The 55,939-nt window shown below is 70.3% G+C and carries 52 protein-coding genes, 6 tRNA genes, 1 pseudogene and 1 riboswitch (1 of these 60 cut by a window edge); of the genes and pseudogenes, 31 read left to right on the plus strand and 28 right to left on the minus strand.

Annotation, left to right across the window (positions count from 1 at the left end; all coding sequences use genetic code 11):
• Positions 1-942: 942 nt before the first annotated feature.
• The 4 genes from AB0I59_RS34280 to AB0I59_RS34295 form a co-directional block, all read right to left on the minus strand.
• Positions 943-1,281: a hypothetical protein gene (locus AB0I59_RS34280; RefSeq protein ID WP_358139549.1), complete on the minus strand. Its 339-nt coding sequence runs from the start codon at positions 1,279-1,281 to the stop codon at positions 943-945.
• A 601-nt stretch (positions 1,282-1,882) separates the two neighbouring features.
• Entirely contained in the window at positions 1,883-2,053 is a 171-nt protein-coding gene (locus AB0I59_RS34285) for a hypothetical protein (protein WP_358139552.1), read from the minus strand.
• Between the two features lie 138 nt (positions 2,054-2,191).
• Positions 2,192-2,605, minus strand: a complete 414-nt coding sequence (locus AB0I59_RS34290; protein WP_358139555.1) for a trypsin-like peptidase domain-containing protein — start codon at positions 2,603-2,605, stop codon at positions 2,192-2,194.
• Between the two features lie 261 nt (positions 2,606-2,866).
• Positions 2,867-2,941 (minus strand) — tRNA-Val (locus AB0I59_RS34295).
• A 518-nt stretch (positions 2,942-3,459) separates the two neighbouring features.
• Here AB0I59_RS34295 and AB0I59_RS34300 point away from each other — a divergent pair.
• Positions 3,460-3,876, plus strand: a complete 417-nt coding sequence (locus tag AB0I59_RS34300) for an SsgA family sporulation/cell division regulator (RefSeq protein WP_061257083.1) — start codon at positions 3,460-3,462, stop codon at positions 3,874-3,876.
• On the opposite strand, the gene AB0I59_RS34305 is transcribed toward AB0I59_RS34300, so the two are convergent.
• Positions 3,873-4,505, minus strand: a complete 633-nt coding sequence (locus tag AB0I59_RS34305; RefSeq protein ID WP_358139558.1) for a DUF305 domain-containing protein — start codon at positions 4,503-4,505, stop codon at positions 3,873-3,875. The two genes, AB0I59_RS34300 and AB0I59_RS34305, sit on opposite strands and share 4 nt — an antisense overlap.
• 101 nt (positions 4,506-4,606) lie before the next feature.
• Between AB0I59_RS34305 and AB0I59_RS34310 the strand changes: the two genes are divergently transcribed.
• Positions 4,607-6,022 carry an LVIVD repeat-containing protein gene (locus AB0I59_RS34310; protein ID WP_435831156.1) on the plus strand — a complete coding sequence of 472 codons (1,416 nt, stop codon included), beginning with the start codon at positions 4,607-4,609 and terminating at the stop codon, positions 6,020-6,022.
• Positions 6,023-6,026: 4 nt separating this feature from the next.
• Here the strand turns inward: AB0I59_RS34310 and AB0I59_RS34315 are convergent, their stop codons facing one another.
• The 3 genes from AB0I59_RS34315 to AB0I59_RS34325 form a co-directional block, all read right to left on the minus strand.
• Positions 6,027-6,857 (minus strand): aminotransferase class IV, encoded by an 831-nt coding sequence (locus tag AB0I59_RS34315; RefSeq protein WP_061257081.1) that lies wholly within the window; start codon positions 6,855-6,857, stop codon positions 6,027-6,029.
• 23 nt (positions 6,858-6,880) lie between these two features.
• The gene (locus tag AB0I59_RS34320; protein ID WP_061257080.1) at positions 6,881-7,876 is read right to left on the minus strand and encodes a chorismate-binding protein; all 996 of its coding nucleotides are present in this window, start codon (positions 7,874-7,876) and stop codon (positions 6,881-6,883) included.
• 61 nt (positions 7,877-7,937) lie between these two features.
• Positions 7,938-8,834 carry a LysR family transcriptional regulator gene (locus tag AB0I59_RS34325; protein ID WP_061257078.1) on the minus strand — a complete coding sequence of 299 codons (897 nt, stop codon included), beginning with the start codon at positions 8,832-8,834 and terminating at the stop codon, positions 7,938-7,940.
• A 90-nt stretch (positions 8,835-8,924) separates the two neighbouring features.
• On the opposite strand from AB0I59_RS34325, the gene AB0I59_RS34330 reads away from it, so the two are divergent.
• Positions 8,925-10,148 (plus strand): NAD(P)-binding domain-containing protein, encoded by a 1,224-nt coding sequence (locus AB0I59_RS34330; protein WP_358139566.1) that lies wholly within the window; start codon positions 8,925-8,927, stop codon positions 10,146-10,148.
• A 110-nt stretch (positions 10,149-10,258) separates the two neighbouring features.
• Positions 10,259-10,486, plus strand: a complete 228-nt coding sequence (locus AB0I59_RS34335; protein WP_061257076.1) for a hexameric tyrosine-coordinated heme protein — start codon at positions 10,259-10,261, stop codon at positions 10,484-10,486.
• Positions 10,487-10,519: 33 nt separating this feature from the next.
• Here the strand turns inward: AB0I59_RS34335 and hutH are convergent, their stop codons facing one another.
• Positions 10,520-12,067 (minus strand): histidine ammonia-lyase, encoded by a 1,548-nt coding sequence (gene hutH / locus AB0I59_RS34340; protein ID WP_358139569.1) that lies wholly within the window; start codon positions 12,065-12,067, stop codon positions 10,520-10,522.
• A gap of 138 nt (positions 12,068-12,205) precedes the next feature.
• Here hutH and AB0I59_RS34345 point away from each other — a divergent pair.
• The 4 genes from AB0I59_RS34345 to AB0I59_RS34360 all read left to right on the plus strand — a co-directional run bounded on the left by AB0I59_RS34345 (position 12,206) and on the right by AB0I59_RS34360 (position 12,818).
• A tRNA-Gly gene (locus tag AB0I59_RS34345) sits at positions 12,206-12,277 on the plus strand.
• A gap of 13 nt (positions 12,278-12,290) precedes the next feature.
• Positions 12,291-12,361 (plus strand) — tRNA-Cys (locus AB0I59_RS34350).
• A gap of 15 nt (positions 12,362-12,376) precedes the next feature.
• Positions 12,377-12,448, plus strand: a tRNA-Val gene (locus AB0I59_RS34355).
• An 82-nt stretch (positions 12,449-12,530) separates the two neighbouring features.
• The gene (locus tag AB0I59_RS34360) at positions 12,531-12,818 is read left to right on the plus strand and encodes a VOC family protein (protein ID WP_358139572.1); all 288 of its coding nucleotides are present in this window, start codon (positions 12,531-12,533) and stop codon (positions 12,816-12,818) included.
• Positions 12,819-12,967: 149 nt separating this feature from the next.
• Here AB0I59_RS34360 and AB0I59_RS34365 read toward each other — a convergent pair whose 3' ends face one another.
• Positions 12,968-13,768, minus strand: coding sequence for a class I SAM-dependent methyltransferase (locus AB0I59_RS34365; RefSeq protein ID WP_358139575.1), 801 nt, complete (start codon positions 13,766-13,768; stop codon positions 12,968-12,970).
• 85 nt (positions 13,769-13,853) lie between these two features.
• Between AB0I59_RS34365 and AB0I59_RS34370 the strand changes: the two genes are divergently transcribed.
• Positions 13,854-14,396, plus strand: coding sequence for a GNAT family N-acetyltransferase (locus AB0I59_RS34370; RefSeq protein WP_061257064.1), 543 nt, complete (start codon positions 13,854-13,856; stop codon positions 14,394-14,396).
• 57 nt (positions 14,397-14,453) lie between these two features.
• Here the strand turns inward: AB0I59_RS34370 and AB0I59_RS34375 are convergent, their stop codons facing one another.
• Positions 14,454-15,086, minus strand: a complete 633-nt coding sequence (locus AB0I59_RS34375) for a TetR/AcrR family transcriptional regulator (RefSeq protein ID WP_061257061.1) — start codon at positions 15,084-15,086, stop codon at positions 14,454-14,456.
• Positions 15,087-15,222: 136 nt separating this feature from the next.
• Between AB0I59_RS34375 and AB0I59_RS34380 the strand changes: the two genes are divergently transcribed.
• Together AB0I59_RS34380 and fabG are read left to right on the plus strand one after the other, a co-directional pair.
• Positions 15,223-16,371, plus strand: coding sequence for an acyl-CoA dehydrogenase family protein (locus tag AB0I59_RS34380; protein ID WP_061257059.1), 1,149 nt, complete (start codon positions 15,223-15,225; stop codon positions 16,369-16,371).
• A gap of 40 nt (positions 16,372-16,411) precedes the next feature.
• Positions 16,412-17,170, plus strand: a complete 759-nt coding sequence (gene fabG / locus AB0I59_RS34385) for a 3-oxoacyl-ACP reductase FabG (RefSeq protein WP_061257057.1) — start codon at positions 16,412-16,414, stop codon at positions 17,168-17,170.
• 49 nt (positions 17,171-17,219) lie between these two features.
• Here fabG and lysS read toward each other — a convergent pair whose 3' ends face one another.
• Together lysS and AB0I59_RS34395 are read right to left on the minus strand one after the other, a co-directional pair.
• The gene (gene lysS / locus AB0I59_RS34390) at positions 17,220-18,932 is read right to left on the minus strand and encodes a lysine--tRNA ligase (RefSeq protein ID WP_358139580.1); all 1,713 of its coding nucleotides are present in this window, start codon (positions 18,930-18,932) and stop codon (positions 17,220-17,222) included.
• 195 nt (positions 18,933-19,127) lie between these two features.
• Complete coding sequence (locus AB0I59_RS34395; RefSeq protein WP_358139583.1) at positions 19,128-19,667, minus strand: hypothetical protein; 540 nt, start codon at positions 19,665-19,667, stop codon at positions 19,128-19,130.
• 387 nt (positions 19,668-20,054) lie between these two features.
• Here AB0I59_RS34395 and AB0I59_RS34400 point away from each other — a divergent pair, with 387 nt between their 5' ends.
• Positions 20,055-21,023, plus strand: a complete 969-nt coding sequence (locus AB0I59_RS34400) for a sulfotransferase family protein (RefSeq protein WP_358139586.1) — start codon at positions 20,055-20,057, stop codon at positions 21,021-21,023.
• A gap of 83 nt (positions 21,024-21,106) precedes the next feature.
• Here AB0I59_RS34400 and AB0I59_RS34405 read toward each other — a convergent pair whose 3' ends face one another.
• Positions 21,107-21,982 (minus strand): hypothetical protein, encoded by an 876-nt coding sequence (locus AB0I59_RS34405; RefSeq protein ID WP_358139590.1) that lies wholly within the window; start codon positions 21,980-21,982, stop codon positions 21,107-21,109.
• A gap of 249 nt (positions 21,983-22,231) precedes the next feature.
• Between AB0I59_RS34405 and gnd the strand changes: the two genes are divergently transcribed.
• Entirely contained in the window at positions 22,232-23,653 is a 1,422-nt protein-coding gene (gene gnd / locus AB0I59_RS34410; RefSeq protein ID WP_061257047.1) for an NADP-dependent phosphogluconate dehydrogenase, read from the plus strand.
• Between the two features lie 165 nt (positions 23,654-23,818).
• Here gnd and AB0I59_RS34415 read toward each other — a convergent pair whose 3' ends face one another.
• Entirely contained in the window at positions 23,819-25,450 is a 1,632-nt protein-coding gene (locus AB0I59_RS34415) for an MDR family MFS transporter (protein WP_082776994.1), read from the minus strand.
• Between the two features lie 110 nt (positions 25,451-25,560).
• Between AB0I59_RS34415 and AB0I59_RS34420 the strand changes: the two genes are divergently transcribed.
• The 4 genes from AB0I59_RS34420 to AB0I59_RS34435 all read left to right on the plus strand — a co-directional run bounded on the left by AB0I59_RS34420 (position 25,561) and on the right by AB0I59_RS34435 (position 29,364).
• Positions 25,561-26,142, plus strand: a complete 582-nt coding sequence (locus tag AB0I59_RS34420) for a TetR/AcrR family transcriptional regulator (protein ID WP_061257045.1) — start codon at positions 25,561-25,563, stop codon at positions 26,140-26,142.
• Between the two features lie 646 nt (positions 26,143-26,788).
• Positions 26,789-27,751, plus strand: coding sequence for a trypsin-like serine peptidase (locus AB0I59_RS34425; protein WP_358139595.1), 963 nt, complete (start codon positions 26,789-26,791; stop codon positions 27,749-27,751).
• A 274-nt stretch (positions 27,752-28,025) separates the two neighbouring features.
• On the plus strand, positions 28,026-28,427 hold the full coding sequence (locus tag AB0I59_RS34430) for a nitroreductase family deazaflavin-dependent oxidoreductase (protein WP_061257040.1): 402 nt from the start codon (positions 28,026-28,028) through the stop codon (positions 28,425-28,427).
• A 250-nt stretch (positions 28,428-28,677) separates the two neighbouring features.
• Positions 28,678-29,364, plus strand: a complete 687-nt coding sequence (locus AB0I59_RS34435) for a rhomboid family intramembrane serine protease (protein ID WP_228647835.1) — start codon at positions 28,678-28,680, stop codon at positions 29,362-29,364.
• Positions 29,365-29,393: 29 nt separating this feature from the next.
• Here AB0I59_RS34435 and AB0I59_RS34440 read toward each other — a convergent pair whose 3' ends face one another.
• Positions 29,394-29,813: a hypothetical protein gene (locus AB0I59_RS34440; RefSeq protein ID WP_358139599.1), complete on the minus strand. Its 420-nt coding sequence runs from the start codon at positions 29,811-29,813 to the stop codon at positions 29,394-29,396.
• Between the two features lie 413 nt (positions 29,814-30,226).
• On the opposite strand from AB0I59_RS34440, the gene AB0I59_RS34445 reads away from it, so the two are divergent.
• A complete protein-coding gene (locus AB0I59_RS34445; RefSeq protein WP_358139602.1) occupies positions 30,227-32,716 on the plus strand; it encodes a DEAD/DEAH box helicase in 2,490 nt (829 codons plus the stop codon).
• A 9-nt stretch (positions 32,717-32,725) separates the two neighbouring features.
• Here AB0I59_RS34445 and dusB read toward each other — a convergent pair whose 3' ends face one another.
• Entirely contained in the window at positions 32,726-33,838 is a 1,113-nt protein-coding gene (gene dusB, locus AB0I59_RS34450) for a tRNA dihydrouridine synthase DusB (RefSeq protein WP_358139605.1), read from the minus strand.
• A gap of 101 nt (positions 33,839-33,939) precedes the next feature.
• Here dusB and AB0I59_RS34455 point away from each other — a divergent pair, with 101 nt between their 5' ends.
• The 4 genes from AB0I59_RS34455 (at position 33,940) to AB0I59_RS34470 (ending at position 35,205) form a co-directional block, all read left to right on the plus strand.
• Positions 33,940-34,602: an ACT domain-containing protein gene (locus tag AB0I59_RS34455; RefSeq protein ID WP_358139608.1), complete on the plus strand. Its 663-nt coding sequence runs from the start codon at positions 33,940-33,942 to the stop codon at positions 34,600-34,602.
• Between the two features lie 67 nt (positions 34,603-34,669).
• Positions 34,670-34,741 (plus strand) — tRNA-Gly (locus tag AB0I59_RS34460).
• Between the two features lie 29 nt (positions 34,742-34,770).
• Positions 34,771-34,841 (plus strand) — tRNA-Cys (locus tag AB0I59_RS34465).
• A 169-nt stretch (positions 34,842-35,010) separates the two neighbouring features.
• Positions 35,011-35,205, plus strand: a complete 195-nt coding sequence (locus AB0I59_RS34470) for a DUF5302 domain-containing protein (protein WP_061257032.1) — start codon at positions 35,011-35,013, stop codon at positions 35,203-35,205.
• A gap of 226 nt (positions 35,206-35,431) precedes the next feature.
• Here the strand turns inward: AB0I59_RS34470 and AB0I59_RS34475 are convergent, their stop codons facing one another.
• A complete protein-coding gene (locus AB0I59_RS34475) occupies positions 35,432-35,896 on the minus strand; it encodes a hypothetical protein (RefSeq protein WP_358139611.1) in 465 nt (154 codons plus the stop codon).
• A gap of 329 nt (positions 35,897-36,225) precedes the next feature.
• Here AB0I59_RS34475 and add point away from each other — a divergent pair, with 329 nt between their 5' ends.
• Positions 36,226-37,203: an adenosine deaminase gene (gene add, locus AB0I59_RS34480; RefSeq protein ID WP_358139614.1), complete on the plus strand. Its 978-nt coding sequence runs from the start codon at positions 36,226-36,228 to the stop codon at positions 37,201-37,203.
• Positions 37,204-37,435: 232 nt separating this feature from the next.
• Here the strand turns inward: add and AB0I59_RS34485 are convergent, their stop codons facing one another.
• The gene (locus AB0I59_RS34485; RefSeq protein WP_358139617.1) at positions 37,436-37,771 is read right to left on the minus strand and encodes a hypothetical protein; all 336 of its coding nucleotides are present in this window, start codon (positions 37,769-37,771) and stop codon (positions 37,436-37,438) included.
• Positions 37,772-38,269: 498 nt separating this feature from the next.
• On the opposite strand from AB0I59_RS34485, the gene AB0I59_RS34490 reads away from it, so the two are divergent.
• The gene (locus AB0I59_RS34490) at positions 38,270-38,950 is read left to right on the plus strand and encodes a hypothetical protein (protein ID WP_358139620.1); all 681 of its coding nucleotides are present in this window, start codon (positions 38,270-38,272) and stop codon (positions 38,948-38,950) included.
• A 118-nt stretch (positions 38,951-39,068) separates the two neighbouring features.
• Here AB0I59_RS34490 and AB0I59_RS34495 read toward each other — a convergent pair whose 3' ends face one another.
• The gene (locus AB0I59_RS34495) at positions 39,069-39,791 is read right to left on the minus strand and encodes a hypothetical protein (protein ID WP_061257025.1); all 723 of its coding nucleotides are present in this window, start codon (positions 39,789-39,791) and stop codon (positions 39,069-39,071) included.
• 233 nt (positions 39,792-40,024) lie between these two features.
• On the opposite strand from AB0I59_RS34495, the gene AB0I59_RS34500 reads away from it, so the two are divergent.
• Complete coding sequence (locus tag AB0I59_RS34500) at positions 40,025-40,318, plus strand: hypothetical protein (RefSeq protein ID WP_061257022.1); 294 nt, start codon at positions 40,025-40,027, stop codon at positions 40,316-40,318.
• A 38-nt stretch (positions 40,319-40,356) separates the two neighbouring features.
• Here the strand turns inward: AB0I59_RS34500 and AB0I59_RS42185 are convergent, their stop codons facing one another.
• From AB0I59_RS42185 to glgA, 4 genes and pseudogenes are all read right to left on the minus strand, one after another.
• The gene (locus AB0I59_RS42185) at positions 40,357-41,571 is read right to left on the minus strand and encodes a mannosyltransferase YkcB-related protein (protein WP_435831157.1); all 1,215 of its coding nucleotides are present in this window, start codon (positions 41,569-41,571) and stop codon (positions 40,357-40,359) included.
• A 39-nt stretch (positions 41,572-41,610) separates the two neighbouring features.
• Positions 41,611-42,269: pseudogene (locus AB0I59_RS42190) on the minus strand (glycosyltransferase family 39 protein); the annotation flags it as partial.
• 179 nt (positions 42,270-42,448) lie between these two features.
• A complete protein-coding gene (pgeF, locus tag AB0I59_RS34510) occupies positions 42,449-43,159 on the minus strand; it encodes a peptidoglycan editing factor PgeF (protein WP_358139624.1) in 711 nt (236 codons plus the stop codon).
• 46 nt (positions 43,160-43,205) lie between these two features.
• On the minus strand, positions 43,206-44,393 hold the full coding sequence (gene glgA, locus AB0I59_RS34515; protein ID WP_358139627.1) for a glycogen synthase: 1,188 nt from the start codon (positions 44,391-44,393) through the stop codon (positions 43,206-43,208).
• A gap of 86 nt (positions 44,394-44,479) precedes the next feature.
• Here glgA and glgC point away from each other — a divergent pair, with 86 nt between their 5' ends.
• Complete coding sequence (glgC, locus tag AB0I59_RS34520) at positions 44,480-45,739, plus strand: glucose-1-phosphate adenylyltransferase (protein WP_358139630.1); 1,260 nt, start codon at positions 44,480-44,482, stop codon at positions 45,737-45,739.
• On the opposite strand, the gene AB0I59_RS34525 is transcribed toward glgC, so the two are convergent.
• Positions 45,726-46,316 (minus strand): Rv1733c family protein, encoded by a 591-nt coding sequence (locus AB0I59_RS34525; RefSeq protein WP_061257015.1) that lies wholly within the window; start codon positions 46,314-46,316, stop codon positions 45,726-45,728. The two genes, glgC and AB0I59_RS34525, sit on opposite strands and share 14 nt — an antisense overlap.
• Before the next feature lie 248 nt (positions 46,317-46,564).
• On the opposite strand from AB0I59_RS34525, the gene AB0I59_RS34530 reads away from it, so the two are divergent.
• The 3 genes from AB0I59_RS34530 (at position 46,565) to AB0I59_RS34540 (ending at position 50,152) form a co-directional block, all read left to right on the plus strand.
• Positions 46,565-47,851 (plus strand): DUF5685 family protein, encoded by a 1,287-nt coding sequence (locus AB0I59_RS34530; RefSeq protein WP_358139633.1) that lies wholly within the window; start codon positions 46,565-46,567, stop codon positions 47,849-47,851.
• Positions 47,852-47,931: 80 nt separating this feature from the next.
• Positions 47,932-48,570 (plus strand): hypothetical protein, encoded by a 639-nt coding sequence (locus AB0I59_RS34535; protein ID WP_061257013.1) that lies wholly within the window; start codon positions 47,932-47,934, stop codon positions 48,568-48,570.
• Positions 48,571-48,586: 16 nt separating this feature from the next.
• Positions 48,587-50,152, plus strand: a complete 1,566-nt coding sequence (locus tag AB0I59_RS34540) for a hypothetical protein (protein ID WP_358139638.1) — start codon at positions 48,587-48,589, stop codon at positions 50,150-50,152.
• 40 nt (positions 50,153-50,192) lie between these two features.
• On the opposite strand, the gene AB0I59_RS34545 is transcribed toward AB0I59_RS34540, so the two are convergent.
• The 3 genes from AB0I59_RS34545 to AB0I59_RS34555 all read right to left on the minus strand — a co-directional run bounded on the left by AB0I59_RS34545 (position 50,193) and on the right by AB0I59_RS34555 (position 54,990).
• Positions 50,193-51,188, minus strand: a complete 996-nt coding sequence (locus AB0I59_RS34545; protein WP_358139809.1) for a ribonucleotide-diphosphate reductase subunit beta — start codon at positions 51,186-51,188, stop codon at positions 50,193-50,195.
• A gap of 65 nt (positions 51,189-51,253) precedes the next feature.
• A complete protein-coding gene (locus AB0I59_RS34550; protein ID WP_358139641.1) occupies positions 51,254-53,581 on the minus strand; it encodes a ribonucleoside-diphosphate reductase subunit alpha in 2,328 nt (775 codons plus the stop codon).
• A gap of 147 nt (positions 53,582-53,728) precedes the next feature.
• A riboswitch (cobalamin riboswitch) is annotated at positions 53,729-53,963 on the minus strand.
• Positions 53,964-54,063: 100 nt separating this feature from the next.
• On the minus strand, positions 54,064-54,990 hold the full coding sequence (locus tag AB0I59_RS34555) for a Bug family tripartite tricarboxylate transporter substrate binding protein (protein WP_061257006.1): 927 nt from the start codon (positions 54,988-54,990) through the stop codon (positions 54,064-54,066).
• Positions 54,991-55,381: 391 nt separating this feature from the next.
• Here AB0I59_RS34555 and AB0I59_RS34560 point away from each other — a divergent pair, with 391 nt between their 5' ends.
• Both AB0I59_RS34560 and AB0I59_RS34565 read left to right on the plus strand, forming a co-directional pair.
• On the plus strand, positions 55,382-55,702 hold the full coding sequence (locus AB0I59_RS34560; RefSeq protein WP_061257004.1) for an FmdB family zinc ribbon protein: 321 nt from the start codon (positions 55,382-55,384) through the stop codon (positions 55,700-55,702).
• 52 nt (positions 55,703-55,754) lie between these two features.
• On the plus strand, positions 55,755-55,939 hold the 5' portion of the coding sequence (locus tag AB0I59_RS34565) for an AmiS/UreI family transporter (RefSeq protein WP_358139645.1). Its footprint extends 163 nt past the window's final position; the window shows 185 of its 348 coding nt (coding positions 1-185); the start codon lies at positions 55,755-55,757; the stop codon falls past the right edge of the window.

Here is a 55,939-nt window from a genome sequence, read left to right on the forward strand (position 1 = left end):
CGCCGCTGCTCACGCGCCGTCGGGGCGGTCTGGCCGATGCGGTCCTTCCACTTGTAGAACCACGACTGCGACACCCCCAGCGCCCGGCAGGAGGTTGCATGGTCGATGTCATGGTCGGTCTTCTGAGAGCAGATGAAGGCCGCCACGCTCACCGGCCCATCGCCTCTTTCACCCACAAGACCACCGAGCGCTTGAGACCTGTGAGACTGAAGGGGCACCGTCCAGAAGGCCAGGTCTGACCCGGCTTGAGACTGGCCTCGTGCCTTCGTGATGACCTGTCGCCCTGGCCCGGGCGGTGCTGCCGACCAGGCGGGGATGTGTCCCCATAGGGGCCTTGCGAGCGCATCGTCACAGTCCTGACCTCCTCTGCCCGGCCGGTGACCCCCGTCCCAAGCTTTCGAGGAGACATGTGACCGGCCCCGCCCACGCCCCCGCACCCAGTTGTGCAGCGTGTACTCGTTGATACCTAGGTCCCGCGCGACCCGCGAGGCAGGGCGCTCACCGTGGGAGCCGAGACCAATGCCAGATCGGTTCCCTCTTCTGTCCCCGCCACCGTCGAACACAATCCGCACATAGACGGTTGCAATCAGTGCCAAGATGAGATGGCACACGAAGTGTCCGCGCACGTCGCGAGCCTTCCCATGCGTCGCCGTGGAGGATGTCGAACCCCGTGAATCGCCCCTGGGTCATCTACCTACAGGCTTGCTTGGCCGTTCGGGTTCACCGCGCCCGTACCGCCCCTACACGTGGCGCTTCAGCCGTCGAGTGGGTGATCATCACGGCCATCATCGCCGGAGTCGCGCTGGGCCTGGCCACCCTGATCAAAACCGTGGTGGAGCAGAAGCAGGTCGAGATCCAAGACAGCCTAGGCGGCGGCGAGGGCGCCTGACCTGTGGCATAACGGCCGTGACGCCAGCCCCTCCGCTGCGGGTTCGAGCCCCCTCAACGACCGCCTGGCCACACGGCCGCCTTGCAGGCACCCCAGGCGACGCTGTTGTTCGCGCCGACTCGCCCCTGGCAGAGCTTGAAGACCCGGACCGATCCGAAGAAGGAACTGTCGGTGGCGCAGCCACCCTGCGGTGCCTGTATTTCGAACGGCTTTCTCGCGTCAATGGGGTTGTCGTTGTGCCAGACGGCCTTGTAGGTCAGGTTGTTCACCGTGCCGTCGCAGACCTTGATCGTCGATCGGTCCGGCGGCACGCTCACGCGGCCGTCGGCGCAGGCGTCGCTCCAACCAGACGCCGCCGACGCCGACCCGGCCGCCCCCAGAAGCAGCGCCACGGTCGATAGCGATGCTCGAGTCCGCTCTCAGCACCATGAATCCTCTCCTTGATCGTTCACGATGCATTTACTCTAAGTAGTCGATCTAGTGCGTCAAGCATTCAGCGACAACCGTGTCGCCGCCACATCCCGGCCTCTTCGAGCCATCCGACCACGACACGTGCGGATCGCTTGGGATGGTCCACCGAACCCTCCACAAGCCACTCTGCTCGTCGACCACTCGCCGCCATGACCGGTTGCGCTCCCCACGACCGACACGAACCAAGGAGCGCCAAGAACTCGGTGATCTACAATCGCGCCACCATCTTTACATCGTAGATCATAAACGGACAGCATCGCCCGACTCGCCGCCGCCCACACACTCCAAGGCGCCACCGCACGCATGTGGGTGTCGACGGGACTGATGGAGAGCGTCTCGATCGGCCCGGGACGTAGGGCTGGGGATGATCAGGGGCGCACGGCGTGGAAGACGGGCCGGAAGGCCGGGGCTTGCGGCGGGCGGATGGAATGGCGGCTCAGGACGCGGCACGGGCGCCAAGAACTCGGCCGCGACCTTTGGCTCGCGCGGGCGGCGACGAGCTGCCGGGGGGCGGGGCGGCGGTCAGCCGCACTCCTGCGTGGACACCGGGGAGGTCGCGCGCCTTCCCGTCTTCGCAGCCGCCGAGAGCTGCCGGGCAATGAGCGCGTACCCCTTGTCCTCCAGATCCGGATCCGCGGCGAAGACCATGCCGAGAATCCGTTCATCGCGGGAGACGAGGGGAGTTCCCGACACCCCCCGCCGCACCCGTGGCCCCTGGAAGGGGTAAGCCTCACTCTCGCTCCGCCGCCTGTCGTAGATGTCGTACGACTTGACTGGCAGGCGATCACCCACCGTGGCGCTTTGGGCCGTCGGCGCCGTGCCGCTCGCCTCTCATCCGATCACCGTGCCCGACGCCTCACGTTTCGTCTGCAGCCGCAGGGGCGGCGAGGGGAGCTCCCTGACCCACAGCACGGCGATGTCCATCAGCGGATCGAAGACCACCACTTCGGCGTCGAAGCCTCGGCCGTCGGCCAGCGACACCTTCAGGTTCCGATCCACTCCCGCCACCGTGTGGGCGGTGAGCATCACCCGCTCCCCGGCGTAGACGAACCCGGTTCCCGCGACATCCCGGTCGCAAGCGCTCGCGGTCCCGGTGACGCGTACGACGCTATGGACGGCCTCTCCGGTGTACGGACGGGCGCTCCCCTCGGAAGGTGCGGAACTCTCTCCAGGAGCCGCGGCGCTCTTCTGGGCAGCGGGCGGCTGCCGGGGCGCGGCGCATCCCGCGGCGCTGGCAACGCACATGACGGCGAGCGCTCCAGCGACGAGCGCCCGCGTCGGCACGGGGGCATGAAGATCAGAATATGGGCTCGCCGGCCACCGAAACCCAGTCCGGCGACAGTCGGGACAGGCATCGACCCGCGAGAGATCGTCAGATGTCGGGAGAGGCGGCTCTCTGACGGGCGAGATCGGGAAGTGACGGCCGATCCGGGGGTCAGATCGGGGTCAGACGATCAAAAGGCCGGAGCCCCGATCTCGGGGTCCGGCCTCTGAACTGCATCTATGTGGTGGGCGATACTGGGATCGAACCAGTGACCTCTTCGGTGTGAACGAAGCGCTCTCCCGCTGAGCTAATCGCCCGGGATGATCGGCCCCTTGCGGCGCCGACGGGGAAAACCATACCGCACTCGAAGGGGTCCTGGCGAAGCGAACGGACCACCCCCGGACACACCACCCCGACAGCCTCCGCGTCGCGCCGACCTCATGGCCACCGCCGGGCCGTCGAGATCGCATCCGGTCCTCGACCTCAACCGAAACGTTTCCAGTCGGACCGGCAGGAGGGCGCCGTGTTGTCATAGCATCGTGATGCCCCAGACTCGACCCATACGCACCGAGCTAAGATCATTTGTACCGTGCAAGACTTCGCCATGACAGTCGGAACGACACGCAAAACCGGCGCCAACATGCGCCTGTTAGCGATGTTTGGGCAGGTAGATGCTCAAATGTCTACCTGTGAGATGCGTTACAGAAGGCCCCGGAAGCGGAATCTCTCCTACGGGTTTCTTCGTTCGCGTACATAGCTTCGCGGGCGAGAGTGAGTCCGTGAGAGCAGTTGCAAGCCCCTGTGAGGGGACCCGACACGAAAGGTTTGGCTGACGATGAACAGCACCACCGTCACTGCCGAGCTGGGCCTTCGACTTGTGGTCCCCGACCGTACTACCGTGCCCCTGCTCGCCGGGCTCAGTTACACGGCCGAGGACCCTTACGCCATACGCATGGCCTTCCATGTGGGGAACGACGAACCGGTCGAGTGGATCTTTGCTCGCGAGTTGCTGACCGTCGGCATCGTCCGGCGCGTGGGGGAAGGAGACGTCCAGGTGTGGCCCGCCCGTTCCGACGGCGAGCGCACGCTGAACATAAGTCTCACCTCTCCGTTTGGACAGGCTCTGTTCGAAGTCCCCCTGGCTCCGCTGACGCAGTTCCTGCACCGCACGTTCGAGCTCGTCCCCGCCGGCCGTGAGACCGACTTCATGGACCTGGACGACGAGCTCAGCAACATGCTTTGGAGCTCCTAACCCAGGATGCGCCTCATGCGGCCGATCTCGGCCCGCTGCCCCGATACGACGTCACGGGCCATCTCCCTCATGAGCCGGTCCGTGCCGCCGCGCAACTCCTCCCCCGCCATCCGCACCGCCCCCTCGTGATGTCTGATCATCAACCGTAGGAACAGGCTGTCGAAGGCGGCGCCGCGCGCGCCGCGCAGTTGGTTCATCTCCTCCAGCGTGGCCATGCCGTACTCGCTCTCGCGAGCATGAGCGTGTACGGTCGGCGCGGGACGGCCGAGGGATGCGAGCCATGACGTCATCGTCGCGATCTCGGGCCCCTGGCTTCCGGCGATGCGCTCCGCGAGCGCGGTCACCGCGTCCCCCGCCTCCCTGGCCCCGGCCAGTCCTGCCATCTCCAGGGCCTGCCGGTGATGCGGGATCATCGCCTCGGCGAAGCGCACGTCCGCCGCCGCGGCCCGCGAGTCCGAGTCGCCGATCCGTTCACCCGGCGTCGCCGTACGGGCCAGCCCTCCGGGAGAGCCCGGCACCACGACGGGCGCTCCTGATCCGGCGACGAAGGGCGCGGGGCGGTCGGGGGACGGCTCCTCCGCGGCGCATCCGCTCACCGACATCAGCGCCGAGCCCAGAACTGCCAGCACAACTGTTACCAAAGCGCCCCGCACGCCGCTTCTGCCCGACATAACTTCCATAGTGGGGCAGTCTCCAAGATCCAGGGGGAACAGTGAAGCGTGCGGGACTGATGGCGTGCCTGGCGACGGCACTGTTCGCGACGGCCTGCGCCTCCGGCTCCTCCGGCGCCTCGCCCTCCTCCGAGCCGGCCCGTGCGGTGCCCGCCGAGTCCGCGTCACCCGCCGCGGGCGGTACGGCACGCGCCAGCGCGGACCTCGGCACGGACGAGATCCTGCACAGCCCCAACATCACGCCGATCGCGAACGTCCCCCTTGAGGCGCCCTTCGACGGGAACCGCTCCTGGAACTCCGACCTGGCGTTCCAGGGCGACTACGCGTTCGCCGGGAACTACGACGGGTTCACCGTCCACGACATCGCCGACCCGGCCCATCCGAAGGTGGTCACCCGGGTGCTCTGCCCCGGCGGGCAGAACGACGTCTCCGTCTCCGGCGACCTGCTGTTCGTGTCCGTGGACGACCCCCGGACCGACGAGACCTGCCAGAGCGGGCGCTCGGATCCCTCCAACGCCTCCTCGTGGGAGGGTATCCGGATCTTCGACATCTCGGACAAGGCCAATCCGAAGTACATCTCCGCCGTACGGACCGAGTGTGGCTCCCACACCCACGCGATCGCCCCGGGACCGGACGCGGACACCCTCTACCTCTACGTCTCCGCCGCCGGGCCGGACCCCGGCTCGACGACCTGCCCGGCGCCCCACGACAACATCTCGATCGTCGAGGTGCCGGTCCGCGATCCCGAGGCGGCCAAGGTCGTCGCCAAGCCCGCCCTGTTCAAGGACCGCCAGGGGGACGAGGAGTACGGCGGCTGCCACGACATCACGGTCTACCCGGCGAAGAAGCTGGCCGCCGCCGCCTGCTACGGGGACGGCTACCTGCTGGACATCGCCGACCCCGTCGGCCCCAAGGTCCTCAGGACCGTGACCGACCGGGAGAACTTCTCCCTCTGGCACTCGGCCACCTTCAACAACGCCGGAACCAAGGTCGTGTTCGGCGACGAGCTGGGCGGCGGGATGGTCGCGACGTGCGACTCCTCCGGCCACGACACCAAGGGCGCGAACGCCGTCTACGAGATCACCGCCGACCGCGAGCTCGTACGGCACGGCTACTTCAAGATCCCCAGGCCCCAGGGGGCGTCGGAGAACTGCGTGGCCCACAACGGGGCGCTCATCCCGGTGCCGGGCAAGGACATCATGGTCCAGGGGTGGTACCAGGGAGGGGTCTCCGTCTGGGACTTCACCGACTCCGACCACCCGGTGGAGATCGCCTTCTTCGAACGCGGCCCCCTGCGGCCGGGGCTGCAGATCGGCGGCTCCTGGTCGGCGTACTACTACAACGGCCACATCTACTCGAGCGACATCACGAAGGGTCTGGACGTCCTGCGGATCGACGACCCGCGCACGGACCCCGCCAAGAGCGTGACCCTGAAGGAGTTCAACGCCCAGACCCAGTACGCGTACGGCGACTGACCCGTCACGGGTCCAGGTCGGCCGCGGACCGCTCGGCGAACGCCTTCATCGCCGCGAGCGTGACGGGACCGGGCGCCAGGGGCAGCTCGCGGTCGTCGACCAGCCGGATCGGCTGGACGTCACGCGTCGTGGAGGTGAGGAACGCCTCCTCCGCCTCGTACAGCGCGGAGATGGGGACGTCCTCCTCGGTCCCGCCGCACCACTCGAGGACCAGCGCCCTCGTCACGCCGGCCAGGCAGCCGGACGCCAGCGTCGGCGTCACCAGGCGTCCACCGGTCACGATGAAGACGTTGCTGCCGGTGCCCTCGCAGAGGTTGCCCGCGAGGTTCTCGAAGATCGCCTCGGCGCCTCCGCGCTCCTTGGCGTACGCGAGGGCCTTGGCGTTGTCGCCGTAGGAGGTGCTCTTGACCCCCGCGAGGGCGCCGCGCTCGTTGCGCGGCCAGGGCACGACGGTGACCGCCGCCGTCTCGGGGAACGGCTTCTGCTCGGCGACGATGACGATCGCGTTGGTCCCGTCGGAACCGCGGTCGGAGCCGAGCGGCCCCGGCCCGCTGGTGTAGGTGATCCTGATCCGGCCCAGCGGCCACGTCGGCGCGGCGGCGAGGCACTGCCGCACGCCGTCGGCGATGGCGCCGAGATCGGGCTCGGGAAGGTCCATCCGCTTGGCCGAGAGCGCGAGCCGGTCCAGGTGGCGGGTGAGCGCGAACGACTCCCCGTGCACGAACTTGATCGTCTCGAAGACGCCGTCACCGACCATCAGCCCGTGATCGAAGACCGAGACGGCGGCCTTCTCCGGGTCCAGCAATTCACCGTTGACCCACACGGGTACAGCCATCTAGGTCTCCATCCCTGCTCGTGCTAGCTCCGCGACGCGAGTGCGATGAGCCGGGACGCCTTCAACTCGGTTTCGCGCCACTCCCGCGTGGGGTCCGAACCCCACGTGATGCCCGCTCCGGTGCCGAAACGGATCATGCCTTGCTCCACCCAGAAGGTGCGGATGCCGACCGCCAGCGCGGCTTCCCGCCGGTCGGCGTCGACCCAGCCCACTGCCCCACAGTAAGGCCCCCGCGGCTCTGGTTCGAGCCGATTGATGATCTGAAGTGCCGTGTATTTCGGCGCTCCCGTCACCGATCCCGGCGGGAAGGTCGCGGCGAGCAGGTCCGGCCAGCCGGCGCCACGCGCGAGCCGGGCCCGTACGGTCGAGACGAGGTGGACGAGACCCGGATGCTCCTCGATCTCGCAGAGCGCGGGCACCGAAACCGAGCCGACCTCGGCGACCCGGCCGAGGTCGTTCCGCACCAGATCGACGATCATCACGTTCTCGGCGTGGTCCTTGTCGAGCAGGTCCGCCGCGGTGACCCCGGTCCCCTTGATCGGCTTGGATTCGACCACGTCTCCGGCCCGCGAGAGGTACAGCTCGGGCGAGGCCGACACGACCGTCAGCCCGGGAACGCTGATCACCGCGGCGTACGGGGCCGGGTTGCCCTTCGCGAGGCGTACGGCGAGGGCCGCCGGATCGGCGTCGCCCGGCAGCGGTGCCGACAGCACCCGGCAGAGGTTCGCCTGGTAGACCTCCCCCTGCTCGATGTAGTCCCTGATCGCGCTCACGCCCGCCTCGTACGCCCGCCGGTCGAGCGACGTCGTCCACTCCCCGGGGGCCGGGCCCCGCCACGGCGCGCGTGGCCGGGGCAGCGGCGCGGGCCGCACGTCGCCGAAGCGCGCGCAGGTGACCTTGCCCTCATAGGTCACGACGACGGCCCACCATCCGGTCCCGTCGAGAGCGGCCAGATCGGTGGTCACATCGCGCAGTCCGGTGGCCAGGCGGCCCCCCACGTGGGCGAAAGCGTCGTGCACCGGTCCATTCTCGCCCTATCCGGCCGGTGCCCTCTCACACCCCGTCGCGTACGCGTTCCGATCAGGCCTCGTCCTGGAGCGACCGCAGGAACGCCAGCGCCGCGGGAATCGGCGCCTCGGACGGCAGCGCGGCGTACACCGTCCGGCGCGAGGCGAACTCGCCGAGCGGGCGAAGCACGAGATCGCCGCGGTGGCGTATGCCCGGCGCCACCATGGCGGGGACCAGGGTGACACCGAGACCGGCGGCGACGTATCCGAGCTTGCCCATCCATTCGGCGACGCGGAAACCGGTCTTCGGCGTGAAACCGGCCCGCACGCACGAGGCGAAGATCACCGTCTCGTGCGGGCTCGGGCGCGGGGACGCCTCGATCCAGTTCTCGTCCTTCAGGTCGCGCAGGTCGACCACCTGGTTCCCGGCCAGCGGATGGTCACGCGGCAGCGCGACGAGGAGCTCGTCCTCCAGAAGCGGGACGAGCCGCGTCTCCGATCCCGTGACGAGCCCGGACGGATAGTCGCTGACCACGGCGATGTCGATCATGCCGGCCACGAGGCGTTCCACCAGGCGGCTGCTCGGCCCTTCGACGATCCTGGTCTCCACGCCCGGCCGCTCGCCCTGGAAGACGCGCAGCGCGCGGGGCACCAGGGCCGCGTTGGCCGTGGCGAAGGCGCCGACGCGGAGCCTCCCTCCGGCGCCCCGGTGGATGGCCGACAGCTCCTCCGCCGCCGCTTCCAGACTGTTCAGGACCTCCAGCGCGTGCCGGTGGAGCGCGTGCCCGGCGGGCGTCAGCCGTACCCCCCGGGGCAGCCGCTCGAACAGCGGCCCACCGGCCTGGGTCTCCAGGGACGCGATGCGCCGCGAGACGGCGGACTGCGTGTAGTTCAGCTCGGCGGCGGCCGCCGTGAACGAGCCCGTACGGGCGACGGCGTCGAGCAGCCTGAGCGCGTCCGACTCGAACACGCCCCTCCTTCCATCCATGACTTCAGCGCATGTCTTACATGCAATCTAGTCGCTGGTGGAATGGGTCGGGCGTGCCTACAGTCACAAGGCATGATCGCTTTCCTTGGACTGGGGTACATGGGTGCCCCCATGGCCCGGCGCCTCGTGAACGCCGGGCACACGGTGACCGTCTGGAACCGCACCCCGAAGGACCTGCCGGGCGCCACGGTGGCGGCCACCCCGGCGGAGGCCGTCACCGGCGCGGATCTGGTGGTCACGATGCTGGCCGACCCCGACGCCGTCGAATCCGTCGTGCGCGCCGCGCTGCCCGGCTTGCGACCCGGGACGGTCGTGGTCGAGATGTCCACCATCGGCCCCGACGCCGTCGCCCGGATCCGGAGATCGCTGCCTCCCGGAACGGGGCTGGTCGACGCTCCCGTCCTCGGCAGCGTCGCACCCGCGCGTGAGGGGAACCTGGTCGTCCTGGCCGGCGGCTCGCCCGAGGATCTGGCGCGCTGCCGTGCCGTGCTGGCCGTCTTCGGAACCGTCCGAGAGGTGGGCCGCACGGGAGCCGGCGCGGCACTCAAGCTGGCCCTCATGAGCGCGCTCGTCCCGGCCCAGGTGATGCTCGCGGAGAACCTGGCGTACGCGGAGCGGATGGGCGTGGACCGCGCGGCCTTCCTGGACGTGCTGGCCGGGACCCCGCTCGGCGCGCTCGTCCAGCGGCTGCGGCCCGCGATCGAGGAGGAGCCCTCCGAGACTCGGTACGCGCTGGGCCTCGCGGCGAAGGACCTGCGGCTCGCGACCGCCGGTGTCGGCGCGGAGCAGACGGTGGCCGCGGCGGCGCGGGACCTGCTCGACGAGGCGGCGGACGCGGGGCTCGGCTCCGAGGACCTCACCGCCGTCATCCGATGGGCGGCCGGGCGGCGGAGTGGGCCGCGGAGCGGGAAGATCGCCGAACGGATCAATCCGGCCACCGTCCCCGCGACCAACGGGTGGTACTCCCACGCGGTGCGCTTCGGGGACCTGCTCTTCGTGTCCGGGCAGGTCGCGCTGGACGCGGGCGGGCAGATCGTCGGCCGGGACGACATCGCCCGCCAGTCGGAGTACATCTTCGAGAACCTGGGCCGGATCCTCGCGAACCAGGGCAGCTCGTTCGGCGACGTGATCCACATCAAGACGTTCGTCACCGACATGGACCGGCTGGCCGACTACGGGAACGTCCGGGCGCGGTACGTCACCGGGGAGCCGCCGTCGAGCACCACGGTCGAGGTCTCCCGCCTCTTCCATCCCGACGTGCTGCTCGAAGTCGAGGTGATCGCGGCCATCGCCTGACCGGCCCCTCGGCGCACACCGCACGACCGGTTGTTACCGTACGTAACTGGAGGAAAGCGGCGGGAACCCCGAGCGCGCCCCGACAGGCCGCGCGGGAGCAAGGAGCCGAGATGGAACTCGTACCGGGAAACTCGCTGATCACGGCGACCCCGGAGGACGGCCGGGCGCTGGCCGTCCTGATGGCGCGCCACACGGTGCGCGCCATCCAGCCGGACGTGGACGTGCTCAGGGACGGGCGCCCCGACTACGCCGAGAACGTCGACGGCCTCACCTCGGCTGCGCAGGTCGTGGCGATCGAGTTCGCCACGATCGCGGCCGCCAACAACTACTGGCGGTGACGGCGCGGGGTCGCTCCCGGCGAGCCGAGCGGTTCAGGCCAGGGGGCCCGTGACGGATTCGGCGGCGGAGACCACGGCCCCGTCGGCGACGAGCCGCACCACCGCCTCGATCTCGGGCGCGAGGAACCGGTCCGTCCCGGGTCCGGCGACCGACTCCCTGATCACCCCGGTCACGGCCCCCGTCGCGGGCGCCGGCGCGTGCGGCGCCCGCAGGTCGATGGCCCGCGCGGCGGTGAGCAGTTCGACGGCGAGCACCCGGGTCAGGCCGTCGACCGCCCGGCGAAGCTTGCGTCCGGCCGACCAGCCCATCGAGACGTGGTCCTCCTGCATCGCCGAGCTCGGGATCGAGTCGACGCTCGCGGGGTTCGCCAGGCGCTTGAGCTCGGAGACGATGGCCGCCTGCGTGTACTGGGCGATCATGTGCCCGGAGTCCACGCCCGGGTCGTCGGCCAGGAACGCGGGCAGTCCGTGGCTGCGCGCGACGTCCAGCATGCGGTCGGTCCGCCGCTCGGCCATCGACGCGACGTCGGCGACCGCGATGGCCAGGAAGTCCAGCACGTACGCCACGGGAGCGCCGTGGAAGTTGCCGTTCGACTCGACCCGCCCGTCGGCGAGCACCACGGGGTTGTCGATCGCGCTGGCGAGCTCGCGCCCGGCGACGACGGCGGCGTGCGCGACGGTGTCCCTGGCCGCACCGGCGACCTGGGGCGCGCAGCGCAGCGAGTAGGCGTCCTGCACGCGGGTGCACGAGCCGTCCCGGTGCGAGGCCATGATCGCCGAACCGGCGAGCAGGGTTCGCATGTTGGCCGCGGCGGCGGCCTGGCCCGGGTGGGGACGCAGGGCCTGGAGCGCCGCGTCGAAGACCCGGTCGGTGCCGAGCAGCGCCTCGACGCTCATCGCGGCGCTGATGTCGGCCGTCCTGAGCAGCCGCTCCAGGTCGTGGAGGGCGAGCACGAGCATGCCGAGCATGCCGTCGGTGCCGTTGATGAGGGCGAGCCCTTCCTTGGCCGCCAGCTCGACCGGCTCGATCCCGTACTCCTTGAGCGCCTCGTCGGCGGGCCGGACGCGGCCCTCGCGGTCGCGGACGACCCCCTCCCCCATGATCGTCAGGGCGACGTGCGCGAGCGGGGCGAGGTCGCCGGAGCAGCCGAGGCTGCCGTACTCGTGGACCACGGGCGTGATCCCGGCGTTGAGGAGGCTCTCCAGAACCCTGGCGGTCACGGGGCGCACGCCGGTGTGACCGGTGGCGAGCGTGTGCAGCCGCAGGAGCATCATGGCCCGGGTGACCTCGGTCTCCACCTCCGGGCCCGATCCGGCGGCGTGCGAGCGGACCAGGCTTCGCTGGAGCCGGCCGCGCAGGGCGGGGTCGATGTGCCGGGTGGCGAGCGCGCCGAACCCGGTGGAGACGCCGTAGGCGGGGGTGTCGCCCTCCGCGAGTTCCTCGATTCTGCCGCGGGAGGCGGCCATCTCGGCGATCGCGTCGCCTCCGAGCCGTACGGCCCTGCCGTACCTGGCCACGCTGATCACGTCGTCGAAGGCCAGCGGCGCCGGCCCGATCTCCACGACCTCGTTGTCGCGCATGGTTCCACTCTTCCAGCACTTGGTAACTAGCGTTTGCAATGTTAGCTGCTTACACCGCATCGGTGTCCCACTTGATTTGGGGAGTGGGCGCGGATTCGCTAGAGTTCTCTGCGTGAGGCCGCCTCGGGCGGAAATCACGCGGAAGTGGCTCAGTGGTAGAGCATCACCTTGCCAAGGTGAGGGTCGCGGGTTCGAATCCCGTCTTCCGCTCGGAGCTTTACGTGGTGGAGTGGCCGAGAGGCGAGGCAGCGGCCTGCAAAGCCGCGTACACGGGTTCAAATCCCGTCTCCACCTCTGGCCCCAAGCCAAGGACGATTAGCTCAGCGGGAGAGCGCTTCCCTGACACGGAAGAGGTCACTGGTTCAATCCCAGTATCGTCCACATATGAGATCCCAGGCCCACGGCCTGGGATTCTCTGTTTTCCCGGTCGTCGGCCACGCGTTCACCGCTCCACACTGGAGCGATGCGGGCGAACCTTCTCGTGATCTACACCACCCGGCGTGAGGAATGCCGCCGCTTCTACGCCTCCCTGGGGTTGGCCTTCCAGGCCGAGCAGCACGGGAGCGGGCCGCCGCACCACGCCGCGGTCCTTCCGGACGGGATGGTCTTCGAGATCTATCCCGCCGCCACGGGTACGACAGGCCCGCTGCGGCTCGGATTCGCCGTGGAGACCCTTCCCGGATACGCCGCCGGACGACATCTGCTCCATGACCCCGACGGCCGCACCGTAGAGCTGCGCATCGAACGCTGAGCCTCGCTCACCCCGTGCGACGGGGACATAGCGTTTGCAGCCGCCCTTGGCGCGAACCCTCCCGCCTCGTTTACCGCCCCGTGGGTCCGTGAGTCCGGGTGGGTCCGCTGGATACGGCTCAGACCGCCACGACCTGCTGACGCGGGTGGTCAGGTGTGGGCGACGGTGAGCATGTGGCCGGCGACGCCGAGCAGGGTGGGCTCCCCCTCCGAACGCCTGGCCACGCCGAGCAGCAGCTCGCGACGCTCCGGGTCGTCCAGCCACTCCTCCACGTCGGCGTAAAGGCCGAACACGCCCTCCAGGGCGTACCGCCGGGCGCCGGGCAGGCCCGCGTCGGCGAACTCGCCGAGGATCTCGTCCGGGTCGTGGAAATAGGCGGTGGTGAAGCCGATCCGCTCGTTCCCGCGGAGCAGGCCGTGCCGCGCCGAGTCGTCCACCACGTGACGGACCGGCTCTTCGGCGTAACGGCCCGACCTGACCATGTCGTGCACGGCGGCCCACCGGCTGATGGTCGCCGCCGCGATCACCCCGCCTGGCCGTACGACCCGGCGAGCCTCGGCCAGGGCGCGCACCCGGTCGGCCCGGTCGGTGAGGTGGTACAACGGGCCGAGCAGCAGGACGGCGTCGGCCGAGGCGTCGGCGGCCTCCAGTGCCCGCGCGTCCCCCTCCCGCGCCGTGACGCCGGCCAGTCGGGACGCCTGCTCCACGTGCAACGGCACCGGATCGATCAGCTCGACGTCATGGCCGTCGGCGGCCAGCCACTCGGCGTGCACGCCGCTGCCCCCGCCGACGTCCATGACCTGGGCTGGAGCGGGCGGCAGGACCCGGCGCAGCACGTCCCGCGTGCGCCAGAACTCCAGCCGTCCCCGGCCGGTGCGCAGCCGCTCGTCCTCTCTCCCTCGCACGTAGTAGTCGAGGATCTCGGGCGGGAACTCCGGCGACTGCGTCATGCCCGCGAGGATGCCTCCCCGCCCACGCCCGGATCAACCCGATTTCGCACCCGTCGGCGGGACCGCCGCGGTAGCGTCCCCGAGCATGTCCCTCGACCCGCATCCGACCCTGTACGGCACGGCCGTGGCGTTGCGGCCCGCCACGGCCGCCGATGTTCCGGCGCTCGTCACCATCCGGTCCACTCCCGAGGTGTACCGGTGGTGGCGGGGCGGCGCGGACCTGGCCGCGGAGGTTTCCGACGACCTGAACGATCCGGACACCGCCGTCCTCGCGATCGTGTGCGACGGACGCGTGGTCGGCCAGATCCAGTGGGCGGCGGAGGACGATCCCGAGTATCGGCACGCGAGCATCGACGTCTACCTCGATCCCGCGGTGCACGGCCGCGGCATCGGCACCGACGCGGTTCGGACGCTGGCCCGGCATCTGATCGCCGACCACGGCCACCACCGGCTGACCATCGACCCGGCAGCGGCCAACGCCGCCGCGATCCGGTGCTACGAGAAGGTGGGCTTCCGTCGGGTCGGCGTCATGCGGAACTACGAGCGTGGCCCCGACGGCACCTGGCATGACGGGCTCCTCATGGACCTGCTCGCCGAGGAACTGGTCGAGGGACCCGCCGTCTCCTGAGCGGCGCACCGTGCCGCTCTATGACCAGCACCGCGCCGCTATAACTATCGGTGTTAGTCAGCGCCGGGTGATGGTGTCGAAGGTGATCGCCAGTCCGGCGATGAGAGAGTCGAGGCCGAGGGCGAAGGCCCCTTCGTCGACCGCCTCCTGGTGCTCGGGCAGCAGGTGGGCGTCCCCCAGGTGCGGATATCGCGTCTCGTCGAGGGTCTCGTCCCCCGCGAAGCCCATCGCGAACGATCCCACCGCCGACCCGACGACGAAATAGCGCATGAGCGCCCCCACGTGGGTGGCCCGCGCCGGAGGCCAGCCGGCCCGGATCAGTCCGCCGTACACGGCGTCGGCCATGGCGAGCGCGGCCGGCCTGCGCCCCGGCCCGTTCGCCAGGTAGGGCACGATCCGAGGGTGTTTCCGCAGCTCGCGATGATAGGAATGCCCCCAGAGCAGCAGCGCGGACTTCCAGTCGTGGGTCTGGAACGATGAGACGTCCACCCTGGCGATGATCGAGTCGGCCACCGCGTCGAGGATCTCGTCCTTGTTCCGGAAGTGGTTGTAGAGCGAAGGGGCGCTCACCCCCAGCTCGGCGGCGAGCCGCCGGGTGGACAACGCCTCCAGTCCCTCGGCGTCGATCAGCTCGGTGGCCGCGGCCACGATGATGCCGGGGCTGAGCATCGGGCGGCTCGGCCGTCCCACGTCACGTCTCCCTCTCGCTCCGGGCGCGGGGCTCCGCGTCCGGGTGCCATGGTCCCACAGGGATCACCCTCCCTGGACGGGCCAAACTAACAGTGGTAGTTTCCTCGCTACTGTAACCCAGAGTGAGAGGACCCCGATGGACCTGACCCTGTCGGAGGAGCAGCAGGCGGTACGCGCGCTCGCGGCGGAGTTCGTCAACAAGGAAGTGCTCCCGCACGTCCGGGACTGGGACCGCGCCGAGAAGGTCGACACCGCGATCGTCGCCAAGCTCGGCGAGATCGGGTTCCTCGGGCTGACGATCCCCGAGGAGTACGGCGGTTCCGGCGGCGATCACACGACCTACTGCCTCATGATCGAGGAGCTCGGCCGAGGCGACTCGTCGGTGCGCGGCATCGTGTCCGTGTCCCTGGGCCTCGTCGCCAAGTCGATCCTCACCTTCGGCACCGAGGAGCAGCGCCGGGAGTGGCTGCCGCGGCTGTGCTCGGGGGAGGCGCTCGGCTGCTTCGCGCTCACCGAGCCCGGCACGGGTTCCGACGCGGGATCGCTGACCACGCGTGCCGTACGCGACGGCGATGACTGGGTGATCAGCGGCGAGAAGGTCTTCATCACCAACGGGACCTGGGCCGAGGTGGCGATCGTGTTCGCCAGGACCGGCGAGGAGGGCCCGAGAGGCGTCACCGCGTTCCTCGTCCCGACCTCCGCCGCGGGACTCGACCGGCGCGAGATCCACGGGAAGCTGGGCCTGCGCGGCCAGGCCACCGCCGAACTGGTCCTCGACCAGGTGCGGGTGCCCGGCTCCGCGCGGCTGGGCGAGGAGGGCAAGGGCTTCCGGATCGCGATGACCGCCCTGGACAAGGGGCGCATGTCGCTAGCGGCCGGCTGCACAGGGATCATCCAGGGGTGCCTGGACGCCGCCGTGGAGTACGCGTCGGCACGCCGACAGTTCGGCAAGCCGATCGCGTCGTACCAGCTCGTCCAGCAGCTCCTGGCACAGATCCGGATCGATCTCGACGCCTCCCGGCTGCTGGCCTGGCGGGTCGCCGACCTGATCGACCGGGGCGAGAAGTTCACCACGGAGGCGTCGATCGCCAAGCTCTTCGCCAGCGAGGCGGCGGTGCGCGCGGCCAACAACGCGCTTCAGGTCTTCGGCGGATACGGCTACGTCGACGAGTTCCCGGTCGGCAAGTACCTGCGCGACGCCCGGGTGACCACCCTCTACGAGGGGACCTCGCAGATCCAGCACCTCCTCATCGGACGCGCGCTCACCGGCGTGAACGCGTTCTGATCCGCACATCCCGACCCGCGAAACGCGAGGAGAACCGATCGTGACCAGATTCCAGAACCGGACCGCCATCGTGACGGGCGCGGCCCAGGGCATCGGAGCGGCGACCGCCACCCTGCTCGCCGCGCAGGGGGCGAGGGTGGCCGTGGTGGACCTCCAGCTCGACCGCGCGGAGGTGGTGGCGCGCCAGATCAGGGAGACCGGCGGGACCGCCGGAGCCTTCGCCTGCGACGTCACCGACGAGGCCGCGGTGACCGAGATGACCGGCCGGGTGGCCGACGAGTTCGGCGGCCTGGACATCCTGGTCAACAACGCGGGGATCACCCGCGACAACCTGCTGTTCAAGATGAGCCGCGGCGACTGGGACTCCGTGCTCGCCACGAACCTCACCAGCGTCTACCTGTGCTGCCAGGCGGCCCAGAAGTACATGGTGGAGGCGCGGTACGGGAAGATCGTCAGCCTCAGCAGCCGATCGGCCCTAGGGGCGCGGGGCCAGGCGAACTACGCCGCGGCCAAGGCCGGGGTGCAGGGGCTCACCGCCACGCTGGCGATCGAGCTCGGCCCGTTCAACATCAACGTCAACGCCGTCGCTCCCGGCTACATCTCCACCGCGATGACGGCCGCCACGGCGCGGCGCGTCGGCTCAACGGTCGAGGACCACCAGGATCGGGCCGCCCAGGCGACGCCGCTGCGTCGCGTGGGGCAACCCGGCGAGGTGGCCTCCGTCATCGCGTTCCTCGCCAGCGATGAGGCGTCCTACGTCAGCGGCCAGACGCTCTACGTCAACGGCGGAGCGCGCTGACACCGCGTCGCGGGCCCGGGGTGACGCCCCCGGGCCGCGACGGCCGGACTCAGGCGCCGAGCAGCTTGCGCACCCGGTCGGCGCCGACCGCGAGGAGCAGCGTCGGCAGGCGCGGGCCGGTGTCACGCCCGACCAGCAGCCGGTACAGCAACGCGAAGAAGGCACGCTGGGCGGCCTTCAACTCCGGCGTGGGCTTCGCGTCGGCCGCCAGGCCCGCCTGCAGCTTGGGCACGCTGTAGACGAGGGTGGTCAGCAGGTCAAGCGACCAGTGGTCGTCGAGCCCGTCCAGCAGCAGCCGGAGCGACTCCCGCTCGGCGTCGCCGAGGGACTCGAGCAGCTCCGTGTCGGGCTCGTCCCGCACACGGGTGCGCTGGTCGGCCGGCACCTGGGTGGTGATCCATTGGGCCGCCCGGTCGAGCCGGGGCCTGACCTCGTCCAGGGAGTCGATCGGATCGGCGGGGTCGAGATCCCGCAGGATGCGCAGGGTCTGCTCGCCGTCCCCGGCGGAGACGTCCACCACGGAGGCCAGCGTGCGGTACGGCACCGGCCTCGGGGTGGTGACCAGCGGACCGGAGGCGGTGCCGATCGCCCGCGTGTGCGCCGCGACGTCGGCGGGAAGCGCCGTGCCGTCCGCGACCTTGCGCTCCAGCGCGTCCCACTCGTCGTAGAGGCGCTGGATCTCCTGGTCGAATGCGATCTTGAAGGACTGGTTGGGCTTGCGGCGGGCGTACAGCCAGCGCAGCAGGGGCGCCTCCATGATCTCCAGCGCGTCGGCGGGCGTGGGCACGCCGCCCTTGGAGCTGCTCATCTTGGCCATGCCGCTGATGCCGACGAAGGCGTACATGGGGCCGATCGGCTGCTCGCCGCCGAAGACCTCCCTGACGATCTGGCCGCCGACGACGAACGAGGAGCCGGGCGAGGAGTGGTCCACGCCGGAGGGCTCGAAGACGACGCCCTCGTAGTTCCAGCGCATCGGCCAGTCGACCTTCCACACCAGCTTGCCCCGGTTGTGCTCCGACAGCCGGACGACCTCGGAGAAGCCGCAGACGCAGGTGTAGGCCAGCTCGGTGGTCTCGTCGTCGTAGGAGGTGACCGTGGTCAGGTCGCGCTCGCAGGCCGTGCAGTACGGCTTGTACGGGAAGTAGCCGGCCGCGGCGGTGCCGTCGTCCTCGCTCGCCGCGCCGGAACCCTCGACGGCGGCGGCCTCGGCCTCGTCCACCGGGGTCTGCTTGGCCGCCGGAGACGCGGCCTTGTCCTTCGTCCGGTAGCGGTCGAGGATGGCGTCGATCCTGTGGCGCTCGCGCATCGCGAGGAGGATCTGCTCACGGTAGGCACCGGAGGTGTACTTCCATGTCTGGCTGATGGCGTGGAACTCGATGCCCATCGCCTGGAGCGCCTCGATCATGGGCGCCTTGAAGTGCTCGGCCCAGTTGGCGTACGGGCTGCCGGCCGGTGCGGGCACGGAGGTCAGCGGCTTGCCGATGTGCTCCGCCCACGCGGGGTCGATGCCGGCCGGGACCTTGCGGAACCGGTCGTAGTCGTCCCAGGAGATGATGTGCACGCACTCGTGTCCGCGGCGGCGGATCTCGTCGGCGACGAGGTGCGGGGTCATGACCTCGCGCAGGTTCCCGAGATGGATGGGGCCGGACGGGCTGAGACCGGACGCGCAGACGATGGCTTTCCCGGGCGCGCGACGCTCCGCCTCGGCGATGACCTCGTCCGCGAAACGGGAGACCCAGTCGGTCTCGGAACTTCCAGCCACGATCGACGCATCCTTTCTCTGAACCCTGGTCATCCATTCTCCCGGATGCCCGGGGCTACCTGGTCCCTCGAAGACGCGTCCGGCGGATTCGCCCCAGGAATTCGGGCACGAATTCCCCGCACGAGTTCACGCGCGGATCAGGCACACGTATCAGATACGCGGGTCAGACGCGCGGATTCACGTTCGCCGGGTGGGTCACCACTCGTCCTCCGTGACGGGCGTGTCGTGGTGCGGCCAGGGTGAGGCCGCCACGACGACCCCGTAGAGCAGGTGGTCGACCAGCAGCATCGACCGCTCGACCGGGTCGTGGCTCTTCTCCTGGGCCAGGCCGACGGCGGGGGCGAGGGCGCCCTCGAACGCCCCCCAGACGAGCAGGCCGTACACCGGGCCCGCCCATGGGCGCTCGCGTATCGCCCGGGGCAGCGCCCCGAAGACCGCTCCGCCGGCGGCGCCGTACGTCCAGTGCGCGAACTCGACCAGGGCGGGCCGCCGCCGGGGCGGGACGCTGTGGAAGATCGAGGGGACGATGCGCCTGAGTAGGGACTCCGGAGGCACCCTCTCGACCAGGCCCAGCGCGACCATGGCCTGCCGCAGGCCGGACATCGCCATGGCGCCGATCGCGCCGCGGACCGCGGCGCGGATGATCGGTCTCCTGCCGCTCTCCTTCCGAGGTTGCGGCGGTGCTTCGGCGCCCGCGGTCGGCGCGGGGACGCGTGTCGGTGTCGTACGTGTCATGGCCTGCGACCTCTTACGGATGACGTCCATGCGGTCCGCGCCCATACCCCCGCATTTGGGGACGATTCACCCGCCTGGGGCGCCGCGACGATTCCTTGGCCGAACGTTGCCATGAGGCGGCTCGGGCATGTCCCGGACGCGACGTCCCGGAGCCCGCGCCTCAGAGCGCGGCACCTGCGAAGACCGTATTCCGCGGCGCGGACGGCGAGGACCCGGGGACATGTTCGTGGGCGTTGGGGAAGGTCCAGGGTCAAGGCCGGATTCCGGCGCGTTCGCCGGCGAACGCGGGCCGCGCGATACTCCCGCGATACTCCCGCGACGCCACTCCTTCCAGAAAACCAGATTTTCCAACTAAATTTGTAGGAAAACTGTGGAGAGGAGGCGGCGATGTCCCTGCCGGACTTCCTGGTGATCGGGGTGCCCAAGGCCGCGACGACGGCGCTGCACAGCGCCCTGGCCCGCCATCCGGGACTGCACATGTCGGCGGTCAAGGAACCGAAGTTCTTCCTCACGGACGGGCCGCCGCCGACGCGGGGCGGACCCGGCGACGCGGAGACCTACCGCGAGCACGTGTGGCGGCGCGCGGACTACGAGGCCCTCTTCGACGGCGCTCCCCCGGGCGCGCTGCGCGGCGAGTCCACTCCGTTCTACCTGTACGACCTGGCCGCGCAGCGGCGCATCCACGCGCTGATCCCGCGGGCGAGGCTGATCGTCGTGCTGCGCGATCCCGTCGAACGGGCGCACTCGAACTGGACCCACCTCTGGTCCGCGGGACTGGAGCCGATCGACGACGTGGTCCGGGCCTGCGCCGAGGAGGGCCGCCGCGTCGCCGCCGGGTGGGCGCCGTTCTGGCACTACGTCGGGCTCGGCCGGTACGGCGCGCAGTTGCGGCACCTCTACACGTTGTTCCCCCGCGAGCAGGTTCTGGTGTTCCGCTACCGCGACCTGGTGGACCGGCCGGAGGTCGCGCTCGACCGTATCTGCGCGTTCCTCGGCGTGGAGCAGGGGCTCGTCGGCGAGGTGCCGCGCGAGAACGTCACGGTCCACCCGCCGGAAGGCCGCAGGCACCGCGTCCTGTCCCAGCTCGTACGGCTGGGCGACCGGGTGGTGGGGCAGTCCCTGACGACGCCCCTGGAGCGGGTGCTGCAACGTAAGGGACGCGCGCGCGAGCCGCTCACCTGGGCGCAGCGGCAGGAGTTGCTGTCCTACTTCGCCGCCGACATCGCCCTCCTCCAGGACGTGACGGAGGAGGACTTCAGCGACTGGCTGCGCCCCAGGGAGCGGTCGGGCGGCCTGGTGGGCGTCCGGCCCACCGGGCAGCGGCAGGCGCGCAACGGCCGCCCCAAAGGAGAGTGACCCGCCCGCCCCCAGCCCGCCCCGGGCCACCCGAACCGCTCGGGGCGGCTCCCGTTCACCGCGGAACAGTCAACGCGGAACGGTCAGCGCAGTTCGGTGCGGAGCTCGTGGGCGCCGTCGGCGCGGGTGAGCTCGTAGTAGAGCCGGTGTCCGCCGGGGACGGGGACGATGTCCAGGTAGCGCAGCCCTCCCCCGGCGTGACCGGACGCCGCGGGCGCCGAGCCGTTGGCCGTCAGGGTCGAGGGGTCGGGGCCGGTCGCGACGCCGGTGCGCTCCTCGTAGTTCTCCGCCGCCGACGCCCGGCCGTCGTAGTAGGCGGTGACGGCGCCGTCGCCGTCGAAGCGCACGGCGCTCACCCGTACGCCGCGGGAGTCCCAGGCACCGGGACGACGGTCGAGGGCGGTGCCGTGCCAGGTCCACGCCAGGCCGTCGTGGCTGGTGGCGTAGTCGGTGACCATCTGGTCGGCCTCCCGCGGGTCCTCCAGCGGATGGCAGGACGCCCACAGGTGCCACAGGCCGTCCCGGTGAACGATCACCGGGTCCTTGACGCCGGTCTTGAGGTCGCCGGGCAGCACGACGCGGGAGGTGGCCGGGTCGAAGGCCGCCGGGTCGGCGGCCTCGACGACCTCCACCCGCCAGTGTTTGGTGCCGTAGGTCGCGCAGCTCAGGTACAGGCGCCAGCCGCCTTCCGGCGTCACCACGAGGGTGGGGCGCTCCAGCGACTCGGTGTCCATCTGCTCCTTGGTGATCGTGAGGAGGGTCTCGAACCGCTCTCCGTCGGCCGACCTGGCGACGGCGACGGCGTAGCCCCTCCCTTCGCCGAGGGGGCGTCGCAGCCGGTACGCGAGATAGATCCAGCCGTCCCGGTGGACGGCGCTGGGCGCGCCCGCCCAGAATCCGGGGCCGTCTCCGGGCGGGGGAACGGCGACGACGGAGCGGTCCGGCTGCGGTATGAACACGTCAATCTCTTCCGTTGGTCACATGACGACGAGGGCAGCCGGAGTCCGGCGAGCTCACGGCCCCGCCACGGCTGTACGCCACCCTTATATCGGGAAGCCGGCGGCGTTTCCGGCAGGACGACCGACCGGATAACTACACAATACCCATCTGTTTGATTGGTTTGACTGTCTCGCCTGATCAGGCGCGTACGGCCGGACGGCGGCGGGGACGCGACGTCCCGGGACGAGCCATGGGATAAGACTGGGACCATGCGCACAGCAGACATCGGAGTAACGGGGCTGGCCACGATGGGCCGCAACCTCGCCAGGAACTTCGCCCGCCACGGCCACGTGGTCGCGGTCCACAACCGGACCGAAAGCCGCACCAAGCAGCTCATCGAGGAGCACGGGCACGAGGGCGACTTCGTCCCGTCCGCGTCGGTCGAGGAGTTCGTCTCGTCCCTCCGGCGCCCGCGCAAGGCGATCATCATGGTCAAGGCCGGGCCCGCCACCGACGCGGTGATCGAGGAACTCGCCGCGCGTATGGAGCCCGGCGACATGATCATCGACGGCGGCAACGCGCACTTCGAGGACACCCGGCGCAGGGAGGCCGCCCTCAGGGAACGCGGCCTCCACTTCGTCGGGACCGGCATCTCCGGCGGCGAGGAAGGCGCGCTCAACGGGCCGAGCATCATGCCCGGCGGCGCCGCCGAGGCGTACGAGACGCTCGGGCCGCTGCTCGAGGACATCGCGGCGAAGGTCGACGGCACCCCCTGCTGCGTGCACGTCGGGCCGGACGGCGCCGGGCACTTCGTGAAGATGGTGCACAACGGCATCGAGTACGCCGACATGCAGCTCATCGCCGAGTCCTACGACCTGCTGCGGCAGGCGCTCGGGCTCTCCCCGAGCGAGATCGCGGACGTCTTCCGCGAGTGGAACAGGGGCGACCTGGAGTCCTACCTCATCGAGATCACCGCCGAGGTGCTCGGGCACACCGACGCCGCGACCGGCCGGCCGTTCGTGGACGTCGTGGTCGACCAGGCGGAGCAGAAGGGCACCGGCCGCTGGACCGTGCAGAGCGCCCTCGAACTCGGTGTACCCGTGACCGGCATCGCCGAGGCGGTGTTCGCGCGTTCGCTGTCCGGCCACCCCGGGCAGCGCGCCGCCGCCCGTTCCCTCGCCGGCCCGGAGGGCACCGCGCCTCGCGCGGAGCTCGTCGACGACGTACGGCACGCGCTCTACGCCTCGAAGATCGTCGCGTACGCCCAGGGGTTCGACCAGATCACCGCGGCGAGCGAGGAGTACGGCTGGGACGTCGACCGGGGCGCGATGGCCACGATCTGGCGGGGCGGCTGCATCATCAGGGCCAGGTTCCTCGACCGGATCCGCACCGCCTACGACGCCGACCCCTCCCTGCCGACCCTGCTGGCGGACCCGACGTTCGCCTCCGCCCTGGCCGACGCCCAGGACTCGTGGCGGCGGGTCGTCGCCACGGCGGCGACTATCGGCGTCCCCACACCCGGGTTCTCCTCCGCGCTCGCGTACTACGACGCGCTGCGCCGGGACCGGCTCCCGGCCGCGCTGGTGCAGGGCCTGCGCGACTTCTTCGGCGCGCACACCTACCATCGCGTCGACCGGGAGGGCGCGTTCCACACCGACTGGTCCGGCGACCGGGAGGAACGGCCCGCCTGAGCGGGATCGCCGGAAGACGCCCGGAAGGACGCGCAGCAGACGCCTGGAAGACGCCCGGAACGCGGTACGGCTCGCACCCCTGCGTGGGGCGCGAGCCGTACCGGATGTGCTCCGGGCGCTCAGCTCAGATCGTCAGAGCCGGCGTGCGGTTCGGGCCGTCACGCGTCAGTCGAAGACCGGCACCGGCGGCGCGGTCTTCTCCCCCGAACCTCCGGGCTCCCCTGGCTCTCCGGGCTTGCCGGGGCCTCCCGGAGCGGAGGGCCCACCGCGCAGGGGGACCTCCTTCACGAAGATCGCCAAGACCGGGACGAGCACGGCGAACAGGACCGACCACCCGAAGACCCCGCTGATGGAGTCGGCGAGCGCGCCCAGGATCCCGTCCTTCATCTGCAGGGGAAGCCGGCTCAGCGTGGTTGGGTCCATCCGGCCTCCAGTGGACGAGACCTGATGGGCCAGCTCGGGACCGAGCTTCTCGGTGAGCTGATTCGTCAGGTTGTTGTTGAAGATGGCGCCGAACAGCGAGATGCCGAACGAGCCGCCGATCGAGCGGAAGAACGTGGAGGCGCTGCTCGCGACGCCGAGGTCCTTCTGCTCGACGCTGTTCTGCGCGATGAGCATGGTGGTCTGCATCAGGAAGCCCATGCCGAGGCCGAGCACCGCGATGAACAGGCCGGTCGTCAGCGTGCTGGTCTTCGCGTCCTGGAGGGACAGCAGCCAGGTGCCGATGGCCATGACCACACCGCCGATGACCGGGTAGATCTTGTACTTCCCGGTCTTGGTGATGGCGCGGCCGACGAACAGGGAGACGACCATCGACGCGCCCATCATCGGCAGCAGGAGCAGGCCGGAGTTGGTGGCGGTGGCGCCCTGCACGGTCTGCTGGAACAGCGGCAGGAAGCTGATCGCGCCGAACATCGCGAAGCCGAGCAGGAAGCCGAGCAGCGAGATCAGGGTGAAGTTGCGGTCGGCGAACACGTGCAGCGGCATGATCGGCTCCGCCGCCCGCTTCTCGATCGGCAGGAAGACGGCGAGCGAGACCACGGCGAGCGCCGCCAGGCCGAGGATCTGCCAGGAACCCCACGGGTAGCCGTGCGCCTGGCCGCCCCACGAGGTGATCAGCACGATCGCGGTGATGCCGACGGTGAGGACGGCCGCGCCCAGCCAGTCGATGCGGTGCTCGGTGCGGTGCTTCGGCAGGTGCAGCTTGAGGATCAACCAGACCAGCGCGATACCGCCGAGAGGCAGGTTCACGTAGAAGGCCCAGCGCCAGTCAAGGTGGTCGGTGATGAAACCGCCGACCAGCGGTCCCGCGATCATGGCCAGCGACATGATCGCGGCCATGATGCCCTGGTACTGCCCGCGCTCGCGGGGCGGGACGAGGTCACCGATGATCGCCATCGCGTTCACCATGAGGCCGCCGGCGCCGAGCCCCTGGACGGCCCGGAAGGCGATGAGCTCGATCATGCCGTCCGCCGTGCCCCCGAAGAGCGACGAGCCCGCCATGCCGCACAGCGCGGATCCCACCAGGAAGATGATGATCGACGCGAGGAAGATGTTCTTACGGCCGTAGAGGTCGCCCAGCTTCCCCCAGATGGGCGTCGAGACGGTCGTCCCGAGGACGTAGGCTGTGGTCACCCAGGTGAAGTACTCCAGGCCGTTCAGCTCGCCGACGATGCGCGGCATGGCCGTGCCGACGATCATGTTGTCGAGCATCGCCAGCATGATCGCCAGCATGAGGCCGGGCAGGACCACCATGACTTCCTTCGAGCGCCCTGGCGGTGCGGCGGTTTCTGTCATCGACGTCCCCCTTGATATGTGACTTACTTGCCGACCGGTAAGCGGCAGAGGGATACGGTAGGCTCCGTGCTTACCGGCCGTCAAGTTAAATAAAGGGGTAAAGCAAGGCAATGGGTGCACAGACCGACACGCGGAGTCGGATCCAAGAGGTCGCGCTCCAACTGTTCACCGAGCAGGGGTACGAGGCGACCTCGCTACGCGAGATCGCCGAGGCGCTCAACGTCACCAAAGCCGCGCTTTATTACCATTTCAAGACAAAAGACGACATAGTCGCCAGCCTCATGGAGGACCGGCTCAAGTCGCTGGACGCGCTGATCTCCTGGGCCAAGGATCAGCCGCGCACCGCCGAGACGCGCAGGGAACTCGTCCGCCGTTACTCCGTGGACATGACCCGCTGCGGGGACCACGAGGTCATGCGCTTCCTCGAACGCAACCAGACCGCGCTGCGGGGGCACGGCAAGGCAGAGATGATGCGCGCCCGGATGACCACGATCCTGAGCGTGCTCTGCGACACCGACGACCCGCTCGACATCAAGCTGCGGCGATCCATGGCGGTCTTCTCGATGCACGCGGTCTGGTTCGTGCTGCGTGAGGAGAAGGTGACCGACGAGGAGCGGTCGGAGGCCGCGCTGAAGGTCGCGCTGGACCTGATCGAGAGCGCCGAGGAGCAGGACGCACGAGAGGACGGGTAGCCCCGACCACGCCCTTCGGAGCGGCACAGGCCCGCTGAGGAACCGCCGAGTTCAGCGAGTCTGAGGAACCGCCCAACTCGGCCCAAGGCGCGCGGGCCAAGTGAATTACAAGTCGCCCTCTTTACGGTGATCCGGTCCTTCATCTCAGGGATTAGGAGTCGCCCATGGGCCGGATCTCATAGGAGCCACGCCAGGCTGCGGGGCCATGTCAGCGCGGCACAGGTGATGACGTGGCCGGAGCAGGCTCGCCTGAGCGAGGCGCGAAGCTCCAGCGGGAGCCGCCGGATCGCTTGTCCGTCGCCGACGGGCGTACGGAGAAGAGGCCGGGGCGCCGTGAGGACCTGAAGCGGCCTGAGAACTGCTCCACATCGATCGTCGGCTGAGCTGCCCAGCGGGTGGCGGCGGCGGCCGGCGTGATGGGTGACTCCCGCGTGACGGCGCGGATCTCCCTGGCCGACGCCTCTCGGCCCCGCCGGAGTGCCCTACTGACGCATGGGCCGCGAAACGACGTCCCTTGACAAACTTGGAGATCAACCATGAAGCGCGCATCAGTCGCCGTGGGTGTCAGCGTCGGCCTGCTGGGCTCCGTTCTCGTCTCCGCACCGGCTCGTGCCGCCAACGAGGTGTCCGCCCCCTGGCCGGTGACGTGCCGGCCGCTCAGCAGGTCGCGGCGTTCTGGCTCGGCGACGGAGGGGCCAACCTGAAGAACGCCACGCCGTACAACGTGCAGACCGTGGTCTCCGGCGAACGCGTGCCCGCCGCGTCCACCGCGTCCACCGCCTCCGTCGCGGACGGCGTGCCCGGCTCCGTTCCGGCGTCAGATGATCCGAAGACCTCCGGCGCGTCCTCACTGGACGTCAGCCTGCCCGCGACCACGGGCAAGGTGTTCTTCGTCGGCGCCGACGGTCAGCCGCACTGGTGCAGCGGCACCTCCGTACAGTCGACCTACCGCAACCTGGTCGCCACGGCCGGTCACTGCGTGTACGACACCCAGAGCAACGCCACCACACTCGACAAATGGGTCTTCGTTCCCGGCTACTCCGAGGGCACGACCCCGTGGGGCCTCTACGTCGGAAAGCAGGCCTTCACCCACTACGACTTCGACAGGTACAGGGACTACAACCGCGACTACGCCTTCGTCAACGTCTACAACGGCGTTCTCTCCTCTCCCTCCGGGGGGCTGACCGACAGCGGGAGGTTGGGCGACAACGTCGCCGGGCAGGGCCTCACCTGGAACCAGAAGCTGAGCGCCTCGGCCCACGTCTTCGGCTATCCGGCCGGCCCCCACCTGGACGGCACCCGCCCTTACACGGGTCAGACCCTCGAATGGTCCAGCGGGCAGAGGTTCGCCATGAGATTCGCCGACTTCCATGCCGACCAGGCGATCGGCGTCGACTCTCCGTTCACCGGCGAAGGCTCCCTCGGCTCCTCCTGGGTGCTCCGCTACAGCAATGAGAGTCGCCTCGGCTACCTCAACGGCATCACCATCAGCGTCTCCGACACCGACGGCGACAAGCGCTACGACACGAGCGTCTCCCCCTACTTCGACGGTGAGACGTACGGCGTCTACTCCGCGGCCACGAAGATCTGGTCCGGCTCGATCGTGTAGCCGCTACGGATAACGGCCGGGGTGTACACGCGCGCCCGGCGGGAAAGTATGGTTCCCCCGTCGATCGGTCGCCGGCCAAGGGCTCGGCCCGCACGCATGGTCGCGCCCCGCCGCCCCGTTCGGCGGCGGAGCGCTTTCATGATCGTGCGTCACCCATGCGCGCGGATCGTGACTGTCACCGGATGGCGCCGGAGGATCGCGGAGGATCCAGAACGGCGTCGCCACGGGTCAGCGCGCGGATCGACTCGGTATCCAGCCACAACAGGAGGACGGCATGCTCTTCGGCGTCGAACACGTAAAGCGCTACGTCGAGACCGACGGCGCGGAAGGCCACGACTGGCAGGGGACGACGGTCGCGATCCTCACGACGACCGGCCGCAAGTCGGGGATCAGGCGCAGCACCCCGCTCATCTACCAGAAGTACGGCGACGCCTACCTGGTGGTGGCGTCAAAGGGCGGGGCCGACGAGCCACCGCTCTGGTATCGGAACCTGGAGGCCGACCCCAACGTGGAGTTCCAGGTCAGGGGAGAAAGGTTCGCCGCCGTCGCGCGTACGGCGACGCCCGAGGAGAAGCCGGACATGTGGCGGGCGATGACCGCCACCTGGCCCGCCTACGACGATTACCAGCGGAAGACCGCGCGGGAGATCCCCGTCATCGTCATCGAACGGGCCTGACCGAACCAGCACCGGCCGGCCGGGGGCGGCCCGGCCCGCCGGCCGCTCCGGACCGTCCGCATCCTTGTCTCGACACCATTTGCCTGAGCCGGCCGCGGAGGCGGTGCCACGCGTGCCGTCCGGGGAGGCCCGTCATCCGGACCGCGCCGCCTGGACCGTCCCCCTGACCGTCATCAGAGCCGGAGCGGTGGCGATCGCCCGCGGCGGGAGATATCTTTCGGCTGCAGCATCCAGCGGACGGGGAGGTTCGTTGAGCGACGGCCGCACCGCGGAAATCATGATCGCCGAGGCCCGGAAGGCGTTCTGGGTCATGGTCGGTTTCCTCGGCCTCATCTGGGTCATCCAGGTCGTGAACTGGGCCGGTGACTACGGGCTCAGTTACAGCTACGGGATCAGGTCCTGGGAGCTGGACGGGCTGCCCGGCATCGTCTCCGCTCCGTTCCTGCACTGGAGCTGGGCCCACATCGAGGGCAACTCCGGCCCCCTGTTCATCTTCGGATTCCTCGCGGCATATCGAGGGGTGAAGAAGTTTCTGGGGGTGACCGCCCTGATCGCCGTCGCGAGCGGGCTCGGCGCCTGGTTCACCGCCGCCCCCTCGACCGTAGGAGCCGGGGCGAGCGGGCTGGTGTTCGGCTACTTCGGATACATCCTGGTACGCGGGGCGTTCGACCGGCACCTGATCGACATCGTGATCGGCGTGGTCATGGGGCTGTGTTTCGCCTACCAGTTCACCGGGCTCCTGCCGGCCGAGGGGATCGGCTGGCAGGCGCACCTGTTCGGATTCGTGGGCGGCATCGCCGGCGGCTATCTGTTCCGTGACCGCCGGCCCGCCGTCTCCCCCGACCGGGAGAGCCGGTCGCCCAAGTCCACGGGGACCACGGCCACGGGCGACTCCCGGTCGGCGCTGCTCAAGGAGATCGAGGATCTCGGGCTCTGAAGCCGGGGTCCGGTTCCCGGCCGGCCCGGTCAGGCGGCGGGCGGAAGCCTGCGGAGGATCTCCTGCAGCATCTCGCCATGCGACTTCAGGATCACCTCGACCCCGTCCAGGCGATGCTCGACCTTCGCGAGCCGGTTCTCGACCTTCGCGAGCCGGTTCTCGACGTTGGTGAGGCGGTTCTCGACGTTGGTGAGTCGCTCGTCGAAGCGATCCATCCGCTCTTCAAAGCGATCCATCCGCTCTTCAAAGCGGTCCATCCGCTCCTCGAGCCTGCCGACGCGCGTGCCGAGCGCGTCGAACCGCTCGTTCATCTCTGTGCGCAGTTCCTTGATCTCGATCTGCACGAAGCCGACGCATTCCGCGGTGGCCTCGTAACGCCGCTGCGCCAGCCCGGCGAAGTGACTCACGGTCTTCACCTGTCCTTCGAGCACGGTGACCCGCCTGTCCAAGCTCTCAATTGTCACGGTCAACGTACCAGTTCCCTTCGGGGGGTCTGTGATGGAACAGTCGCTGACAGTAACGGACCTCGAGGCGGATGGCCGTTCACCGAAAGGCGTTCAGGTTGGGGTTCCTTCTACCGGGGGAGAGAAGCTTCGTCCCCCACGAACCCGCCGGTCGGGCCGCCGTGTCCGGCTGCGACAGCCGTACAGGCGCGATGGCGCAAGACCCCGGGGACTCGAAACCCCTTCGACGGTTTCGGCTCTCCGCCGGCCCGGCGGCGGGGGACCATCGGTCCGCATGTGTCAGCGTGGCCATCTCCGGGGAGCCGGTAACTTAGCAGACGCCGCACGACGGCCGTGCGGCGTTTCCGCTCCCACTTGGAGACGGATATCTCCAGACTTAAGGTGATTTGATAACCAGCATGAATCTCATCGGGCGCCTTCCGGCCGACAGTGACGCCGACTCGCTCTACGAGGCGTTCAGCGCCTGGAACACCGAGCGGGGGCTCACGCTGTACCCGGCGCAGGAGGAGGCGCTGATCGAGGTCGTCTCCGGCAACAACGTGATCCTGGCCACCCCGACCGGGTCGGGCAAGAGCCTGGTCGCCGCCGGAGCCCACTTCGCGGCCCTCGCGAGGGACGAGGTGAGCTTCTACACCGCGCCGATCAAGGCGCTGGTGTCGGAGAAGTTCTTCGACCTGTGCGCGATCTTCGGCACCGAGAACGTCGGGATGATGACCGGTGACGCCTCGGTCAACTCCGACGCCCCGATCATCTGCTGCACCGCGGAGATCCTCGCCCAGATGGCGCTGAGGGACGGCGCGGACGCCGACGTCGGCACCGTCATCATGGACGAGTTCCACTTCTACGCCGAGCCTGACCGCGGCTGGGCCTGGCAGGTGCCGCTGCTGGAGCTGCCTCAGGCCCAGTTCGTGCTGATGTCGGCCACGCTGGGAGACGTCGAGCGGTTCGAGAAGGACCTCACCCGCCGGACGGGACGCCCCACCGCCGTCGTGAAGAACGCCGAGCGGCCGGTGCCGCTGCTCTACTCCTACCGGGTGACGCCGCTGCACGAGACCCTGGAGGAGCTGCTGTCGACGCAGCAGGCCCCGGTCTACGTCGTGCACTTCACCCAGGCGGCCGCGATGGAGCGGGCCCAGTCCCTGATGAGCATCAACATGTGCTCGAAGGCCGAGAAGGAGGCCATCGCCGCGCTCATCGGCAACTTCCGGTTCACCACGCGCTTCGGGCGAGCCCTCTCCCGCCTCGTACGGCACGGCATCGGCGTGCACCACGCCGGGATGCTCCCGAAATACCGCCGCCTGGTGGAACGGCTCGCGCAGGCGGGCCTGCTCAAGGTCATCTGCGGCACCGACACGCTGGGCGTGGGGGTCAACGTGCCGATCCGCACGGTGTTGTTCACCGCCCTGTCGAAGTTCGACGGCAACCGGGTGCGCAGACTGCGCGCCCGCGAGTTCCACCAGATCGCCGGACGCGCCGGCCGGGCCGGGTTCGACACCGTCGGCTACGTCGTGTGCCAGGCGCCGGACCACGTGATCGAGAACGAGAGGGCCCTGGCCAAGATCGGCGACGACCCCAAGCGGAGGCGCGGCTACGCCCGCAAGAAGCCCCCGGAGGGTTTCGTCGGCTGGAGCGAGGAGACCTTCGAGAAGCTGCAGACGGCCGAGCCCGAGCCGCTGACCTCCCGGTTCAAAGTCAGCAACGCGATGCTGCTGTCGGTGATCAACCGGCCGGGCGACTGCTTCCAGGCGATGAAGCGGCTGCTCACCGACAACCACGAGGATCGCAAGGCGCAGCGGCGGCACATCAGCCACGCGATCGCGATCTACCGCTCGCTGCTCGCCGGCGGCATCGTCGAGACGCTCAAGGAACCGGACGAGCACGGCCGCAGGGCCCGCCTCACCGTGGACCTCCAGGAGGACTTCGCGCTCAACCAGGCGCTGTCCACTTTCGCGCTCGCGGCGTTCGAGCTGCTCAACCCCGAGTCGCCGACGTACGCGCTCGACATCGTCTCGATCATCGAGTCGACGCTGGACGATCCGCGCCAGATCCTGCACGCGCAGCTCAACAAGGCGCGTGGCGAGGCCGTCGCCCAGATGAAGGCCGACGGCGTCGAGTACGAGGAGCGCATGGAGCGCCTCGCCGAGATCACCTACCCGATGCCGCTCGCCGACCTGCTGTTCGGCGCGTACGAGACCTACCGGCGCGGCCATCCGTGGGTCGGCGACCACACGGTCAGTCCCAAGACGATCGTGCGGGACATGTACGAGCGCGCGATGACCTTCACCGACTACATCCAGTTCTACGAGCTGGCCCGGTCGGAGGGCACGGTCCTGCGGTACCTCGCCGACGCCTACCGGACGCTGTCGAAGACCGTGCCGGAGCACCTCAAGACCGACGACCTGATCGACTTGATCGAGTGGCTCGGCGAGCTGGTCCGCCAGGTGGACTCCAGTCTGATCGACGAGTGGGAGAAGCTGGCCAACCCTTCGGAGGCTCTCGAGGCCGAGACCGAGCTGGAGTCCAGGATCAGGCCGGTCACGGCCAACGCGCGGGCGTTCCGGGTGCTGGTACGCAACGCGATGTTCCGCATGGTCGAGCTCGCCGCCCTGGACCGCGAGGAGGAGCTGGTCGAGCTGGCGTCCGAGGTGGACTGGGCCGAGGCGCTCGACGCGTACTACGAGGAGCACGACGAGATCGGCACCGGTCCGTCCGCCCGCGGTCCCGCGCTGCTCCAGATCGAGGAGGAGAAGGAGCTGTGGCGGGTCCGCCAGGTCATCGAGGACCCGGCCGGCCACCTCGACTGGGGGATCACCGCGCAGGTGGACCTCGCCGCCTCCGACGAGGAGGGCCACGCCGTGCTCCATGTCACCGGCATGGCCCGCCTCTGAGGGACTGAGTCACCCGCCCGAGGTGGCGTCCTCGGCGTCCGCGCCGGGGACGGCCATCTCGTCGGGGTCGTCGAGCCAGCCGTGCGGCAGCATGACCTTGTTCCGCTCGCCGCTCTTTCCGCGCGGGCCGTCCGCCTCGGCCGGCCACGGCCGGCCGGGGTCCAACTCGGCGGCCCGCTCGCGCAGCTCGGCGAGACTCGACACGGTGGTGAGCGCGCGCCGCGTGTCGGCGCCGATCACGAAGCCCTTGAGGTACCACCCCACGTGCTTGCGGAAGTCGGCCAGCCCGTGCGACTCGCTGCCGATGACCTCGCACAGCAGCTCGGCGTGACGGATCATCATGGCCGCGACCTCGCCGAGCGACGGCCGGGTCCGCTCCGCCGACCCCTGGAAGGCGAGGTCCAGGTCGCGGAACAACCACGGCCTGCCGAGGCAGCCGCGGCCGACCACGACGCCGTCGCAGCCGGTCTCCGCCACCATGCGCAGGGCGTCGTCCGCCGTCCAGATGTCCCCGTTGCCCAGCACGGGGATCTCGGGCACCGCGTCCTTGAGTCGCTTGACGGCGTCCCAGTCGGCGGAGCCGCCGTAGTGCTGCTTCGCCGTACGCGCGTGGAGGGCGACCGCCGCGATGCCCTCCTCCGCCGCGATCCGGCCCGCGTCGAGGTAGGTCAGGTGATCGTCGTCGATGCCCTTGCGCATCTTGATCGTCACCGGCAGCGGCCCGGCGTTCTTCACCGCCTCCCGGAGGATGGCCCGCAGCAGGTTCCGCTTGTACGGCAGCGCCGAGCCGCCGCCCCGCCTGGTCACCTTGGGCACGGGACAGCCGAAGTTCAGGTCGATGTGGTCGGCCAGGTCCTCTTCGGCGATCATCCGGGCGGCCTTGCCGATGATGGCCGGGTCGACGCCGTAGAGCTGGATGCTGCGCGGGTGCTCCTCCGCACCGAAGCGGATCATCTGGAACGTCAGCGGCACCCGTTCCACCAGCGCCCGCGAAGTGATCATCTCGGAGACGAACAGGCCGCCGCCCTGCTCGCGGCAGAGCGTGCGGAAGCCGATGTTGGTGATCCCCGCCATCGGGGCCAGCACCACCGGAGGCCACACCTCGAACGTCCCGATTTTCATGGGTTCATTGTCGCCGCCCGCCGGGTGTGAAAAGTACAAGATCATGGACGACGCGAATCGGCCGTGGATACCCTGGTCACGTCGAGGCGAGGAGGTCGTGCATGCTCTTGCGACTGAGAATCGCGCTCCCGGACCGCCCGGGCGCCCTCGGGCAGGTGACCCGCGCGCTGGGCGCGGCGGGGGCGGACATCACCCAGGTCACCGTTCTCGACCGGGGCGAGGGGCGGGCCGTGGACGACTTCACGGTCTACTGGCCGGACGCGGCTCCGCGTGAGCAACTCGCGGAGAGCCTGGAGAGCCTTCCCGGCGTCCGGGTGGAGGGTGTCTGGACGACCAGGGAGGCTCCGGGGACCTTTCCCGAGCTGGAGATCCTCAGGTTCCTCACGACGGCGGGAGACCGGGCCCTCGCCACGCTGATCGACTCCATGCCGGTGCTGTTCAGCGCCGACTGGGCCGCCGCGGGGACGGAGACCGTCCCCCGGAAGGTCGTCCATTCCAGCTGGCGGGCTCCGGAGGACATTCCGTTCCCCGAGGAGACTCCGACGCGCCCGACGGCGAGCACGCTGCCGTCGGGACTGCACCTGATCACCGCTCCCCTGCCGCCGCTGGCGCTCACGCTCGTGCTGGCCCGCGCGGAGGGACCGGACTTCCACCGCATCGAGGTGCACCGGCTGACCAGGATCCTGGAGATCTTCCTGATGCTGCCGGCGATCGAGCGGGGCGCCGCCCGGGCGTTCCGCAACCGGGCCACCAAGCCGATGTGAGTGCCGGTGTGCGTTACGCACGCACGCCGGAAACCCGGTACAGTTGCGACAACGCCGTGAGGCGGACGCGGAAGTGGCTCAGTGGTAGAGCATCACCTTGCCAAGGTGAGGGTCGCGGGTTCGAATCCCGTCTTCCGCTCTGCGAGGTCTCCGATACGGGCCTCTCTCGGTGGAGTGGCCGAGAGGCGAGGCAGCGGCCTGCAAAGCCGTCCACACGGGTTCAAATCCCGTCTCCACCTCTGAAACGACGCCGGATCCGAGTCGCGATGGTCCGATGTCCCCCTCGCGCATGCCCGCCTTTCGGGCGGCTCCGTCCCATTGGATCAACGGGCTGAGCATGGCGGTAGGGTGAGCGTGAACCGCGCCCGGTCTTGACAGCCGCGCGCATGCACCCCTTAGGAGGTCCGCATGACTGCCGCCGAACCGGAGCACGACGCCCCCGAAGACGAGATGAAGCGCAAGTTCCGCGAGGCCCTCGAGCGTAAGAAGCGCACCCAGGCCGAGCGGAACGCCGCGGGCACCGGCAAGGACCCGTCGAAGGTCAACGCCGCGCACGGCCCCGCCGGCGGCCGGCGCTCGTTCCGCCGCAAGAGCGGCGGCTGATCGACCTCGCCACGCCGCCCTCTCCCCCGCCCCCTCGGGCCGGGGAGGGCTCGCCCCCGGCGTTCGACGACCTCTCATTCGATGACGTCCTCCGAGACACGTCATCGCCTCGCGGGCGTCCCCGCGAGGCGATGACACGGATCTGCCAGATCGCGCCGGATCTAGCCTGAGCGGCGGATCGTCCTAGGGCGTGTCCGACACTCCCTGGAACTCACCGCCTCTCGTACTACTGGCGGCCGCGCTCCATGTGACCGCGCTCACGGCCGCGCTCCATGTGGCCGCGCTCCATGTGACCGCGCTCTCTGTGGCCGCGCTCCATGTGACCGCGCTCGTGGTCCCGGTCCCAGTGGTCGCGGCCTCTGTGGTCCCGATCCCAGTGATCGCGGCCTCTGTGGTCCCGGCCTCGGTGGTCGTGGTCCCAGCCGTCTCTGCGGCGACGGTGGTCGCGGTCCCAGCCGTCTCTGCGGCGACGGTGGTCGCGGTCCCAGCCGTCTCTGCGGCCACGGTGGTCGCGGTCCCAGCCGTCTCTGCGGTGGTCGCGGTCCCCATCGTCCGCTGCACCCGTGGCGGTCGAGGTGGGGCGTGCCGCCTGAGTGGAGACAGCGGCGTTCGCCGGCTGAGCTGAGAGGACGGCAGGAGCGACGAGTGCGGAGGCCACCAGCGCACCGGTGGCGAGTGCGTTTCTGAGCATGTAATCACTCCGTGTGTGACGGTTCCCCGCCCCTGCTCGGTGGCGGGGCCGGATCTCGTGGTGTCGGGTCCGCGGAGCGACGCGGCGGGGCCGCGAGCTGAGGTGCGGACGGACGGACGGAGCGTCGAATCGGTCTCCCGGGATGACGCCGAAACGGCGTGTCGACCTAACCCAACGGTAGGGAGGCCCACGGCCCGTGGTCACCCGTAAGTGGCAAAGGGCTCGGTCGGGGCTGATTACCGTTTGTTCGGATCGACTCGGCGTCAGATGAACGGTCCACGCGAATAACCGCGTGCGCGCCACCGGGCCCGGCTTCTATCCTCGGGCGAATGCGCGACATCGCCCGGCTGCCCAAGGCCCATCTGCACGTCCACCTGGAGAGCACCGTCCGGTGGACGACCGCCCGGGAGATCGCCGACGCGAACGGCCTGACCGCTCCGGAGCTTCCGCCCGCGTTCGCCGGCTTCCGTGAGTTCGCCGACTACAACTCCCTCGTACGGGAGTGCCCGCGCAGGCCGGAGGACTTCCGGCGGATCGCCCTCGAGTTCTGCGAGGACGAGGCGGCGCAGGGCACCGGCTACGCCGAGGTCACCTTCACGGCGGCGTCGCACGGCGAGCGGCTGGGCCGGCCCGAGATGCCCCTGGAGGCCGTCCTGGAGGGCCTGGCAGAGGGCCGGGCGACCTACGGCATCGAGTGCCGGGTGATCCTCGACCACTCCCGGCGCCGTTCGGTCGACCGGGCCTGGCGCACGCTCAAGCTCGCCACGCGGTACGCCTCGGACGGCGTCATCGGCATCGGCCTGGCCGGCGAGGAGTCCTACTCCCTGGCCCCGTTCGCCGAGGTCCTCGACGCGGCGAAGGACTCGGGCGTCCATCTCGTGCACCACGCCGGCGAGGAGCGCGGCCCCGAGAGCATCCGTGAGGCTCTCCTGCTCGGCCACGCGGAGCGGCTCGGACACGGCATCCGCGCCCTGGACGACGACGATCTGGTCGCCGAACTGCGCGAGCGGGCGATCCCCCTGGAGGTGTGCCCGTCGTCGAACGTCGCCCTCGGGTTCGCTCCGTCGATCGAGGACCACCCGCTGCAGCGGCTGCGCGCGGCGGGGTTGGCGGTCACGCTGAACACCGACATCCCGGCCATCGCCGGAACGTCGCTGGTGGAGGAGTACACCCGCGTGCGGGACGCCTTCGGATACGACGATCCGACCCTGGCCGAGCTCGCCCGGGCGGGGATCGACGCGTCCTTCGCACCCGCCGCGACCAAGGAGCGCCTGCACGGCCGCGTCGACGCGTGGCTGGCGTCCTGACCTCCCCCGCCTTCGGCGTACGAACCGGTGGAGTCGCCCACTCGTTTCGCCGGCCAGGGACGAAGGGCCCCGCAGCGCACGGTGTCCCGAACAAGCACGGTGTCCCGAACAAGCACGGTGTCCCGAACAAGCCCAGTGTCCCGAACGAAAGGACCGCGGGCGTGCGACACGGAAATGGGGAGGCCGCCCCGTGAGAAGCGCTCACGGGGCGGCCGTTCACCGCTGGGCGGCGTCATCCGTTCCGGTTGATGTTCCGGTTGATGTTCTCGTTGCGGTTGATGTTCCGGTTCTCGTTCCGGTTGAAGTTGCGGTTCTCGTTGCGGTTGAAGTTCTCGTTACCGCGGTGGTGGCGGCGGTGACGGCAGTAGACCACTTCGCCGTGGCAGATCTTGCAGCCGCGTCTCCAGTGGCAGCTGGAGGACTCCGTCGTGGTAGCCGACGTCGACGTCGAGTCCGCGCCGGTCGAGGACGGCGTGACACCGGCGTTCGCGGGCTGAGCCTGCATGGCGACCGGGACCGCGAGGGCGGAGACTACGAGTGCGCCGGCGGCGAGAACTTGTCTGAGCATGAGAATCACTCCGTGTGGTGAGGTTCCACGCCCTGCTCGTTGGCGGGACGCGTTCGCAGGTGTTGCCCGGCCCGCCGAGCGAATCGGCCCTGGCCTGGCACTTGCGGATTGACGGAGCGTCGAATCGGTCTCCCGGGAAGACGCCGAAACGGCGTGTGACCTAGCTTCACGTTAAAGGGCGGAAATCACGATGGTCACCTTTTAGCGGCAAAGGGCTCCATTGAGGCTGATTACTCGCCACCGGGGCGTGCCACCGTCCGGAATCCGTTGACCCGTGGCCTCTCCGATGGGCGGCTTCGCCGAAACCCGACTTTGCCAACGTCAAAGCAGCGGGCGCGGGAATCCCCTGGAATACGGGGTTCCCGGCGCCGGTCCGTGTCCCGGGGCATTGCCCGTTCGGGCCGTCACATGGAGGCCGAGGGGCGGGTTCTTCTCAATGAGGCCACCTGGGCGCACACTGGAAAGCGACATGTTGGGCGATTCGGGTGGGAGTTTCTCGTGCACGATCAGATGCCCACGGCAATGCCGCTGCTGTCACGCGGCAAGCATCGCAACCCCAGTAAGGGCGCCTGCTTCATGGAGCTCGCGTCCTTCCTCGCCGGAGAGCGCTGGAGCGATCATCCGGCTTGCACGCATCCACTGCTGGCCGGGCTCGCACGTCTGGTCAACGACCACACGACGGACGCGGCCCGGCCTTCGCTGGCCCCGCTGATCCCCTCGGTGATCGGGCTCACCGGCGACGACCCGCGCATCGACGCCCGCATCGCGCTGCGGTGCGCGACCTCGGCGCTGCCGGTCGTGTCGCACGAGCGGCAGCTCGCGCTGGCGGTGTCCGTGCTCTCGGCCGAGCACGTGCTGGCAGGCCTCGAAGGGCGGCCGCACGGCAGCGTCGGCGCGCAGAGCTCGCTCGCTCTGGCGCAGGTTCCCGACGCGGCCCGCTGGGCCTACAGGTTCCGGCGCGGCGTGCGGGTCTCCGCCAAGGGTTTCCGCAGGTACGCGGCGCCGAACACGGTCCAGCTCTCGGTCCGGGGGATCTCGGAGGCGTGCGTCGCCGATCCGGACGCGATGCTCAGGAAGCTGCTGACGGACACGATCGGCGACTGTGCCGACCTGATCCGTCACGAGGCACCGATCGATCCGCTGCGGTGGGAGGACGCCTGCCGTCTCACCCGTCGCTGAGTCGGCCGCCGGATCACGCGCCGCCGGGACGTCCGTTCGGCGGCGCCGGGCCACCAAGGCGACCGCCGCCGAGGCGGCGGTCCGTCCGGGTGCGCCTGTCCGGTGGCGCGGTGATCGCTCAGAGTACGGAGCAGCCGATCCGGACCGGGACGCGGGGCGACCAGCGGCCGGAGACCACGTCGTACGCCTGGGCGTAGCCGTTGGCGGGCTTGCCCGCGGCGGCGCAGTCGAACACGCCGGTGTTCTTGCCGAAGCTGCCTCCGGCGAATCCGCTGTGCGCGGTGGCCGTGACGGCGCCGCTCCAGTACAGGCGACCGGTGTCGAACCGGATGTACAGCTTCACCTGTCCGACGTTGTAGTGGTCGCCGCTGAGCTTGAACCGCGGAATGTCGTCGACCGAGGTGCTGGTGGAGGTGCCGTCGCCGTTGTCGCGCGGCGGCACGGTGTACCGGCTGATCCACAGACGGGCGGAGACCTTGCGGTCGGCGGCCTTGCTGTTGTCGAGCTTCGCCTGGGCGCGGACCGCGGGGGTGACGCACACGTCGTCCCCGGTGAACGCCTCGCGCCAGACGAAACCGGTCACGCAGGTGTGCGGCCCGAACGGGCCGGAGGTCCAGCGGGACGCCTTGACCTGGTTGTCCTTGGCGGTCTGGTCGCGGACGGAGGGCTGGACGCAGACGAGGTCCGACGGCCGTGCCGTCCGCCACACGTACCCCTGGATGCAGGTGTCCGGACCGTAGTCTCCTGAGGCCATGGCGGGCGTGGCCGCGACGGTGGCGGAGAGGGCGAAAGCGAGGCCGGTCATCGCGGAGACGGCCAGGCCGAGCGTGCTGCGCTTCATCGTGATCTCCTGAGGTTCGTGGCGCCCGGACCGGCCGTTGCCTCCGAGCTTCGTGAGCTCAGTGAACGCTCCGCCGCCTGCACGCGCCTTGACCTCCGCTTGCCACCCGTCTGCAGGCGGTGTGCAAGGAGGCGCGGGGCCGGCCCCTCCGGCCCCCCTCGGCCCGGATGTACGGCCTCGCACGCGATGGACGCGGTGGCGGGCCGGGCGTACGATCACGCCCGGGAGGAGCGATGGCAGTCATCATCCACCGCCCGAGAGTCGCCTGGGAGGGCGCTCGCGTCTTCGTCCGGGCCGCCCCCTCCGACGCGTACTGGTGGCTGGGCGACATGGTCGGGCACTACCTCGGCGTGATGTACCAGCTGAAGCTGGCCGAGACCCGGCTGCGCCTCCAACTGGAGGACGTCGTGCCGGAGGAGATCGGGGCGTGGCGGTTCCGGCTGGACGAACTGCTCCGCGACCGGCCAGAGCTGACCGGACTGCTGGGCGACCTGATCGAGGAGACCTCCTACCGCCTGCCCCGCTGACCGGGCGGGCCGTTCCCCGGATCCCCGCCCGAGGCCGATCAGCGCGCGGTCAGGTCGTAGACCGTGGTGCCGCCGATCGTCGTCGCGTCGTAGGTGTCCCGCACCCACGAGACGATGCGCTCGGCGTAGTCGCTGCCGCTGCCGCCTCCGCGGGTCCCCATGCCGTCGCCGACGAAGTAGTGGATCCTGCCCTCGGCGACGTACCGCTTGAACTGGTCGAGGCTCGGCGCCGGATCGGTGCCGTTGAAGCCGCCCACCGCCATCACCGGTTCGCCGGAGGCGAGCTGGTATCCCGCCGCGTTGTTGGACCCGACCGTCGCGGCGACCCAGGTGTAGGCGGAGGCGCCCGCCCGCAGCGCGGCGGTGAGCTCCTCGCTCGGGGTGGCCGCGGCGAGCAGCCCGCCCCCGCCCCGGAAACCTCCGGGGTTGCCCCCGCCGAAGCGCCCTGGTCCGCCGAAACCCCCGGGCCCGCCGAAGCCGCCGCCGACCGAGGGCCCCGCCGTGGGGATCGCGCCGGTGTGCGGGCTGCCCGCCGTGTCCACCGCGTACGCCGCGGGACCGGCGAGCGAGGCGAGGACCGCCAAGGCGGCGGCCGGTACGGCGAGGCGGACACGCCGGGCGACCGGCCACCGCCCGGCGTGGCGGACGACGAGCAGGGCCACCGCTCCGGCGATCCCCACGACCAGGACCACGCCCCGCAGCCACGGCAGGAACTCGGCCGACCGGCCGAGCAGCGTGTACGCCCACATGGAGGTCCCCGCGACAGCCGCGGCGAGCGCCGCCGAGGCGGGGACGCCGGGCCGCCGCCACAGGACGTGGCATCCCATGCCGGTCAGCGCGCCGATCGCCGGAGCCAGCGCCACGGTGTAGTACGCGTGGAAGATCCCCTGCATGTGGCTGAAGATCACGATGGTGACCACCAGCCAGCTCCCCCACAGCAGGAACGCGGCGCGTACCGGATTCGTGCGCGGCGCGCGGCGGGTGATCCACAGCCCGGCGGCGAGGAGGAGCAGAGCGGCAGGGAGCAGCCAGGCGACCTGCCCGCCGATCTCGGTGCCGAACATCCGGCCCCATCCGGAGTCCTGGTTGAGGTTGCCCAGGCCGCCGACCTCGTCTCCGGTGATCCGGCCGAGCCCGTTGTAGCCGAGGGCGAGCTCCATGACGCTGTTGTTCTGGGATCCGCCGGCGTACGGCCGGGCGTCCTCGGGCACCAGCGCGACGGCGGCCACCCACCATCCGGCGCTGACCACCATCGCCACCCCGGCGAGCGCGAGCTGCCCGATCCGGCGCCTGAGCGGGACCGGCGCGGTCACGAGGTAGGTGAGCGCGAAGCCCGGGACGACCAGGAACGCCTGGAGCATCTTGGCCAGGAACGCCCATCCGATGAGCGACCCGGCGAGCACCAGCCACCGGGTGCTCCCCCGCTCCTGCGCCCGGAGCATCCCGTACGTGGAGAGGGTCAGCAGCAGCACCAGCAAGGCGTCGGGGTTGTTGAAGCGGAACATGAGCGCGGCGACCGGGTGAGCGCGAACACCGCACCCGCGAGCAGCCCCGCGGCCGGATGGCACCGGCGCCGGACCGCCGCGTAGAGCACCCCGGTCGTGGCCACGCCCATCAGGGCCTGGGGCACGAGAACGCTCCACGAGCTGAGGCCGAAGATCCGGACCGACAGTGTCATCGGCCAGAGGGAGGCGGGCGTCTTGTCGACGGTGATGAAGTTCGCGGCGTCGGACGAGCCGAAGAAGAACGCCTTCCAGCTCTGGCTTCCCGCCTGTACGGCGGCCGAGTAGAAGGCGTTCGCCCAGCCGGAGGCGCCGAGCCCCCAGAGGTACAGCAGCGCGGTGGCCGCGAGCAGCGCCAGCAGGGCGGGCCGCGCCCACGGCGGGTCGCCGCGGTCGCCCCCGGCCGGGCGGGCGGTGTGGTCCCCGGCGATGGCCGGCAGAGCTGTCATGATCGTCCCTCGCTCGCGGAAGAGTTCCGGGCCCGACGCTAAAAGCCGTCTCTCCGCACTCCGTGAAGGACGGATGAGAAGTTCCTGAGCGGCCCGAGGCTCCCGAGCGGCCCGGACGGTGCGGACGGTGCGGCGGTGCGGACGGTGCGGGGGACGGCCGCCCGCCGGACCCGGGAGAACTAGCCGTTCAGCCAGACGTATCCGGCGAACCGGCCGGTGTGGCGGTCTCGCCGATAGGAGTAGAGATCCGGCGTCTCGATCGTGCAGCGGCCATCGTGCCTGATGTCGGCCACTCCCGCCCGGGCGAGCTGCGCGGCGATGCCCGCGCGGATGTCGAGGGCGGGTGTCCCCTGGCGGGTCGTGGACCACGTCTCCGGGACACGCGCGGCGACCCGTTCCCGCAGCTCGGCGGGCACCTCGTAGCAGAGGCCGCAGGCGGCGGGCCCGATCGCCGCGACCATCCTGGCCGGGTCGGCGCCGCGCGCCGCCATGGCGTCGACGAGGGCGCGGACCACGCCCGCCTCGGTCCCCGGGCGGCCGGAGTGCGCGCCTCCGACGATGCCCGCCACGGGGTCGGCGACCAGGACGGGGGCGCAGTCGGCGACCAGGACCGCGATCCCGAGGCCCGGCAGGTCGGTGAGCACCGCGTCCAGGGCGGGCGGGTCGTCACCGAACGGGGCCGTGACGTAGGCGACGTCCGCGCCGTGGACCTGGCGCATGAAAACGACCCGGTCCAGGCCGAACTTCGCCGCGGTCGCGGCCCGGTTGGCGGCGACGGCCGCGGGGTCGTCACCCACCGCGCCGCCGAGGTTGCGGGTGCCGTACGGCTCGGCGCTGACGCCGCCGTGCCGGTCGGTGAAGGCCATGCGGACCCGGTCGATCGCAATCATCGGATCAGCGTAGTCCCCGGTGACGGACCGCCGCGCGGCCGCCGGCTCACGCCCCGGTGCCCGCCAGATCGGCGTACAGCCGGTGGGTCCGCTCGGCGATGCGCCGCCAGGAGAAGTGCTCCACGGCCCTGCGCCGACCGGCCGCGCCCATCGCGGCGGCGACGTCCCGGTCGGCGAGCAGCGCGCCGACCCGCTCGGCGATGGCGGAGGCGAACACCTCCGGCTCGTACGGCTCGCCGTCCGCGCCCTGGTCGATCGGGACGAGCAGGCCGGTGACGCCGTCGGCCACGACCTCGGGGATCCCGCCCGTCGCGGTCGCCACGACGGCGGTCTCGCAGGCCATCGCCTCCAGGTTGACGATGCCCATCGGCTCGTAGACCGAGGGGCACACGAAGACGGTGGCGTGCGTGAGGATCTGGATCACCTCGGGCCTGGGCAACATCTCGGAGATCCAGATGACGCCCTTCCTGGCCCGGCCGAGCTCGGCGACCAGGCCCGCGACTTCGGCGGCGATCTCGGGGGTGTCCGGCGCTCCGGCGCACAGCACGATCTGGGCGGCCGGGTCGAGGGACCGAGCCGCGTGCAGGAGGTGGACCAGGCCCTTCTGCCGGGTGATCCGCCCGACGAAGACGACGTACGGCCTGCTGGGGTCGATGCCGTGCCTGACCAGCGCCTCGGTTCCGTGGGAGGGCGCGTATTCGACGGTGTCGATGCCGTTGTGAATGACGTGTACCCGATCAGGCGATATTTCGGGATACACGGTGAGCACGTCCCTGCGCATGCCCTCGGACACGGCGATGACCGCGTCGGCCGAGGCCAGTGCGGTCCGCTCGGCCCAGGACGACAGCGCGTACCCGCCGCCGAGCTGCTCGGCCTTCCACGGCCGGAGCGGCTCCAGGCTGTGCGTGGTCACGACGTGCGGCGTGCCGTACAGCGTCTTGGCGACCTGCCCGGCAAAGTTGGCGTACCAGGTGTGGCTGTGCACCACGTCCGCGCCCTCGCAGCCGGCGGCCATCTCCAAATCGACCCCGAGCACCTGGAGCGCCGCGTTGGCGGCCTCCAGCCCACCCGGCACCCGGTAGGCGTGCACGCCGGCCTCGTCGCGCCGAGCCCCGAAGCACCGGACCCGGACGTCGGCGAGCCTGCGCAGCTCGCCGGCGAGGTACTCGACATGGACTCCGGCACCGCCGTACACCTCGGGCGGATACTCGCGGCTGAGCAGATCGACACGCATGGCAGGAGCTTAGAACCATCTCGCCCTGTATCCGCTGCATCGGATTCGGCGTTGGTTTCGAGTTTCTAGTCAGGAATCGTGGTGTTTTGCACTGGCTTTGGCGGGTTAGGGTCCTGGCTATGAAGGTCCTCGCGATCGTGCTCGCCGGCGGTGAAGGAAAGCGACTGATGCCGCTGACCGCGGACCGCGCCAAGCCCGCCGTCCCGTTCGGGGGGATATACCGGCTGGTCGACTTCGTGTTGTCGAACCTGGCCAACAGCCACTACCTGCAGATCGTGGTGCTCACGCAGTACAAGAACCACAGCCTCGACCGGCACATCTCGCGGACCTGGCGGCTGTCGGCGATGCTCGGCAACTACGTGACGCCCGTGCCCGCCCAGCAGCGGCTCGGGCCGCGCTGGTTCGCCGGGTCGGCGGACGCGCTGTTCCAGAACCTCAACCTGATCTACGACGAGCTGCCGGACCACTGCATCGTCTTCGGCGCGGACCACATCTACCGCATGGACCCCCGGCAGATGGTCGAGCAGCACATCGACTCGGGCGCCGACGTGACGGTCGCGGCGATCCGCCAGCCGCTGGAGCTGGCCGACCAGTTCGGCGTCATCGAGACGGATCCCACCGGCCGGCGCATGGCCGCGTTCCGCGAGAAGCCGAAGGACGCCGTGGGCCTGCCCGACGCGCCGGACCAGATCTACGCCTCCATGGGCAACTACGTCTTCAAGACCCAGGCGCTGATCGAGGCGCTGCGCGAGGACGCGCTCGACCCGTCCAGCCGGCACGACCTCGGCGGCGACATCATCCCGATGTTCGTCAAGTCGGGCGGCGCCGAGGTGTACGACTTCGCCGACAACGTCGTCCCCGGCTCCACCGAGCGGGACCGGGGCTACTGGCGGGACGTGGGGACGCTGGACGCCTACTACGAGGCGCACATGGACCTCATCTCGGTGCATCCGGTGTTCAACCTGTACAACAGCCGGTGGCCGATCTACACCGGGCACGACCCGCTGCCTCCGGCGAAGTTCGTGCACAACCAGGGCGAGCGGGTCGGCCGCGCCCTCGACTCGCTGGTGTCACCGGGCGTCATCGTCTCCGGCGGCACGGCGGTCCGCTCGATCCTCTCCCCCGGCGTCGTGCTCCACTCGCACTCGCTGGTCGAGGACTCGGTGCTGATGGGCTCGGTCAAGATCGGCCGGGGCGCGATCGTACGGCGGGCGATCATCGACAAGAACGTGGTCGTCCCCGACGGCGCCAGGATCGGCTTCGACCTCGACTACGACCGGCAGCGGTTCGCGGTGACCCGCGGCGGGATCGTGGTGATCGGGAAGAACGAGATCATCGACCGTTGATCCGCCACATGGGCTCCACGACGCTCCACTGCGCCTCCCACACGCGCGTGGCACGCCGCTGGTTGACCGTACGGGTGACCAGGACGAGCAGGGCCAGCAGGGCGGTGGCACCGATGGGCAGGCCGAATCCCACGGTCATGGCGGACACGACGGTCGTCTCCCTGTCCTGAGGCCGGCGGGCGGGCGCGCCGCGGTCGTCGGTCCAGATCTGGACGACGTCGCCGGTGTGCTTCCCCGGCGGCGCCTCGACGACACCCGTCCAGTGGACACCGTTGCCGGCCGTCCACTCGGCCCGGGCGCGGCCGACCGCGATTCCGGACGGGGACAACCCGCGCGCCGGAACGTCCTGGAGCAGCGTCGCGCGGGTCAGGTGCCGCGAGTGCGCCTGGGCGGCCTCCGTACGCAGGCCGTCACCGTACGCCCGGACACCCAACAGGATTCCGAACACGACGGCGACCGCCACGCCCACGACGGCGATCAACCTCATGATCGCCTCGATCCGGTCACACCGGCGGCGCAGCGGATTCCGGTCGAGTCCCAGCCATCGAGCGAGCCGGGCGAATGGTTTCTGCGACATCTCACACCTCACAGGGTCATTACCGCTGCGAGTCCCGTTTATGCCTATTTTGCTCTTCAAAATAATGAGGGGGAATGCCTTTTCCGGAAAGGCTTGACACCATTGGGCAATTCACCGCATCCCGCGTCGCCCGGGAGCCGCCGTGGACCAGCGTCTCCGACATACCTCATCTGATGCCATAATCACCGCGAAACACGGTGAGCCGGGCATCGCGCACGGCGGAGACCGTCAGGAGAGAAGGGGCTTTCGTGTTCGGGATCCTTCGGCCGTGTGCCCGCCACTCGTGCCCGCGACTGCACCGGGCGTGGCGGGCTCATCTGTGCGGGTTGTGCCTGACCCTGCGGGACCGGCACGGGCAGCTCGCCAGGGCCGCGACGAACTACGACGGGCTGGTGCTCTCCGTCCTGACCGAGGCGCAGCGCCCCGAGTCCACGACCCGCCGGGTGGCGGGGCCGTGCCCGCTGCGGGGCTTCCGGCGGGCCGAGGTGGTCTCCTCCCAGTCAGAGGGCGCCCGGCTCGCCGCCGCCACCTCGCTCGCGCTCGCGTCCGGCAAGATCCGGGACCACGCGGCCGACGGAGACGGCGCGGCGGGCCGCCGCGTCTCCGGAGCCCCGCTCCGCCTGGTTGCCGGCTCGTGGACGGCCGCGGCGGGCCGCGGGGCCGGCTCGATCGGATTCGACACGTCGGTGCTCGACTCGGTTCCCGAACGCCAGGCCGAGCTGGAGGGAACCCCCGGCCTGTCCCTGCTCGACCTCACCGAGCCGACGGAGACCGCCGTCGCGGCGGCGTTCGCGCACACCGCCGTACTGGCGCGGGCACCGCACAACGCCGGGGCCCTCCGGGAGGCGGGCCGGTTCTTCGGGCGGATCGCGCACCTGCTGGACGCGGTCGAGGACCTGGAGGAAGACCTGGCCCGCGGGGCGTACAACCCGCTGGTCGCGACCGGAACACCGCTCTCCGAGGCCCGGCGGCTCTGCGACGACGCGCTGCACGGGCTGCGCCTGGCCGTGGCGGATCTCGACCTGGAGGAGCGGCACCTCGCCGAGGCGCTCCTGCTTGACGAGGTACGGCGCGCCATCGCCCGCACCTTCGGCCACCGGACGGCCCCGGCCTCGGTGTCGGCGCCGAACCCCCTGCTCGCCGTGCTGGCAGGCATCCTCACGTTCTTCACCTGCGGCCTCTATCGTCCGCCGTGGAGCCGCCTGCGCAACGAGTCGTGGGACAACCGTTGCTACGCGGACAACTGCGACGGTTGCTGCGACTGCGCGAACTGCTGCCGGTGTTGCGGCTCCGGGCACAGCTCCGGGCACAGCTCCGGCGGGGGAGCCGACAGTGGGTCCGGTGGCGGGTCCCCCGGCGACTTCGGCGGCGGGGAGATGACCGCGGACGGCGGCGACTTCGGTGGCGGGTCCGGCGGCGACTTCGGCGGCGGCGATATGAGCGCGGACGTGGGTGCCGACGTCGGCGCGGACGGCGGGTGCTGCGACAGCTGCTGTTGTGACTGCGACTGCGACTGCGGGTGCGGCTGCGACTGAGGGCTTGACCGGATAGGCGTGCCGTTGGAACGGTGGTGTTCCCGACAACGTGATCCCGTCAGGGCCCAGGAGGCAGTCCCGTGCGCCGATATGCCATCGCCTCCGCCCTCTGCGTCGCCCTCTGCGTCACCGGCGCCACGGGCTGCGGCGGCGCGGAGAGCGACGAGTCCGCGAGCGCGGTTCCGGACGGTTTCCGGCGGATCGGCGGCACCCCCAACGGCATGCTCGTCGCCGTACCCGAAAGCTGGGCCTCGATGGACCTGGCGGCGGGCGACGCGGAACGGATGATCGAGGACAGCGGGCTGTCCGGGCCGGCGCTGGAGCAGGCGCGCGGCAGCCTCAAGGGGCTGGCGGCGAACAAGGCGGTCTACGCGACCGACCCGGCGTCGGCGGAGAAGTCGCCGAACCGCTTCGCCACCAACCTCAACGGCTTCTGCCAACCGAGCGTGGGCGCCACCGCGCAGGCGCTGATCGACGTCGCGAAGTCCCAGCTCACCGAGCTCCACGCGGAGGTCTCGGAGGCGGCCGAGGTGCCGCTGGGCGGCGCCCAGGCTGTCCGGATCAGGTACGTGTTGCCGTTGCGGGGCGTGAAGGTGCGTGGCACGCAGTACTACGTGCCCTCCGGCAGGGGCACGACGTGCATCGTCACCCTCACCACCGACCTCGACGGCAAGGACGCCCTGTTCGAACAGATCGCCGGGACGATCCGGGCGATCTAGAGGTACAGTCCGTCGAGTGGGAAGATCACGGCCTTTCTGGCGGCTCAATCCGGCGGAGCGGAAGCTGTGGGACGCCTATCCCTCGGGGGCCTGGGTCGACCTGCGCGAGAGCGAGAGGGACGATCCCACGCACGGCGCCTCGTGGGGGCGCGAGCGCGTCGTCCGCGCCCAGGTGATCGCCGCGTTGCTGCTCGGGATGCGCGAGGGCCGGCCGGGCGAGGTACCGGGCATCCGGCTCGCCGGGGCCAGGATCGTGGGCGACCTCAACCTGTCCGACGCCGTCTTCACCTCGAAGCTCCACCTGCTGAACTGCTACATCCCGGGCGCGGTCTCGCTCAACGACGCGCGCACCAGGGGCGTCCGTTTCCGCGGGTGCGACATCCACAGGTTCAAGGCCGGTCGGGCGGTGATCGACGGCCTGTTCGATCTCGACGGGTCCACGATCAGAGCCGGGGTGCGCCTGGACAACACCCACGTCACCGGGCAGTTCCGGCTGTCCCGCGCGACGATCGGCACCCCCGAGGGCGCCTCGCGCGGCTCGGAGAGCTACCTCACCGACGCGCGGGCGCCGTACACCCCGGAGGAGATGGAGGCGCGGGGGTTCACGCGGAGCCACACGGCACTGTGGGCGGGGGGTCTCACCGTGGACGGCGGGGCGTTCCTGCGCGGTATGCGCAGCACGGGGACGCTGCGCCTGATCGGCGCCCGTTTCAACAGCGGGATCTACCTGCAGCGGTCCGTCATCGCGACCGGCGGAGCGTACGCCGTGCACGCCGACCATCTCCAGGCCACCACGGGCGAGTTCAGCGACGGCTTCACCGCCGAGGGCACCGTACGGCTGCGCGGCGCGCGGTTCTCCGGGGTGCTCTCCTTCGACCGGGCGAAGCTGAAGGCGCCGGAGCGTGTGCTCCACCTGAGCCACATGCAGGTCGACGAGCTCATCCTCACACCTGCCTCGATCGAGGGCGAGATCAACCTCGGCTACTCGCGGATCGGCGTGCTGCTCGACCGGCCCGACTGCTATCCGGGGAACGTCCACCTCAACGAGACGACGTACGAGTCGCTGCGCGGGCCGGCCCGGCTCTCCGACCGGCTGGCCTGGCTGCGGCGCGACCCCGACGGGTACCGGCCGCAGCCGTATGAGCAGCTCGCCGCCTACTGCCGGCGGATCGGGCACGAATCCGAGGCGCGGAGGGTGCTGCTGGCCAAGCAGCGCAGCAGGCGGCGGACGCTCAGGCTTCCGGGAACGATCTGGGGCTGGCTGCTCGACGTCATGGTCGGGTACGGCTACCGCCCCTGGCTGGCGGGGGTGTGGGCGGGCCTGCTGCTCGCCCTGGGCACGGCGGTGTTCTCCGCGCACCACCCGTCGCAGATCGGCCTGGACGAGCGGCGCAGCTTCAACCCCCTTCTCTACACGCTCGACCTGCTGGTGCCGGTGAGCCTGTTCGACCAGCGGGGCGCGTGGGAGCCGGTCGGCTGGACGCAGTGGCTCGCCGGCGGCCTGATCGCCGCCGGCTGGATCCTGGCCACCGCCCTGATCGCCGGCGGCACCCGCGTGCTCAGGCCGTCCGGGCCGTCGTGATCGCCCGCGCCCGGACGGCCGTTCCTCGCCGTCCGGTGGGTCAGAACGCCTCGTCCAGGCTGACGTCGCCCTCCACCGCCACCTGGTAGGCCGAGACCCTCCGCTCGAAGAAGTTGGCCAGCTCCTGCACGTCCTGGAGCTCCATGAAGGCGAACGGATTGGCGGTGCCGTACCGGAGGGGCAGGTCGAGCCGGGCCAACCGCCGGTCGGCCACGTACTCCAGGTACTGGCGCATGCTCTCGGCGCTCATCCCGCGCAGGCCGTCGCCGCACAGGTCGTGGGCGAAGGCGAGCTCGGCCGCGACCGCCTCCTCGATCATGCGGGTGACCTGGGCGCCGAGCTCGTCGTCGAAGAGGTCGGGCTCCTCGGCCCTGACCGTGTCCACGACGCTGAAGGCGAACTCCATGTGCATGGACTCGTCGCGGAACACCCAGTTCGTCCCGGTAGCCAGCCCGCCGAGCAGACCGCGGGAACGCAGCCAGTAGACGTAGGCGAACGCGCCGTAGAAGAACAGTCCCTCGATGCAGGCGGCGAAGCAGATCAGGTTGAGCAGGAATCTGCGCCTGTCGTCCCTGGTCTCCAGCCGGGTCAGACCGTTGATGGAGTCGATCCACCGGAAGCAGAACTCGGCCTTGTCGCGGATCGAGGGGATGTGCTCGACGGCGGCGAACGCCTTGGCCCGCTCGTCAGGGTCGGGCAGGTAGGTGTCGAGGAGCGTGAGGTAGAACTGCACGTGCACGGCCTCCTCGAACAGCTGCCTGCTGAGGTAGAGCCGCGCCTCCGGCGCGTTGATGTGCTGGTACAGGTTGAGCACGAGGTTGTTGGCCACGATGGAGTCCCCCGTGGCGAAGAACGCGACGAGCCGGTTGATCAGGTGTCGCTCCCCCGCGTCCAGCTTGACCAGGTCGGCGAGGTCGGAATGGAGGTCCACCTCCTCCACCGTCCACGTGTTCCTGATCGCCGCGCGGTACCTCTCGTAGAAGTCGGGGTAGCGCATCGGCCTGAGGGTCAGGTCCATCCCGGGGTCGAGCAACATCGTGATCACGCTTTCTGGCGTCGGTACGGCTGGGGGCGGCTGCGGTGCGGGCGCGTACGGGGCGGCTACTGGCACGCGTCGCAGATCTCGGGGTTCTCCAGGGAGCACGCCACGGCCTCCGGATCCGGTACGGCCGGCGCCCCGGTGCCGCGCGCGGCGGGCACGGTGGGCACGGTGGGCACGGTGGTCTGGCTGATCCTGGTCGCCGGGCGGGACCGCAGGTAGTAGGTGGTCTTCAGGCCGGCCCGCCAGGCGTACGCGTACATCGACGAGAGCTTGCCGATCGTCGGCGTCGCCATGAAGAGGTTGAGCGACTGCGCCTGGTCGATGTACGGCTGGCGCGCGGCGGCGAGGTCGATGAGCGCCTTCTGGGGCAGCTCCCAGGCCGTCCGGTAGAGCGTGCGCAGCTCGCCGGGGATGCCGGGGACGTCCTGGATCGAGCCGTCGGCCCGCTTGATGGCGTCCCGCATCTCCTGCGTCCACAGCCCGAGGGCCTGGAGGTCGGCGACGAGATAGCGGTTGACCTGGAGGAACTCACCCGACAGGGTCTCCCGCTTGAACACGTTGGAGACCTGGGGCTCGATGCACTCGTAGCATCCGGCGATCGACGCGATGGTGGCCGTCGGCGCGATCGCGATCATCAGCGAGTTCCGCAGCCCGGTCTCGGCGATCCTCGCGCGCAGGGCCGCCCACTCCCCGCTCCGGCCGGCGCTCCCGGAGTCGCCGACCGCGCCGCCCTGATAGTGGTCGGGGTGCAGCACGCCGCGGGCGGCGCGGGTGTCGTCGTAGGCCGGGTGCCGTCCGCGCTCCACCGCGAGGTCTGCGGAGGTTCCGTACGCCGCGAGGGCGATCTCCTCGGCGATCCGGGTCGACAGGGCGAGCGCCTCCGGCGAGTCGAAGGGCAGCCGCAGGGCGAAGAACACGTCCGCGAGGCCCATCACGCCGAGCCCGATGGGCCGCCATCTCCGGTTGGCCGCCTCGGCCTCGGGCGTCGGGTAGAACCCGAGGTCGATGGTCCGGTCCAGGAACCGTACGGCGGTGCGGACGGTGGCGCGGAGCCGGGCCCAGTCGACGCCGCCGGCCGGGTCGGCGGGGCGGGTGGCTCCGGGGCGGGTGGCTCCGGTGCGGGTGGCGAGATGCGCGGCGAGGTTGATCGAGCCGAGGTTGCAGACGGCGGTCTCGGTGTCGCCGGTCACCTCAAGGATCTCCGTGCAGAGGTTGGAGAGGTGGATGACGTTCTGCGGGAGGGCCGTCTGGTTCGAGGTCCGGTTGGCGGCGTCCTTGAAGGTCATCCAGCCGTTGCCGGTCTGGGCGAGGGTGCGCATCATGCGGCCGTAGAGCGTGCGGGCCGGGATCCGCCGGACCTGGCGGCCTTCGTTCTCGGCGGCCCGGTACGCGGCGTCGAACGCCTCTCCCCACAGGTCGGTCAGCTCCGGGACCTCCTTCGGGTCGAACAGCGACCACATGGCGTCCGCCTCGACCCGGCGCATGAACTCGTCCGGCACCCAGTTGGCCAGGTTGAGGTTGTGCGTGCGGCGGGCGTCCTCGCCGGTGTTGTCGCGCAGTTCCAGGAACTCCTCGATGTCCGCGTGCCAGGTCTCCAGGTAGACGCACGCCGCGCCCTTACGCCGCCCGCCCTGGTTGACCGCCGCGACGGAGGAGTCGAGGGTGCGCAGCCACGGCACGATCCCGTTGGAGTGCCCGTTGGTGCCCCTGATCAGCGAACCCCGGGCGCGGACCCTGGTCCAGGAGACGCCGATGCCGCCCGCGTATTTGGACAGCCTGGCGACCTGGCCGTAGCGCTCGTAGATGCTCTCCAGCTCGTCACGCGGCGAGTCGAGCAGGAAGCAGGAGGAGAGCTGCGGCCGGCGCGCCCCCGAGTTGAACAACGTCGGAGAGCTCGGCAGGTAGGACAGCGTCGACATGAGCCGGTAGAGCTCGGCCGCCTCGGCGACCCCCGAGAGGCCCGACCGGTACGCCAGCCCGCACGCGACACGCAGGAAGAAGTGCTGCGGGCGCTCAAGGACTTTGCGGGTGACCGGGTGGCGCAGCAGGTAGCGGTCGTAGACCGTGCGCAGCCCGAAGTACTCGAACCGCTCGTCCGCCGTGTGATCGACGATCGCGTCCAGTTCGGCGGCGTGCCGCGCGACGAACGCGGCCAGTTCGTCGTGGACCAGGCCCTCCGCGTGGGTCGCGGCCACCGACTGGGAGAAGCCCGAGGAGGCGGAGGAGGCGGGTACGCCGTGCTCCGCCGCCTCGTCGGCGATCAGCGCGGCCAGCAGCCGGGCGGCGGCCTTCGAGTTCTCCGGATCGGTGACGACCCGCGCCGCCGCCTCCTCGATCGCCGCCCACCGGGCCTCGGCCCCCGATTCCGCGATCGTGGCCAGTGTCACGTGATCTCCCCTCCCGAGTCGGAACCCCGTCAGGGCCTCGGGAGGCGGGCGTACGCGTCGGAGCGGGCATGCTCGCGCCGTTGCCGGCGCGTCGCTCGTCGGCGGGCCCTCCCTCGAGGCCCGGACACAACGCGCGCGGACGTCCGGTCCGCGCGCGCGTCGCCGGCAGGTCTTCGGACTCGCGGGCGTGGCGTCGCTCGGGCCGGGTACGGCTCTCGCGCGCCGGACCTACTGGCCGTCGCTTCCCGGGCCGGTGGACGGCCCAGTGCTCGATCTGACGGCGGTCGTTCCCGCTCACCGCTGCGGGGCAGTCCCGGACTCGCACCGGGTTCCCTCTTGCCTCACCCCGGGCGTGGGGTGAACCAGCAACGTGGAGGATCCTACATGTAGTGCCGCCGGACGCAACCACCACAACAAATTGTGCCGATCCGTGGGTATCGGTGCCCGAGCGACGCCTCTCGGCGCGTTCGCGCGAGGGCGGTTCAGAGCAGTCCGAGGTCTCCGAGCACCGCTTTGGTACGGCGCGCCTCGGTGCCCAGCCACTGGCGGAAGTCGTCGCCGTCCAGGTACATCGGCACCCAGCCGTTGGCGCGGCAGGCGTCCGTCCAGCCGGGCAGGTCCGCGATGGAGCGGCACAGGTCGAGCAGCCGCTCCCGCTCCTGGTCGCCCAGCCGGCCGGGGCCGAGGAGCCCGGTCCAGTGCGCGTACTGCATGCGCACGCCGGACTCCATCAGGGTCGGCGCGTCCACGCCGTCCAGCCGCTCCCGTGACGAGACGGCCAGCGGCCGCACCCGTCCGGCTCGGATGTGGGCCGCGAGCTCCCGCCGGCCGCCGAGCCCGGCGACGGCCCTGCCGTCGAGCGTCGCGGCGAGCACGTGGGAGAGGTCGGGGAACGCCGCGTAGTTGAGCGAGCGGGCGTCGATCCCGAGCCCCTGCGCGGTCAGACCGTAGAGCACATGGTCGGGGCCGCCGGTGTCCCGCCCGGCGAGCCGCAGCCGGGCCGGGTCGCGGGCCAGGGCCGCGGCCAGGTCGTCGAAGGTGCGGAACCCGGAATGCGGCCCGGTGACCATCACCACCCACTCGCCGGCGAACCGGGCGAGCGGGGAGGTCCCTTCGATGAGGCCGCCGGATCCGTTCGTCGCCGCGACGGCGACGAGGGTGGAACCGGTGACCATCAGGTCGTCGGAGTCCGCCCTGGCGGCGAACCCCAGGGCGCGTGCCCCGGTGTCCGCCGATCGGGTGCGGATCTCGACCTTCCCGGCCAGTCTCTGGTGCTCGATGAGGGTCTTCAGCTCCCTGGCGAACGGGCCACCCTGGGCCCCCACCTGGGCGGGGACGACCAGGGAGATCGGGGGGCCGCCCCGGGGCCGGTCCGTTCCGCATCCGGCCGACAGAGGGAGCAGGCCCACCCCCAGTGCAAGAAACGCGCGGCGCCGCAAATCGGTACCCCTCCCCCGAGAGCCCCTTGTACCGTCAGAGTACGACCCATCACGGTTAGTGATGAAATGTCGGATCTTGCGGGTCTCTCGCAGGCGGACGGGACCCGCCGCCTTCACCACCCCTTCAACACGAGAAGCGGAAAATCTCGCAAATAAAAGCGCCCGCGGACGGAAATGAACGGCATTCTCCGGGCCATATACACCTCCCGGTGATTCAACGATTATTGACCTCGGATATTACGTCTGACAGCGCAATGGACGATCAGCGGACTTATCTTGACAGATAACACTTTGTATGGGTTGTCTGGTCCTATATGGCCACGCTCGGGTGCGGGGCTGTCCGGCGGTTTCTGAGGTGCCCATGGCGATTTATGAATATCTCTGTCCGGACTGCGGGCCGTTCGACGTGTTCCTTCCGATGGGGACCGCGCCGGAGACCCGTGACTGCTCCGCCTGTGAGGAGCCCGCGCGCCGCCGCTTCTCCGGGCCCCACCTGCGCAGGGTGCATCCGGCGCTGGCCGCGAGCCTGGCCCGGGAGGAGCGCAGCCGGGAGGCGCCCGAGGTCGTCCCGGCGCCGGGCGGTACGTCCGGGAGCGCGCCGGGCGGCGTGCCCGGAAGGCGGGCCTCGGGGCGGCCCGCGCGACCGCCGCACCCGGCACTGGCCCGCCTGCCCCGACCCTGACCCCGGCCACAGTGCCGTTCATGAACGACCTGACGCCGCCAGGGGTCGGACGGTGGAGCGAGGACCATTCTCTCCGCGCCGGGGCGGTTACCTTTTCGTCTTCACCTATCTGTATGTGGGCCTCACCATTCTCGGAGGGTTCGGCACCACGGGAGCCGGGTATTTCTCACTGTTCGTGGCCATCACGGCGCTGGGCTATTCGTACGCGGGCTTCCAGATACTCGGGGACCCGCCGTT

Source organism: Microtetraspora glauca, assembly GCF_040656155.1.
In the GTDB taxonomy this organism is placed as follows: Bacteria; Actinomycetota; Actinomycetes; order Streptosporangiales; family Streptosporangiaceae; genus Microtetraspora; species Microtetraspora glauca.

Excerpts from the sequence above, each read along its gene's own strand:
- AB0I59_RS34290 (WP_358139555.1), bottom strand. The coding sequence starts at position 2,605 with ATGTGCGTTGCCAGCGCCGCGGGATGCGCCGCGCCCCGGCAGCCGCCC.
- AB0I59_RS34300 (WP_061257083.1), top strand. The coding sequence starts at position 3,460 with ATGAACAGCACCACCGTCACTGCCGAGCTGGGCCTTCGACTTGTGGTC.
- AB0I59_RS34310 (WP_435831156.1), top strand. The coding sequence starts at position 4,607 with ATGGCGTGCCTGGCGACGGCACTGTTCGCGACGGCCTGCGCCTCCGGC.
- AB0I59_RS34315 (WP_061257081.1), bottom strand. The coding sequence starts at position 6,857 with ATGGCTGTACCCGTGTGGGTCAACGGTGAATTGCTGGACCCGGAGAAG.
- AB0I59_RS34330 (WP_358139566.1), top strand. The coding sequence starts at position 8,925 with ATGATCGCTTTCCTTGGACTGGGGTACATGGGTGCCCCCATGGCCCGG.
- AB0I59_RS34335 (WP_061257076.1), top strand. The coding sequence starts at position 10,259 with ATGGAACTCGTACCGGGAAACTCGCTGATCACGGCGACCCCGGAGGAC.
- hutH (WP_358139569.1), bottom strand. The coding sequence starts at position 12,067 with ATGCGCGACAACGAGGTCGTGGAGATCGGGCCGGCGCCGCTGGCCTTC.
- AB0I59_RS34360 (WP_358139572.1), top strand. The coding sequence starts at position 12,531 with ATGCGGGCGAACCTTCTCGTGATCTACACCACCCGGCGTGAGGAATGC.
- AB0I59_RS34365 (WP_358139575.1), bottom strand. The coding sequence starts at position 13,768 with ATGACGCAGTCGCCGGAGTTCCCGCCCGAGATCCTCGACTACTACGTG.
- AB0I59_RS34370 (WP_061257064.1), top strand. The coding sequence starts at position 13,854 with ATGTCCCTCGACCCGCATCCGACCCTGTACGGCACGGCCGTGGCGTTG.
- AB0I59_RS34380 (WP_061257059.1), top strand. The coding sequence starts at position 15,223 with ATGGACCTGACCCTGTCGGAGGAGCAGCAGGCGGTACGCGCGCTCGCG.
- AB0I59_RS34395 (WP_358139583.1), bottom strand. The coding sequence starts at position 19,667 with ATGACACGTACGACACCGACACGCGTCCCCGCGCCGACCGCGGGCGCC.
- AB0I59_RS34400 (WP_358139586.1), top strand. The coding sequence starts at position 20,055 with ATGTCCCTGCCGGACTTCCTGGTGATCGGGGTGCCCAAGGCCGCGACG.
- gnd (WP_061257047.1), top strand. The coding sequence starts at position 22,232 with ATGCGCACAGCAGACATCGGAGTAACGGGGCTGGCCACGATGGGCCGC.
- AB0I59_RS34415 (WP_082776994.1), bottom strand. The coding sequence starts at position 25,450 with ATGACAGAAACCGCCGCACCGCCAGGGCGCTCGAAGGAAGTCATGGTG.
- AB0I59_RS34420 (WP_061257045.1), top strand. The coding sequence starts at position 25,561 with ATGGGTGCACAGACCGACACGCGGAGTCGGATCCAAGAGGTCGCGCTC.
- AB0I59_RS34430 (WP_061257040.1), top strand. The coding sequence starts at position 28,026 with ATGCTCTTCGGCGTCGAACACGTAAAGCGCTACGTCGAGACCGACGGC.
- AB0I59_RS34445 (WP_358139602.1), top strand. The coding sequence starts at position 30,227 with ATGAATCTCATCGGGCGCCTTCCGGCCGACAGTGACGCCGACTCGCTC.
- dusB (WP_358139605.1), bottom strand. The coding sequence starts at position 33,838 with ATGAAAATCGGGACGTTCGAGGTGTGGCCTCCGGTGGTGCTGGCCCCG.
- AB0I59_RS34455 (WP_358139608.1), top strand. The coding sequence starts at position 33,940 with ATGCTCTTGCGACTGAGAATCGCGCTCCCGGACCGCCCGGGCGCCCTC.
- AB0I59_RS34470 (WP_061257032.1), top strand. The coding sequence starts at position 35,011 with ATGACTGCCGCCGAACCGGAGCACGACGCCCCCGAAGACGAGATGAAG.
- AB0I59_RS34475 (WP_358139611.1), bottom strand. The coding sequence starts at position 35,896 with ATGCTCAGAAACGCACTCGCCACCGGTGCGCTGGTGGCCTCCGCACTC.
- add (WP_358139614.1), top strand. The coding sequence starts at position 36,226 with ATGCGCGACATCGCCCGGCTGCCCAAGGCCCATCTGCACGTCCACCTG.
- AB0I59_RS34485 (WP_358139617.1), bottom strand. The coding sequence starts at position 37,771 with ATGCTCAGACAAGTTCTCGCCGCCGGCGCACTCGTAGTCTCCGCCCTC.
- AB0I59_RS34495 (WP_061257025.1), bottom strand. The coding sequence starts at position 39,791 with ATGAAGCGCAGCACGCTCGGCCTGGCCGTCTCCGCGATGACCGGCCTC.
- AB0I59_RS34500 (WP_061257022.1), top strand. The coding sequence starts at position 40,025 with ATGGCAGTCATCATCCACCGCCCGAGAGTCGCCTGGGAGGGCGCTCGC.
- AB0I59_RS42185 (WP_435831157.1), bottom strand. The coding sequence starts at position 41,571 with ATGGTGGTCAGCGCCGGATGGTGGGTGGCCGCCGTCGCGCTGGTGCCC.
- pgeF (WP_358139624.1), bottom strand. The coding sequence starts at position 43,159 with ATGATTGCGATCGACCGGGTCCGCATGGCCTTCACCGACCGGCACGGC.
- glgA (WP_358139627.1), bottom strand. The coding sequence starts at position 44,393 with ATGCGTGTCGATCTGCTCAGCCGCGAGTATCCGCCCGAGGTGTACGGC.
- AB0I59_RS34525 (WP_061257015.1), bottom strand. The coding sequence starts at position 46,316 with ATGTCGCAGAAACCATTCGCCCGGCTCGCTCGATGGCTGGGACTCGAC.
- AB0I59_RS34545 (WP_358139809.1), bottom strand. The coding sequence starts at position 51,188 with ATGTTGCTCGACCCCGGGATGGACCTGACCCTCAGGCCGATGCGCTAC.
- AB0I59_RS34560 (WP_061257004.1), top strand. The coding sequence starts at position 55,382 with ATGGCGATTTATGAATATCTCTGTCCGGACTGCGGGCCGTTCGACGTG.